This window comes from Kitasatospora sp. NPDC093806, assembly GCF_040683335.1.
GTDB lineage: Bacteria > Actinomycetota > Actinomycetes > Streptomycetales > Streptomycetaceae > Kitasatospora.
Genome location: NZ_JBFBDO010000051.1, coordinates 1 through 54,319 on the forward strand (window position 1 = coordinate 1; position 54,319 = coordinate 54,319).

The 54,319-nt window shown below is 73.8% G+C and carries 54 protein-coding genes; 26 read left to right on the forward strand and 28 right to left on the reverse strand.

What is annotated here, in order from left to right; all coding sequences use genetic code 11:
• The first annotated feature begins 96 nt into the window (after positions 1-96).
• Complete coding sequence (locus AB0N76_RS23070; RefSeq protein WP_363559762.1) at positions 97-2,184, forward strand: primosomal protein N'; 2,088 nt, start codon at positions 97-99, stop codon at positions 2,182-2,184.
• 80 nt (positions 2,185-2,264) lie between these two features.
• Here AB0N76_RS23070 and AB0N76_RS23075 read toward each other — a convergent pair whose 3' ends face one another.
• Entirely contained in the window at positions 2,265-2,948 is a 684-nt protein-coding gene (locus tag AB0N76_RS23075; RefSeq protein ID WP_363559764.1) for a hypothetical protein, read from the reverse strand.
• 244 nt (positions 2,949-3,192) lie between these two features.
• Between AB0N76_RS23075 and def the strand changes: the two genes are divergently transcribed.
• The 4 genes from def (at position 3,193) to AB0N76_RS23095 (ending at position 6,760) form a co-directional block, all read left to right on the forward strand.
• A complete protein-coding gene (def, locus tag AB0N76_RS23080; protein ID WP_363559766.1) occupies positions 3,193-3,738 on the forward strand; it encodes a peptide deformylase in 546 nt (181 codons plus the stop codon).
• Between the two features lie 48 nt (positions 3,739-3,786).
• Positions 3,787-4,737, forward strand: coding sequence for a methionyl-tRNA formyltransferase (gene fmt / locus AB0N76_RS23085; protein WP_363559768.1), 951 nt, complete (start codon positions 3,787-3,789; stop codon positions 4,735-4,737).
• Positions 4,738-4,829: 92 nt separating this feature from the next.
• Positions 4,830-5,204 carry a hypothetical protein gene (locus AB0N76_RS23090; protein ID WP_363559770.1) on the forward strand — a complete coding sequence of 125 codons (375 nt, stop codon included), beginning with the start codon at positions 4,830-4,832 and terminating at the stop codon, positions 5,202-5,204.
• Between the two features lie 101 nt (positions 5,205-5,305).
• Positions 5,306-6,760: a transcription antitermination factor NusB gene (locus AB0N76_RS23095; RefSeq protein WP_363559772.1), complete on the forward strand. Its 1,455-nt coding sequence runs from the start codon at positions 5,306-5,308 to the stop codon at positions 6,758-6,760.
• A gap of 38 nt (positions 6,761-6,798) precedes the next feature.
• On the opposite strand, the gene AB0N76_RS23100 is transcribed toward AB0N76_RS23095, so the two are convergent.
• Complete coding sequence (locus AB0N76_RS23100; protein ID WP_363559774.1) at positions 6,799-7,812, reverse strand: LysR family transcriptional regulator; 1,014 nt, start codon at positions 7,810-7,812, stop codon at positions 6,799-6,801.
• 197 nt (positions 7,813-8,009) lie between these two features.
• On the opposite strand from AB0N76_RS23100, the gene AB0N76_RS23105 reads away from it, so the two are divergent.
• A complete protein-coding gene (locus AB0N76_RS23105; protein WP_363559776.1) occupies positions 8,010-9,020 on the forward strand; it encodes a YncE family protein in 1,011 nt (336 codons plus the stop codon).
• Between the two features lie 10 nt (positions 9,021-9,030).
• Here the strand turns inward: AB0N76_RS23105 and AB0N76_RS23110 are convergent, their stop codons facing one another.
• The 9 genes from AB0N76_RS23110 to AB0N76_RS23150 form a co-directional block, all read right to left on the reverse strand.
• A complete protein-coding gene (locus AB0N76_RS23110; RefSeq protein ID WP_363559778.1) occupies positions 9,031-9,309 on the reverse strand; it encodes a hypothetical protein in 279 nt (92 codons plus the stop codon).
• 29 nt (positions 9,310-9,338) lie between these two features.
• Complete coding sequence (locus AB0N76_RS23115; protein ID WP_363559780.1) at positions 9,339-9,551, reverse strand: hypothetical protein; 213 nt, start codon at positions 9,549-9,551, stop codon at positions 9,339-9,341.
• A gap of 3 nt (positions 9,552-9,554) precedes the next feature.
• A complete protein-coding gene (locus tag AB0N76_RS23120) occupies positions 9,555-9,908 on the reverse strand; it encodes a DUF6204 family protein (RefSeq protein ID WP_363559782.1) in 354 nt (117 codons plus the stop codon).
• A 110-nt stretch (positions 9,909-10,018) separates the two neighbouring features.
• On the reverse strand, positions 10,019-11,230 hold the full coding sequence (locus tag AB0N76_RS23125) for an MFS transporter (protein WP_363559870.1): 1,212 nt from the start codon (positions 11,228-11,230) through the stop codon (positions 10,019-10,021).
• A gap of 56 nt (positions 11,231-11,286) precedes the next feature.
• Positions 11,287-11,829: a GNAT family N-acetyltransferase gene (locus AB0N76_RS23130; protein ID WP_363559784.1), complete on the reverse strand. Its 543-nt coding sequence runs from the start codon at positions 11,827-11,829 to the stop codon at positions 11,287-11,289.
• Positions 11,830-13,023, reverse strand: coding sequence for a type III PLP-dependent enzyme (locus AB0N76_RS23135; protein ID WP_363559786.1), 1,194 nt, complete (start codon positions 13,021-13,023; stop codon positions 11,830-11,832).
• Complete coding sequence (locus tag AB0N76_RS23140) at positions 13,016-14,413, reverse strand: DUF6271 family protein (RefSeq protein WP_363559788.1); 1,398 nt, start codon at positions 14,411-14,413, stop codon at positions 13,016-13,018. The genes AB0N76_RS23135 and AB0N76_RS23140 overlap by 8 nt, the downstream gene beginning before the upstream one ends.
• Positions 14,410-15,516: a phytanoyl-CoA dioxygenase family protein gene (locus tag AB0N76_RS23145; protein WP_363559790.1), complete on the reverse strand. Its 1,107-nt coding sequence runs from the start codon at positions 15,514-15,516 to the stop codon at positions 14,410-14,412. The genes AB0N76_RS23140 and AB0N76_RS23145 overlap by 4 nt, the downstream gene beginning before the upstream one ends.
• Positions 15,517-16,094: 578 nt before the next feature.
• Positions 16,095-17,072 carry an NADP-dependent oxidoreductase gene (locus AB0N76_RS23150; protein WP_363559792.1) on the reverse strand — a complete coding sequence of 326 codons (978 nt, stop codon included), beginning with the start codon at positions 17,070-17,072 and terminating at the stop codon, positions 16,095-16,097.
• 148 nt (positions 17,073-17,220) lie between these two features.
• Here AB0N76_RS23150 and AB0N76_RS23155 point away from each other — a divergent pair, with 148 nt between their 5' ends.
• Positions 17,221-17,811: a helix-turn-helix domain-containing protein gene (locus AB0N76_RS23155; protein ID WP_363559794.1), complete on the forward strand. Its 591-nt coding sequence runs from the start codon at positions 17,221-17,223 to the stop codon at positions 17,809-17,811.
• An 87-nt stretch (positions 17,812-17,898) separates the two neighbouring features.
• On the opposite strand, the gene AB0N76_RS23160 is transcribed toward AB0N76_RS23155, so the two are convergent.
• On the reverse strand, positions 17,899-18,984 hold the full coding sequence (locus tag AB0N76_RS23160; RefSeq protein WP_363559796.1) for a hypothetical protein: 1,086 nt from the start codon (positions 18,982-18,984) through the stop codon (positions 17,899-17,901).
• A 289-nt stretch (positions 18,985-19,273) separates the two neighbouring features.
• Here AB0N76_RS23160 and AB0N76_RS23165 point away from each other — a divergent pair, with 289 nt between their 5' ends.
• On the forward strand, positions 19,274-20,638 hold the full coding sequence (locus AB0N76_RS23165) for an FAD-dependent oxidoreductase (protein ID WP_363559798.1): 1,365 nt from the start codon (positions 19,274-19,276) through the stop codon (positions 20,636-20,638).
• Positions 20,639-20,798: 160 nt separating this feature from the next.
• Here AB0N76_RS23165 and AB0N76_RS23170 read toward each other — a convergent pair whose 3' ends face one another.
• Together AB0N76_RS23170 and AB0N76_RS23175 are read right to left on the reverse strand one after the other, a co-directional pair.
• Complete coding sequence (locus tag AB0N76_RS23170; RefSeq protein WP_363559800.1) at positions 20,799-22,082, reverse strand: histidine kinase; 1,284 nt, start codon at positions 22,080-22,082, stop codon at positions 20,799-20,801.
• A gap of 43 nt (positions 22,083-22,125) precedes the next feature.
• Entirely contained in the window at positions 22,126-22,749 is a 624-nt protein-coding gene (locus AB0N76_RS23175) for a hypothetical protein (RefSeq protein ID WP_363559802.1), read from the reverse strand.
• Positions 22,750-22,991: 242 nt separating this feature from the next.
• On the opposite strand from AB0N76_RS23175, the gene AB0N76_RS23180 reads away from it, so the two are divergent.
• On the forward strand, positions 22,992-26,660 hold the full coding sequence (locus AB0N76_RS23180; protein ID WP_363559804.1) for an NACHT domain-containing protein: 3,669 nt from the start codon (positions 22,992-22,994) through the stop codon (positions 26,658-26,660).
• A gap of 186 nt (positions 26,661-26,846) precedes the next feature.
• On the opposite strand, the gene AB0N76_RS23185 is transcribed toward AB0N76_RS23180, so the two are convergent.
• A complete protein-coding gene (locus tag AB0N76_RS23185; RefSeq protein WP_363559806.1) occupies positions 26,847-28,046 on the reverse strand; it encodes an MFS transporter in 1,200 nt (399 codons plus the stop codon).
• Between the two features lie 55 nt (positions 28,047-28,101).
• Between AB0N76_RS23185 and AB0N76_RS23190 the strand changes: the two genes are divergently transcribed.
• Positions 28,102-29,142 (forward strand): ArsR family transcriptional regulator, encoded by a 1,041-nt coding sequence (locus tag AB0N76_RS23190; RefSeq protein ID WP_363559808.1) that lies wholly within the window; start codon positions 28,102-28,104, stop codon positions 29,140-29,142.
• On the opposite strand, the gene AB0N76_RS23195 is transcribed toward AB0N76_RS23190, so the two are convergent.
• Positions 29,121-30,104: a threonine/serine dehydratase gene (locus AB0N76_RS23195; protein ID WP_363559810.1), complete on the reverse strand. Its 984-nt coding sequence runs from the start codon at positions 30,102-30,104 to the stop codon at positions 29,121-29,123. The genes AB0N76_RS23190 and AB0N76_RS23195 overlap by 22 nt on opposite strands.
• 72 nt (positions 30,105-30,176) lie before the next feature.
• On the opposite strand from AB0N76_RS23195, the gene AB0N76_RS23200 reads away from it, so the two are divergent.
• Both AB0N76_RS23200 and AB0N76_RS23205 read left to right on the forward strand, forming a co-directional pair.
• Positions 30,177-30,830, forward strand: a complete 654-nt coding sequence (locus AB0N76_RS23200) for a TetR/AcrR family transcriptional regulator C-terminal domain-containing protein (protein ID WP_363559812.1) — start codon at positions 30,177-30,179, stop codon at positions 30,828-30,830.
• A 406-nt stretch (positions 30,831-31,236) separates the two neighbouring features.
• The gene (locus AB0N76_RS23205) at positions 31,237-31,437 is read left to right on the forward strand and encodes a hypothetical protein (protein ID WP_363559814.1); all 201 of its coding nucleotides are present in this window, start codon (positions 31,237-31,239) and stop codon (positions 31,435-31,437) included.
• Positions 31,438-31,471: 34 nt separating this feature from the next.
• Here AB0N76_RS23205 and AB0N76_RS23210 read toward each other — a convergent pair whose 3' ends face one another.
• The 9 genes from AB0N76_RS23210 to AB0N76_RS23250 all read right to left on the reverse strand — a co-directional run bounded on the left by AB0N76_RS23210 (position 31,472) and on the right by AB0N76_RS23250 (position 38,467).
• Positions 31,472-31,822 carry a hypothetical protein gene (locus tag AB0N76_RS23210; RefSeq protein WP_363559816.1) on the reverse strand — a complete coding sequence of 117 codons (351 nt, stop codon included), beginning with the start codon at positions 31,820-31,822 and terminating at the stop codon, positions 31,472-31,474.
• Between the two features lie 74 nt (positions 31,823-31,896).
• Entirely contained in the window at positions 31,897-32,256 is a 360-nt protein-coding gene (locus tag AB0N76_RS23215; RefSeq protein ID WP_363559818.1) for a hypothetical protein, read from the reverse strand.
• Positions 32,257-32,385: 129 nt separating this feature from the next.
• Complete coding sequence (locus AB0N76_RS23220; RefSeq protein WP_363559820.1) at positions 32,386-32,823, reverse strand: SSI family serine proteinase inhibitor; 438 nt, start codon at positions 32,821-32,823, stop codon at positions 32,386-32,388.
• Between the two features lie 95 nt (positions 32,824-32,918).
• Positions 32,919-34,292, reverse strand: coding sequence for a DUF4419 domain-containing protein (locus tag AB0N76_RS23225; RefSeq protein ID WP_363559822.1), 1,374 nt, complete (start codon positions 34,290-34,292; stop codon positions 32,919-32,921).
• A gap of 17 nt (positions 34,293-34,309) precedes the next feature.
• Positions 34,310-35,224, reverse strand: coding sequence for a GNAT family N-acetyltransferase (locus AB0N76_RS23230; protein WP_363559824.1), 915 nt, complete (start codon positions 35,222-35,224; stop codon positions 34,310-34,312).
• Positions 35,225-35,376: 152 nt separating this feature from the next.
• Positions 35,377-36,027 carry a response regulator transcription factor gene (locus AB0N76_RS23235; RefSeq protein ID WP_363559826.1) on the reverse strand — a complete coding sequence of 217 codons (651 nt, stop codon included), beginning with the start codon at positions 36,025-36,027 and terminating at the stop codon, positions 35,377-35,379.
• The gene (locus tag AB0N76_RS23240; protein ID WP_363559828.1) at positions 36,015-37,262 is read right to left on the reverse strand and encodes a sensor domain-containing protein; all 1,248 of its coding nucleotides are present in this window, start codon (positions 37,260-37,262) and stop codon (positions 36,015-36,017) included. The genes AB0N76_RS23235 and AB0N76_RS23240 overlap by 13 nt, the downstream gene beginning before the upstream one ends.
• A 114-nt stretch (positions 37,263-37,376) precedes the next feature.
• A complete protein-coding gene (locus AB0N76_RS23245) occupies positions 37,377-37,610 on the reverse strand; it encodes a DUF397 domain-containing protein (RefSeq protein ID WP_363559830.1) in 234 nt (77 codons plus the stop codon).
• A complete protein-coding gene (locus tag AB0N76_RS23250; protein WP_363559832.1) occupies positions 37,607-38,467 on the reverse strand; it encodes a helix-turn-helix transcriptional regulator in 861 nt (286 codons plus the stop codon). Before AB0N76_RS23250 ends, AB0N76_RS23245 begins: the two co-directional genes overlap by 4 nt.
• A 169-nt stretch (positions 38,468-38,636) precedes the next feature.
• On the opposite strand from AB0N76_RS23250, the gene AB0N76_RS23255 reads away from it, so the two are divergent.
• The 6 genes from AB0N76_RS23255 to AB0N76_RS23280 all read left to right on the forward strand — a co-directional run bounded on the left by AB0N76_RS23255 (position 38,637) and on the right by AB0N76_RS23280 (position 42,630).
• Complete coding sequence (locus tag AB0N76_RS23255; protein ID WP_363559834.1) at positions 38,637-39,092, forward strand: ATP-binding protein; 456 nt, start codon at positions 38,637-38,639, stop codon at positions 39,090-39,092.
• Positions 39,093-39,183: 91 nt separating this feature from the next.
• Positions 39,184-39,906, forward strand: a complete 723-nt coding sequence (locus tag AB0N76_RS23260; RefSeq protein WP_363559836.1) for a hypothetical protein — start codon at positions 39,184-39,186, stop codon at positions 39,904-39,906.
• Between the two features lie 108 nt (positions 39,907-40,014).
• Positions 40,015-40,824 (forward strand): alpha/beta hydrolase, encoded by an 810-nt coding sequence (locus AB0N76_RS23265; protein WP_363559838.1) that lies wholly within the window; start codon positions 40,015-40,017, stop codon positions 40,822-40,824.
• Between the two features lie 62 nt (positions 40,825-40,886).
• Positions 40,887-41,486, forward strand: a complete 600-nt coding sequence (locus AB0N76_RS23270; RefSeq protein ID WP_363559840.1) for a hypothetical protein — start codon at positions 40,887-40,889, stop codon at positions 41,484-41,486.
• 9 nt (positions 41,487-41,495) lie between these two features.
• Positions 41,496-41,957, forward strand: coding sequence for a hypothetical protein (locus AB0N76_RS23275; RefSeq protein WP_363559842.1), 462 nt, complete (start codon positions 41,496-41,498; stop codon positions 41,955-41,957).
• Positions 41,958-42,138: 181 nt separating this feature from the next.
• Entirely contained in the window at positions 42,139-42,630 is a 492-nt protein-coding gene (locus tag AB0N76_RS23280; RefSeq protein WP_363559844.1) for a hypothetical protein, read from the forward strand.
• 20 nt (positions 42,631-42,650) lie between these two features.
• On the opposite strand, the gene AB0N76_RS23285 is transcribed toward AB0N76_RS23280, so the two are convergent.
• Positions 42,651-43,808, reverse strand: coding sequence for a serine hydrolase domain-containing protein (locus AB0N76_RS23285; protein ID WP_363559846.1), 1,158 nt, complete (start codon positions 43,806-43,808; stop codon positions 42,651-42,653).
• A gap of 132 nt (positions 43,809-43,940) precedes the next feature.
• On the opposite strand from AB0N76_RS23285, the gene AB0N76_RS23290 reads away from it, so the two are divergent.
• Positions 43,941-45,458 carry a serine/threonine-protein kinase gene (locus AB0N76_RS23290; protein ID WP_363559848.1) on the forward strand — a complete coding sequence of 506 codons (1,518 nt, stop codon included), beginning with the start codon at positions 43,941-43,943 and terminating at the stop codon, positions 45,456-45,458.
• A gap of 12 nt (positions 45,459-45,470) precedes the next feature.
• Here the strand turns inward: AB0N76_RS23290 and AB0N76_RS23295 are convergent, their stop codons facing one another.
• Positions 45,471-46,286: a hypothetical protein gene (locus tag AB0N76_RS23295; RefSeq protein ID WP_363559850.1), complete on the reverse strand. Its 816-nt coding sequence runs from the start codon at positions 46,284-46,286 to the stop codon at positions 45,471-45,473.
• A 119-nt stretch (positions 46,287-46,405) separates the two neighbouring features.
• Between AB0N76_RS23295 and AB0N76_RS23300 the strand changes: the two genes are divergently transcribed.
• A complete protein-coding gene (locus AB0N76_RS23300; protein ID WP_363559852.1) occupies positions 46,406-47,491 on the forward strand; it encodes a hypothetical protein in 1,086 nt (361 codons plus the stop codon).
• Positions 47,492-47,649: 158 nt separating this feature from the next.
• Here the strand turns inward: AB0N76_RS23300 and AB0N76_RS23305 are convergent, their stop codons facing one another.
• Positions 47,650-48,363, reverse strand: coding sequence for a TetR/AcrR family transcriptional regulator C-terminal domain-containing protein (locus tag AB0N76_RS23305; RefSeq protein ID WP_363559872.1), 714 nt, complete (start codon positions 48,361-48,363; stop codon positions 47,650-47,652).
• Positions 48,364-48,572: 209 nt separating this feature from the next.
• On the opposite strand from AB0N76_RS23305, the gene AB0N76_RS23310 reads away from it, so the two are divergent.
• The 6 genes from AB0N76_RS23310 (at position 48,573) to AB0N76_RS23335 (ending at position 54,309) form a co-directional block, all read left to right on the forward strand.
• On the forward strand, positions 48,573-49,538 hold the full coding sequence (locus AB0N76_RS23310) for an ATP-binding cassette domain-containing protein (RefSeq protein ID WP_363559874.1): 966 nt from the start codon (positions 48,573-48,575) through the stop codon (positions 49,536-49,538).
• Positions 49,538-50,410, forward strand: a complete 873-nt coding sequence (locus AB0N76_RS23315; RefSeq protein WP_363559854.1) for an ABC transporter permease — start codon at positions 49,538-49,540, stop codon at positions 50,408-50,410. Before AB0N76_RS23310 ends, AB0N76_RS23315 begins: the two co-directional genes overlap by 1 nt.
• A 119-nt stretch (positions 50,411-50,529) precedes the next feature.
• Positions 50,530-51,516 (forward strand): aldo/keto reductase, encoded by a 987-nt coding sequence (locus AB0N76_RS23320; RefSeq protein WP_363559856.1) that lies wholly within the window; start codon positions 50,530-50,532, stop codon positions 51,514-51,516.
• Positions 51,517-51,632: 116 nt separating this feature from the next.
• Positions 51,633-52,919, forward strand: coding sequence for an MFS transporter (locus tag AB0N76_RS23325; protein WP_363559858.1), 1,287 nt, complete (start codon positions 51,633-51,635; stop codon positions 52,917-52,919).
• A 99-nt stretch (positions 52,920-53,018) separates the two neighbouring features.
• Entirely contained in the window at positions 53,019-53,618 is a 600-nt protein-coding gene (locus AB0N76_RS23330; RefSeq protein ID WP_363559860.1) for a TetR/AcrR family transcriptional regulator, read from the forward strand.
• A gap of 148 nt (positions 53,619-53,766) precedes the next feature.
• Positions 53,767-54,309, forward strand: a complete 543-nt coding sequence (locus AB0N76_RS23335; protein ID WP_363559862.1) for a DUF4188 domain-containing protein — start codon at positions 53,767-53,769, stop codon at positions 54,307-54,309.
• Positions 54,310-54,319: the final 10 nt, after the last annotated feature.

Consider the following 54,319-nt stretch of genomic DNA (forward strand, 5'->3'; position numbering starts at 1 on the left):
CACCCCCTCACATGCCTGACCGGCGGGGGGGGCCGCCGTTGGCGGGGCGGCCGCCACCTGCTGCTTTGTCGGTGGGACCTGGTACTACTTGGGGCGATGAGCAACACGCAGGGGAGTGACGAGGGCGGGGCGCCGGAGCAGCTGGCGTTCATCCGGGAGACGGTCCGCCGGGCCAAACCGCGCACCTGGCACGGCGCCAAGCGGGCGGCGGAGAATCCGGTCGCCCGGGTGGTCGTCGACAAGGGCGTGCTCACCATCGACAAGCTCTTCGACTACGAGGTGCCGGCCGCGATGGCCGAGGAGGCCCAGCCCGGCGTCCGGGTCCGGGTGCGCTTCGGGGCGCGGGTGGTGAAGGGGCAGCGCGAGGGCGGCGAACTGCACGACGGGTTCATCGTCGCCCGGCTGCCGAAGAGCGACTTCCCCGGGCCGCTCGCCCCGCTCGCCCAGGTCCTCTCGCCCGAGCCGGTGCTCAGCCCGCCGCTGCTGCGGCTCTGCCGCACCGTCGCCGACCGGTACGCGGGGACGCTGGCCGATGTGTTGCAGCTCGCGGTGCCGCCCCGGCACGCCAAGGCCGAGGCGGAGCCCTCGCCGCCGCCCCGGCCCCGGCCGGCCCCGCCCGCGCCCGGCGGCTGGTCCCGCTACCCCGCCGGTCCGGAGTTCCTCGCCGCGCTGGCCGGCGGCGGCTCGCCCCGGGCGGTCTGGACGGCGCTGCCCGGCCCCGGCTGGCCGTACGAGATCGCCCGCGCCGTCGCCGCCACCCTGGCGGGCGGGCGCGGCGCGCTGGTCGTCCTGCCGGACGGCCGCTCGGTCGCCCGGGTCGACCGGGCGCTCACCGAACTGCTCGGCGAGGGCAGCCACGCCACCTTGGCTGCCGACCTCGGCCCGCGCGAGCGCTACCGGCGCTGGCTCACCGTGAGCCGGGGCTCGGTGCACGCCGCCGTCGGCACCCGGGCCGCGATGTTCGCCCCCGTCCACGACCTCGGCCTGGTGGTGGTCTGGTCGGACGGCGACTCCAGCCACAGCGACCCGCGCGCCCCGCACCCGCACGTCCGGGAGGTCGCGCTGCTGCGCGCCGCCGAGGAAGGCGCCGCCGTGCTGCTCGGCGGGCACGCCGTCACCGTCGAGGGCGCGCAGCTGGTGCGCACCGGGTGGGCCCGGTCGCTGGCCGCCGACCGGGAGACCGTCCGGCAGGTGGCGCCGCGGGTGCGCACCGTCACCGACCAGGACCAGCACCGGGACGCCGCCGCGCAGGCCGCCCGGCTGCCCTCGGTCGGCTGGGAGGCGGCCCGCGAGGGCCTGGCGGCCGGCGGGCCGGTGCTGATCCAGGTGCCCCGGCGCGGCTACGTGCCCCGGCTGGCCTGCGCCCGCTGCCGCACGCCCGCCCGCTGCCGGCGCTGCGAGGGTCCGCTGGAGGCGGCCGGCGCCGACGCGCCGCTGCACTGCGGGTGGTGCGGGGAGGCCGAGACCGACTGGCACTGCCCGGAGTGCGGTTCGTTCCGGCTGCGCGCCCAGGTGATCGGCGCCCGGCGGACGGCGGAGGAGCTGGGCAAGGCCTTCCCGCGCGTCCCGGTGCGCACCTCCGGGCGGGACGCCGTGCTGGCCACCGTCCCGGACGAGCCCGCGCTGGTGATCTCCACGCCCGGCGCCGAGCCGGTGGTCGAGGGCGGCGGCGGGTACGCGGCCGCGCTGCTGCTGGACGGCTGGGCGCTGCTCGGCCGCCCCGACCTGCGGGCCGGGGAGGAGGCGCTGCGGCTCTGGCTGGCCGCCGCCGCGCTGGTCCGGCCGTCGACCGAGGGCGGGACGGTGGTCGTGGTCGCCGAGCCGACCGCGCGGCCGGTGCAGGCGCTGGTGCGCTGGGACCCGTTCGGGCACGCCGGGCTGGAGCTGGACGAGCGGGCCCAGCTGCACTTCCCGCCGGTCGCCCGGATGGCCTCGGTGACCGGCAGTCCGGCGGCGGTGGCCGATCTGCTCGGGCTGATCCGGCTGCCGGAGGGCGCGGACGTGCTCGGGCCGGTGCCGGTGGCGGCGCTGCGCGGGGAGGAGCAGGAGCGCGCGCTGCTGCGGGTCGCGCCCGGGCAGGGCGCGGCGCTGGCGACGGCGCTGAAGGCGGCGCAGATCGCGCGGATCGCGTTGCGGACGCCGGAGACGGTCAAGGTGCGGATCGATCCGACGGACATCGGGTGAGGAACGGCCGGGGGTAGCCCGTTCCCCACCCGGGGGCTGCTTGCTTGTTCGGCCGCCTGCCTGTTCGGCTGCCGGGCTGGTCAGCCGCGCAGCGGGACGCCGGGGCGGTCCGCCGGGGCGCGGTCGAGCGCGGCCCGGTCGAGCGCGGCCCGGTCCAGGCCGTTGCGCTCCAGGCTGGTGCGGTCCAGACCGCCCTGGCGGGCGGCGGGGACGGTGGTGGCCAGGCCGGTGGGCGAGGGCACGCGGTCCGGCGCGTGCGCCGGAGTGTGGGTCGGGGTGTGCGCCCCCGGGTGGGCGGGCACGCGGTCCGGATTGTGGGCCGGAGCGTGCGCCGGGGGGTGGCCGGGCAGCTCCTCGGAGCGGTCCGGGCGGGTCGGGTTCGGGACGGCGCCGCCCGCCGCCAGCAGCTCGCTGGTCGGCCGGCGCATCCCGTACCGGCGGTGCACCGCCTGCTTGGTGACCCCGAGGGCCGAGCCCACCGAGTCCCAGGAGAAGCCCAGCGCGCGGTCGAACTCCACCGCCGCCGCCACCAGCGTCTCCACGCTCTCCCGCAGCTCCTGCGCCAGCCGCACCGTCGGCGCCGGGGCCCGCCCGTACACCACGAAACCCGCCGAGGTGCTCGGCCGGCGCGGCCGGTAGACGTTGCCCAACTGGGCGGTGAGCGTCCGCAGCGCGTCGACCTGCCGCCTCACCCGCTCGATGTCCCGCACCAGCAGGTGCAGGCTCGCCCGCGCCCGGGCGTCGTGGTTGATCTGCTCGGCCATGGCCTACGTGCCACCTTCCGTACGGTTCGGCTCGGCCGGAGCGCCCTTCCCGCGAGCTCCGGCCACGGTCAATCCCACTTGACCAACGCCGGACCGCCCGCCGGGGTCACGCAGGCAAGACGAGACGGGATATGCCAGAACCCGCGGCGGGCGGATTGCATAGACTTGCCGACGGCCGCGCGCACGCCGTGCGGCCCGCCTCCAGACCAGTAGCCCGCACCCCGACGGACAGGAGCCCGCACCCGTGGCGATCCAGCCGATCCGCATCTTCGGAGACCCCGTCCTGCGCGCCACCGCCCAGCCCGTCACCACCTTCGACAAGGAACTGCGCACCCTCGTCAAGGACCTCACCGACACCATGCTCGACGCCCCCGGCGCCGGCCTGGCCGCACCCCAACTCGGGATCTCGCTGCGGGTGTTCACCTACCACGTGGACGGTGTCACGGGCCACCTGATCAACCCGGACCTGTCGCTCAGCGAGGAGGAGCAGGAGGGCCCGGAGGGCTGCCTCTCGCTGCCCGGCCTGCGCTACGACACCCGGCGCGCGTACGGCGTCGTCGCCAAGGGCTTCAACATGTACGGCGACCCGGTCACCATCGAGGGCACCCAACTCCTCGCCCGCTGCATCCAGCACGAGACCGACCACCTCGACGGCATCATCTTCATCGACCGCCTCGACACCGCGCAGCGGAAGTCCGCGCTGAAGGCGATCCGCGAGACGGACTGGGGCACCGGCCCCGCGCCGGTGGTCAAGGTCTCCCCGCACAGCACCTTCGGCGCCGCGCGCTGACGACCCCTTGTTGTTCAACCGGAACTCCCCACTGCAGAAAGGCACTTGATGCGCCTCGTGTTCGCCGGCACCCCCGAGGTCGCCGTTCCCGCCCTGGACGCCCTGCTCGCCTCCGACCGGCACGAGGTCGTCGCGGTGGTCACCCGCCCCGACGCCCCCTCCGGCCGCGGGCGCAAGCTCGTCGCCAGCCCGGTCGCCCAGCGCGCCGAGGAGGCCGGGATCGAGGTCCTCAAGCCGGCGAAGCCGAGCGACCCCGACTTCGTCGCCCGCCTCACCGAACTCGCCCCCGACTGCTGCCCGGTCGTCGCCTACGGCGCCCTGCTGCGCCCCGGGACCCTGGAGATCCCCGCGCACGGCTGGGTCAACCTGCACTTCTCGCTGCTCCCCGCCTGGCGCGGCGCCGCGCCCGTCCAGCACGCGGTGCTGGCCGGCGACGAGGTCACCGGCGCGTCCACCTTCCTGATCGAGCAGGGCCTCGACTCCGGCCCGGTCTACGGCGTCCTGACCGAGGAGGTCCGCCCCGCCGACACCAGCGGCGAGCTGCTCCACCGGCTGTCCGTCGCCGGCGCGCGGCTGCTGCTGGCCACCATGGACGGCATCGAGGACGGCGCCCTGCGGGCCGTCCCGCAGCCGGCCGAGGGCGTCACGCTCGCCCCGAAGATCACCGTCGAGGACGCCCGGATCGACTGGACCGCGCCCGCGCTGCGGGTCGACCGGGTGGTGCGCGGCTGCGCGCCCGCGCCCGGCGCCTGGACCGAGTTCCGCGGCGAGCGGCTCAAGGTCACCGGCCCGGTCACGCTGCTCGCGTACTCCGCGGAGCTGGCCCCCGGTGAGCTCGCCGTCGGCAAGAACAGCGTCCGGGTCGGCACCGGCAGCCACGACGTCGAACTCGGCGAGGTGCGGCCGCAGGGCAAGAAGGCGATGCGGGCGGCGGACTGGGCGCGCGGCGCCCGGATCGAGTCCGGCGAGCGGTTCGGCGAGCAGCCGGCCGAGGGCTGACCCGAGGCAGGTCGGCCCTCGCCGAGCGGTCCGTCGAGGGTCGACCTACCTTGGTCCGAGTGGGGGATTCCTCACCAGGAAGGCTGATCCCGATGGCCCGACTCACCTGGACGAGCCCGCGTACTTGGACGAGCCCGCGCACCTGGACCGCCCTGGCCGGCGCGCTGCTGGTCGCCGCGACCTACGGTCTGGCGACCGCTCCGCCGGCCGCCGCCGCGACCACCACGGTGGTGCGCGGTGCCCCGGCCGCCTCGGGCACGGTCTCCACCGCCACCTGCCCGGCGGACACCTTCCTGATCGCCGGAGGCTTCGACCTTGGGAGGATCGCGGTCGATCCCACCAACGGTGCCGCGCCGGCGGTGCTGGTGACGCTGAACGCCCCGTCGACCGACCGGAGCAACACCTGGGAGGCCGCCGCGGTCGGCGTGGACGGAGCGATGGCACTCGCCCTCTGCGCGACGGGCTGACCCGTCCCGGCCGGACCGGTGGAGGACGCTTCGGGCGGTACGTCCCGCCCGGGATATCGTGGACCGTTGATAACCACCGCAGCACTTTGAGGCACATCGTTATGAGCACGCCCAGCAACACCCCCGCCGGCCCCGGCGCCAAGCGCGCCCCGCGTCCGCACCGCCGACCGAAGAAGGACCCGGCCCGGATCGTCGCCTTCCGCGCCCTGCGGGCCGTCGACGAGCGCGACGCCTACGCCAACCTGATCCTGCCCTCGCTGCTCCGCGAGGCCGAGCAGAAGGGCATGGACCGGCGCGACGCCGCGCTCGCCACCGAACTGGTCTACGGCACGCTCCGGCTCCAGGGCACCTACGACGCGATCATCGCCGCCTGCATCGACCGCCCGCTCGGCAAGGTCGACCCGCCAGTCCTCGACGTCCTCTCGCTCGGCGCCCACCAGCTGCTGACCACCCGCATCCCCACCCACGCCGCCGTCTCGGCCACCGTCGAGCTGGCCCGGGTGGTGCTCGGCGACGGCAAGGCCAAGTTCGTCAACGCCGTGCTGCGCCGGATCAGCGCCCACGACCTCGACACCTGGATCGGGCAGGTCGCCCCGCCGTACGAGAAGGACGCCGAGGACCACCTCGCCGTCGTCCACTCCCACCCGCGCTGGGTGGTCGCCGCGCTCTGGGACTCGCTCGGCCGCTGGCAGCCGGACGCCTCCGGGCGCACGGCGATGGAGGAGCTGCTGCGCGCCGACAACGAGCGCCCCGAGGTCACCCTGATCGCCCGCCCCGGCCGGGCCACCGTCGGCGAGCTGGCCGACGCGCTGCCCGAGGCCGAGCCGGGCCGCTGGTCCCCGTTCGCACTGCGGCTCGCCGAGGGCGGCGACCCGGGCGCGCTCGCCGCGGTCCAGGAGAACCGGGCCGGCGTCCAGGACGAGGGCAGCCAGCTCGTCGCCCTCGCCCTCGCCGCCGCGCCGCTGGACGGCCCGGACCGGCTCTGGCTGGACGGCTGCGCCGGCCCCGGCGGCAAGGCCGCGCTGCTCGCCGCCCTCGCCGCCGAGCGCGGCGCCGCCCTGGTCGCCAGCGAGAAGCAGCCGCACCGGGCCCGGCTGGTCGCCCGGGCCCTGGCCGGCAACCCCGGCCCGTACACCGTGATCGCCGCCGACGGCACCCGGCCGGCCTGGAAGTCCGGCGGCTTCGACCGGGTGCTCGTCGACGTGCCGTGCTCCGGGCTGGGCGCGCTGCGCCGCCGCCCCGAGGCCCGCTGGCGCCGCCGCCCGCAGGACGTCGCCGCCTTCGGGCCGCTCCAGCGCGACCTGCTGCGCTCGGCGATCGAGGCCACCCGGGTCGGCGGGGTGGTCGGGTACGCGACCTGCTCGCCGCACCTCGCCGAGACCCGGGCGGTCGTCGACGACGTGCTGCGGGCCGAGGGCGGCCGGGTCGAGTGGATCGACGCGCGGCCGCTGCTGCCGGGCGTTCCGGCGCTCGGCGACGGGCCGGACGTCCAGCTCTGGCCGCACCTGCACGGGACGGACGCGATGTACCTGGCGCTGCTGCGGCGGACCGCGTAGGTCCTGCGGCGGTCCGTGGTCTCCGTCGGTGACGGCGCTCAACGTCCGGTCAGGGCCGGGGGGTTGGGCGCCGTCGCCGTTGTGGCAGCCGTCGGTGGGAGCGGGAAGAGGGTGGCGACGGACGGGATGCCGTCCAGCCGCGCGTCCGGGCCGGTGTGCGCGGTGACCACGCCGCGGACCAGCTCGCGCAGCCAGCGGTGGCCCGCGTCCTGGTCGTTGCGGGGGTGCCAGGCCATGCTCAGCACCACCTCGGGCAGCTCCACCGGCAGCGGGAAGGTGCGCAGCCCGAACGCCGCGGCCGCCGGGCTGCGCAGCCGGGCCGGGGCCAGCGCGACCAGGTCGGTGTCCCGGAGCAGGAAGAGCGCCGTGGTGAAGCTCGGCACGGTGGCCACCACCCGGCGGGCGAGCCCGAGTTCGGCCAGCCGCTGATCGACCGGCCCCGGGCCGCGGCCGTGCCGGGAGACCGCGAGGTGGTCGGCGGCGGCGAACTCCTGCACCGTCGGTGGCGCGCCGACGGTCAGCGGGTGCCCGGCGCGGGCGATGCCGACCAGGCCGGTGCCGGCCAGCGGTTCGGTCCGGGTCTCCGGGTCCAGGTGGTCGGTCACCCCGACCTCCAGGTCGATCACGCCGTCGCGCATCGCGCTGGAGCCCTCCAGGTGCTCGCCGAGGAAGCGCAGCGTCACGGCCGGGGCCTGCGCGCGGACGGCCTCCACCAGGTCCGCGCCGATCGCGGTCAGCAGGACGTCCCCGGTCTGCAGGGTGAAGCGGCGGTTCAGCTCGGACGGTTCGGCGGCGGCCTGCGGCACCAGTAACGCCTGCCCCCGGCTGACCAGCGCGCGCACCTCGGCCCGCAGTTCCACCGCGCGCGGTGTCGGGACCAGTCCGCGACCGGCCCGGACCAGCAGCGGATCACCGAGCACGCGGCGCAGCCGGCCCAGGGTGCGGCTCATCGCCGGGGGTGAGGTGTGCAGCCGCTCGGCCGCCGCGGTCACGCTGCTCTCCTCCAGCAGGGCGTCCAGGGCGACGAGCAGATTGAGGTCGAGGTCCGGCATGGGCTTCTCCGCGGGGGATCGGTAGGTCGGGTGGGGGTGGTGGATGACCAGGGGTGGAATGTGTGCTGACCGGGGTTTCACTGGTGCGCATGGCGGCCCGGAATCTACCGTCGATCGTGTCAACGGCCCTTCGGACCAAAGGATTTGACGTGACGATCGACAATGACATGTTGGCGGTGGCCTGCCAAGGAGGCCGTATGCTGACCTTTCTCTCGGCCGACGGCGCACGCCTGCTCGGCGAGCTGCCGCTGCCGCCGGAACCGCACGAGCTGGTCTTCGACGCAGGTCGGCGGCTGCTCTACGGGACCGTCACCTACCGCTCCGGTTTCTACGGGCAGCACGGCGGCCGGGGCACGGAGGTGGTGGTGGTCGATCCGGATCACCGCCGGGTGGTAGAGACCATTGACCTCGCGCCGGAGCACGCCCCGCACGGGCTGGCGCTCGACGCGGCGCGCGGGCTGCTCTACGTGAGCGTGGAGGCGGGCCCGGCCGGGGACGGCGCGGTGGTGGTGCTGGACCTGCGGACCCGGAAGGTGGTCGACCGGATCGCCGTGGGCGCGCCGGGGCCGCACTGGTTCGAGCTCACGCCGGACGGGGGCAAGGGCTACACCACCAACAAGGAGGCCGGGCATCTGACCGTGCTGGCCCTGGGTTCCGAGGCCGCCGCCGGGCGGGGCGGCATGCTCGGGACGGTGCCGGTGCCCGGCAGCGAGGGCATCGCCGTCACCGGGGACGGGCGGTACGCGGTGGTCGCCACCCCGCGGGCGGCGCCGACCGGCGCGCCGGCCGCGCCGCCCGCCCTGGCGGTGGTGGACGTCCGCACCGACCGGGTGGTGCGCACCGTCCCGCTGGCCGCGCCCGCCGTGCCGGTGCACGTGACGGCGGGCGGGCTGGTGCTGGTCGGGGAGGTCCACGGCGGTGCGGCGGGGCCGGGGCCGGCGGCCGGGCGGTTGCGGATCTTCGGCCCCGTCCCCGGGGCGACGGACGGTGCACTGACCGAGCTGGGCGAGGTGCCGGTCGGGCAGTTCCCGCTGACCGTCCGGTCCTCGCCGGACGGGGCACTCGGGTACGTCTCGAACATCTCCTCGGACACCCTGACCGTGGTGGACCTGGCGGACTACCGGGTCCTCCGCGAGGTCGCCTTCGCCCCCGGCACCGGCCCGCACGGCCTGGCCTACGTCCCCGCGCTCGGCGCCCTCGACGGCTGAGCCCTCCGCCTCAGCCGGCCGCGCGCCAACGCTCCCGGAGCGGACGGTAGTCGGTCACCACGACCCCGTGCTCGTCCAGCAACTCCCGGGCGCGCGGCGACACCAGGAACGCGTGGTCCGAGCGGCGCACCCGCCACCCGCCGTCCCCCGCCCGGGAGGCGGGCGTGCCGAGGCTCGGATGGACGGCCCACTCGGTGAGGCCCGGCGGCAGCGCGGCGAGCAGTCGGGCGTAGTGGGCGGGCTTGTCGTCGAGCGGGACGGCGAAGCTGTCCAGGAAGCCGTGGTCCACCACCGGCAACCCCCGGGCGCGGAGCCGCGCTACGGCCGGCGCCAGCCAGACCCGGACGGCCAGCCCGTACTCCGCGCCGAGATCGCCGCGACGACGGCGTGGTTGACGTCCTCGTTCAGCCCGAAGTCGTCGCAGTTGAGCAGCAGCAGCCGGGTGCCCGGCGGGTGCCCGAGCAGCTCGGTGGCGAGCGGTGGCGGCGGGTCCGCCGTCCGGCCCGGCGGGTGCGGCTGCGGTCGGTGCATCGGTCAGCCGTTGCGGGCTTCGCGGCGTTGGCGCTTGCCGAGGGGGGCCTGGGAGAGGTCTTCGGACTGGGAGCGGAGGTTCTTGTAGCCGTAGCCGCGGGCGTCGAGCCAGGCGCGGGCGGAGGTCTCGGCGCGTTCGGTGGCGTCGAGGATGTCCTCCTCGGCCTCGCCGGAGTCCTGGTAGCGGAAGGTGAAGACGGCGCGGGCGTCGAGGTCGTAGCTGAGGTGGCCCTCGGGGGTGAACGCGGCGAAGAGGACGTTGTGGTCGGCGGCCCGGGACTGGAGTTCGGCGCGCTGCTCGGGCGTGAGGGCGTCGAAGACGCCGCGGACGGTGATCCGGAAGGTGCGGGTGCTCATCCGGCGAGCGTAACCAGCCGGGTTCGGCGGGGGCGACGGGTTTTCGGGGAGGTGGTCCGGCCCCCGACGGGGGCGGGGGCCGGACGTTCAGGGGCCGGGCGTTGGAGGTCCTAGGCCTCGGCGGGGGCGGGGCTCGCCGGGGTGGGGGTGCGGTCGAGGGCGGGCCACTGGATCCGGGTGGCGCACACGGCGACCAGGACGGCGGAGGCCGCGACCACGCCCATGCCCCAGACCAGGCTGCTCGCGTTGGCGATGAAGCCGATCACGGCCGGTCCGGCGAGTAGGCCGGTGGTGCCGGTGGCGGCGACCAGGGCGAGCGCGTCGGAGCCCTGGCGGGCGGCGGCCACGTAGACGCACGGGGTGACGGCGGCGACGCCCAGGCCGACGCAGGCGAAGCCGAGCAGGGTCGGCACCACGCCGCCCGTCAGCAGGGCGAGCGCCAGGCCGAGCCCGGCCACCGCGCTGCCGACGCGGACGATCCGGCCGTCGCCGAAGCGGGTGCGCCAGCCGTCGGCGAAGAGCCGGGCGAGCACCATCATGACCGAGACGGCGGCGATGCCCAGCGGCGCCAGCTGGGGCGAGGCGTGGACGACGTCCTTGAGGTAGAGCGCCGACCAGTCGTTCATCGCGCCCTCGGTGATGGTGCCGAAGACCATCGCCAGGCCCATCCAGATGGTGATCTTGGAGGGGAGCGGGATGCCGCGGCGCTTCCCGGCGGCGGCGTCGGGCTCCGGGGTGGACTCGGCGGGCTGCGGCTGGTCGGCGAGCATGCCGGTCTGGGCGAGGACGAGGAGCAGCGCGAGGACGCCGGCGGCGAGCGCGAAGTGCACGGAGAGCGTGGTGGTCACGGCGTTGACGCCGGAGGCGAGCAGGGCGGCGAGCAGCGAGCCGGCGCTGAAGGTGGCGTGCAGCCTGGACATCGCGGTGCGCTGGAAGGCGACCTCCAGGGCGGCGCCTTGGGCGTTCATCGCGACGTTGAGGAAGCCGACCGCCACGCCGTCGAGGCAGGCCACCACGAGCAGGACCGGGAAGTTCGGCGCCAGGGTGAGGCCGGCCAGGACGAGGCCCAAGGCGATCGCGGAGACGGTGGCCAGGGTGCGCGAGCCGTACCGCTTCATGAGGGTGGCGACGAGCGGGAAGGAGGCGGCGGCGCCGATGCCGCAGACCATCAGCAGCAGGCCGATTTGGGCCTCGCTCAGATCGAGCCGGGTCTTCAGCGCGGGGAGGCGGGAGACCCAGGTCGCGTACTGGAAGCCGAGGAGGCAGAACAGCGCTGCGATGGCCAGCTGGGCCCGGAGGAAGTCATCGCGCACGCGGAGCATGTGCATCAGCCCGATTCGTTGGTGGGGGAGGTGGGGGGAAGGGGACGGGGCGGGGGCTAGCTGAGGGGCATCGACATGTAGACGGCGCGGTCGCCGTAGCTCGCCGGGAGCTCGACCTCGGGGTGGGGGTGGTAGCCGAGCGGGCTCCAGAGAACGTCGCTGCCGCGGACGGCGACCAGGGAGATGGTGGCGTGGCCGCGGGCCCGGGCGGTGTCGGCGAGGAAGGTGAGCAGGCGGGGGGCCAGGCCCTGGCCGCGCAGCCGTTCGACGATGACCAGGTCGTGGGCGTGCAGGTTGGCGGAGGCGGAGGCGGGGGTGGCGGTCGCGGCGGCGGTCCCGGGTTCGGCGTGGCTGAGGTCGGGGCAGCGGCCGAGCGGGTACGGCAGGGCGAGCAGGTAGCCGCCGAACTCGCCCTTGTGCTCCAGCACGAAGCAGTAGTCGGGGGCGGCCCGGTGCCGGGAGCGCAGGGCCTCGTCGCCCTCGGAGAGCCCGCTCGCGGCGTAGGCGCGGGCCTCCAGCGGGACCACCTCGGCCCAGTCGGCGTCGGTGAGGGGGCGGACGAGCAGGTCCTCGTCCAGGGGGGTGTGGTGCGCGGGCATCTAAACGCTCTCTTTCGGCTTGCCCTCGGTGGTGCGGATACAGTTGTGGGGGAGCGGCGGGAAGCCGTTGAAGCCCCGGGTGGTGTAGGCGGTGGCGTAGGCGCCGCAGGAGAGGATCCAGACCGGGTCGCCGGAGGCGGCGTCCAAGGGGACCGGCACCCCGGCGCCCTCGTCGGCGTAGGCGTCGTCGCTGTCGCAGGTCGGGCCGGCGATCACGGCGGGGACGGTGGCCGCGCCGGGGTGGCTCGGGAACTCCAGCCGGTACCGCAGTTCGTCCATCTCGTACAGGCCGTTGAACTTCCCGCAGCTCAGGTAGAGCCAGTACGCCCGCTCGCCGTCGAGCTGCTGACGGTCGGTCAGTCGAGTGACGTGGGCGCGGATGGCGCCATGGTCGGCGACCAGATGGCGGCCCGGTTCGAGCAGGAACTCCAGCGGGACGACGGACACTTCGCGCAGTCGCTGGATGCCCTCGCGGATCACCGTGAACATCTTGTCGAGCGGCGGGTGCAGCGGCCGGCCGCGCCGATCCAGGACGCCCAGGGCGGGCAGGCCGCCGCCGAGGTTGACGTGGTCGAGCAGGATGCCGCGCCGGTTGGCCTCCTCGACCACGGAGACCAGCGTCTCCACCGCGTGCTGCCAGGCCTCGGAGGTGAGCTGCTGCGAACCGACGTGCACCGAGAGGCCGGCCGGGACCAGGCCGGCGGCGCGCGCGGCCTCCAGCACTCGGATCGCGTCCTCGGACGAGCAGCCGAACTTGCGGCTCAGGCCCCAGAGCGCTCCCTCGCCGCTGGTCGCGAGGCGGCAGAACACCCGTGCGCCGGGCGCGTGTTCGGCGATCGCGGCGACGTCGGCCAGGCTGTCGGTGGCGAAGTCGCGGACGCCGAGCCGGTACGCCTCGGCGATCTGCCGGTCGGACTTGATGGTGTTGCCGTAGTGGATCCGGTCGGCCGGGACTCCGGTGCGCAGCGCCTGGACGATCTCCTGCGGTCCGGCCGCGTCGAAGCCGGAGCCCCGGGCGGCCAGGCAGTCGAGCACCTCGTCCACCGGGCAGGCTTTCATGGCGAACCGGACGGCGACGTCCGGGAGTTCGCGCAGCAGGGCGTCGTACTGGGCCTCGATGCCGTCGAGGTCGTAGATGATCCGGTCGTCCTCGGCGGCGGCCAGGGCGGCGCGCAGGCGTCCGTGGTCAGGCATCGCGGCGGCTCCGGACGGCGGTGGGCGCTTCGGGTGCTTCGGACATGCCCGGTCTGAGAGGCGGGTCGGGGAGCGGGGTGGTGCGGGCGGCGGCGACCAGTGGCGTCCAGGCGTCGACGAGCAGCGCGAAGGACTCGATGTCGGCCTGCGCCTCGTCCAGCAGCCGCTCCCGCAGTGGCACCAGGTGGTCGGCGAACTCGGCGTAGCGACCGCCGAGTTCGCGGTAGACCCGGTCGACGACGGCCAGCCGGCGGTGGTTCTCCGCCCGGTCCGTGCCGGCCGCGCGGCGGGCGAACCCGGCGACCGGGCCGGGCCGGACGTGGTGGTGCTCGTCCAGCAGCGCCCCGCCCGCCGCCTCCAGCGCGTCGTACACCGGGTGCAGGTAGAGCATCGACAGGAGGAACTTGGTGAACCGCAGCTGGTACGCGGTGAACCCGGCGTCGGTCCGCCGGTCCGGCGTGTAGAAGTTGACGATGTTGCGGTTGTGGGTGACCCCGGGCAGCGTGGCGTTCAGCACCAGGTGGTGCAGGAAGTAGTCGCTGCCGATGGTGGCGGTGGCCGGCGGCAGCGGCACCCGCTCGTACACCTCGCGGTCGAGGGCGATGTTGCACATGTCGATCCGCCAGATGTCGGGCAGGTCGAGCACCGCGCGGTCATGGGTGAACGGGTCGGTGCCGTTGCCGACGAAGGAGTCGGCGACCAGCTCGCGGCGCTGCTCGGCGGTGTGGTCGGTGGGCGCCCACAGGCCGACGACCTCCTCGTAGGCTGCCGGGTCCAGCGCGCGGATCTCGCCGAGGTCGACGGAGAGCTCGCCGACGAAGGAGCTGCCGACCAGGGCGACCGGCTTCTCCGCGTGCACCGGGTCCAGGGTGTGGTGGGTGACGCCGGGTGCGGCGTCGGCGGCCCGCCGGCCGATCGAGCGCAGCTCGTGGTGGATCGGGAACACCGGCTCGCCGTCCAGCCGCTGGTAGGCGCTGTCGGAGTCGCGGCGGTGGACGGAGGCGCAGCCGAGCGCGGCGGCCAGCAGGAACGCCCGGTTGGTGCAGGCGCCGTAGGAGACGGCGTCCGGCAGCATGAGGTCGAGCAGGACGGCGGGGTCGGCGGCGGGCAGACCCGTACCGGCCCGGGCGATGGCCGCGCGCAGGAAGGCGCGCTGCTGCTCCTCGTCGAGGTGGTGGACGAGCACGCCGGGGGTGGCGGGCAGGGCGTCGACCGCCTTCGCGTGTTCGGCGCGGGTGGCGGCGTCCGCCGAGTCGAGGATCAGCAGGTGCACCTGCACGCCGAACTCGCGGGCGGCCCAGGCGGCTTCCTCGCCGACGGCGTCGATGGCCGGTGTGCAGGCCCGGTTGGTGGGCAGGGCCAGGCAGATGCTGCGCGGGGCGGTGCTCATGCCTCGGCGTCCTCGGCGTCCTGGGTGTCCTGGGTGTCCTGGATGTTCTCGGTGGGTTCGGCGGCGTGGTCGACGGCGTCCGGGGTGTCGGCGTGCCAGGACTCCAGGCCGAGCAACTTGGCCCCGAGGTCGGTCAGTTCGGCCGTCCCGTAGCGCAGCGACTCGTGCTCGCGGTGGTCGCCGACCAGGGTGCGGTTCCAGGTCGGGGTGGAGAGGTGGCGCCAGGAGTGGACGCGGGATGCGCGCAGCTCCTCGTGCTCCTCCAGGGCGGGCATCATCGACAGGTACTGGACGGCGCGCACGCCGGCGGCGGAGGTGTTGCGGGCGACCCCGTGGGCCAGCATGCCGTTCCAGATCAGCAGGTCGCCGGCCTTCAACTCGGGCCGCACGACCGGGAACTCGGCGTGGTCGACGGCCGGGCGGATCGGGTCGCGGTCGGCCGGCTGGGCGGCCTGCCAGGTGTTGAAGCGGCGGAACAGCTCCGGGTCGCACTGGAAGCCGCCGTGGTCCGGCTCGGTGTCGTTGAGCGCGATGATGCCCTGGACGCGCTGCGGGAGCATGCCGAGGGTGGTGTCGACGTCCCAGTGCAGCTCGATGTCGAAGCCCTTGTCGGTGGGTTCGATCAGCGCGCGGTCGCGGTTGCGGATGTTCGGCGGGTTGAGGTTGAGCCGGTCGAGGGTGACCCAGAGCTCCTCGCAGTCCCAGACGTCGACGAAGGCGTCGTAGACCCGCCGGGCCTGCCGGCTGTCCCAGAGCAGCTGGTGCTGGTACGCCTCGACGAAGCCGTAGATGTGCAGGTGCCGGTCCAGCTCGTCGCGGAACTCGCGCTCCTGGTACCAGGTGTCGGGGCGCTCGGGGTCGAGCCCTTGGAAGTCCCAGGCGAAGTCGAGCAGCGCGCGGGCCGCCTCGGCGGGGATGGCCTGCGGCACGACGACGTAGCCGTAGGTCTGCCAGAAGGCGAACTGCTCCTCGGAGAGCACGCGCAGCGGCCGCCGCTTGTCGATGTCCTTCAGCGGGGTGGCGGCCAGGTAGGACTCGCCGTCGTTGCTGAAGTAGGGGCGGTCCGAAGCGGCTCGGTACAGGTATCCGTCGGGCTTCGGCATCACGTGACTCCAGGGTTCGGGTCGGTACGTCCGGTTCGGTCGGTGGCCGCGGGGCGGCACCCGCGCCCGTGCCCGGGGTGGTCGGGACGACCTCCGGGCATGGCGGGGGCAGGGCCGGCGGGCGGCCCCGGCGGGGGGAGTGGGGAAGCAGGGCGGGAGGGGTTCCTGCTCGTCCGACAGGGAGTGCCGGTCACCTGTTCCGGCCTCGTCAAGCACTTCTGTCCCTACGGTGGACTAGACCAACTTCGGTGTCAACCCTCCTCCTGGGAACCACGGGTGGCGGCCCGTGGGCAACCGGCCGACCGGGCATGACCTGCGCCGGAACCTCCGGGCCCCGGCTGGCGCGGGCCGGGCGGAGCGACGGTCGGGCGAACGGGCGACGCGTGTTGCCCGTTCGGGCAGGTGGCTGTCCGAACGGGCAACGGTGACGGGGTGTAACGAATCTGACGGGTGCTTCGGTTCGGGAGGGGGTCAACCCTGGCGCGCGGGGTGGGGGTTGCCGCCCGCTCCGGCCGGGGTGCTGCCTCCGGGCGCGGCGCCGGCCTGGGTACGGGTCCGGGCACCGGCCCGGGTGCCGCCTACGGCCGGACGGTCAGGACGATCTTGCCGCGGACGTGCCCCTGCTCGGCCCGCCGGTGCGCGGCCGCCGCCTCGGCGAGCGGGTGGATGCTGTCGAGGTGGACCTGCAGCCGCCCCTCGTCGAGGAGGACGGCCAGCTCGGCGAGGTCGGCCCCGCTCGACCGCACCTGCCAGCCCTCCTCGACGGTGACGCCGAGCCGGGCGGCCTCCTCGCGCCGGTAGTCGCCGAAGTAGACCGGCACGATCCGGCCGCCGGGCCGGACCACCGGGAGCAGCCGGTGCGCCTCCGGCCCGCCGACCGCGTCGATCAGCACGTCCGCCTCGGCGTGGACGGCCTCGGCGACCGGCGTCCGGGTGTAGTCGATGAAGCGGTCCACACCCAGACCGCGCAGGAACTCCTCGTGCCGCCCGGAGGCGACGGCGAGCACCCGGTCCGCCCCGGCCGACCGGGCGAGCTGGACGGTGAAGTGGCCCACCCCGCCCGCCGCGCCGTTCACCAGGACGGTGCCGCCCCGCCGCGGGCCGAGCCGGCGCAGGAACTGGTGGGCGGTAAGGGCGGCCAGCGGCACGGCGGCCGCCTCGTCGTGGCTCAGGGCGGCCGGCTTCGCGGCCAGGTGCTCGGCCGGTGCGACTGTGTACTCGGCGTAGCCGGCGCCCTTCCCGGGGAAGCGGATCAGGCCGAAGACCTCGTCCCCGGGCCGCCAGGCGGTCACCCCCTCGCCGACCTCGGCGACCACCCCGGAGACGTCGGTCCCCGGGGTCAGCGGCGGCGTCCAGACGGGCCGCAGCTCGGCCGGGATGGCGCTGAAGCCGTCGCGGACGTGCAGGTCCAACGGGTTGAAGCCGGCCGCGTGGACCCGGATCAGCACCTCACCGGGTCCGGGCGCCGGGCGGGGCACCTCCTCGTGCACCAGCACCTCGGGCCCCCCGAAGGCGTGCAGACGGACGGCGTGCATGGTCGCGGTGGACTGTCCCATGGTCTCCCTCTCCCTCGTGCCGCCCCGGTAGAATCCGGAGCGGTGCTCCGGAAAGGAAAACGGAGCAGTGCTCCACTTGTCAACGGTGAGGATCAGTATGTCCGTCGAGCCCGATTCGTCCCTTGCCGGGGGCCCCGCCGGAAGCCCTGTGGATCGCCCCGCCGGACGCCCCGCCCGGGCCGACGCCCAGCGCAACCGGGAGCGCCTGCTGGAGGTGGCCGCCGAGGTGGTCGCCGAGCAGGGCACCCAGGCCTCGCTGCGTGACGTCGCCCGCCGCGCCGGCGTCGGCCTCGGCACGCTCTACCGCCACTTCCCGAACCGGGACGCCCTGCTGGAGGCGCTGCTGCACCGCCGCTTCGAGCAACTGGCCGAGCGCGCCGACGCGTTGGCCGCCACCGAGCCGTCCGGGCGCGCGCTGGGCACCTGGCTGCACGAGTTCACCCTCGGCGCCGGTGCCTACCACGGGCTCTCCGGCGCCCTGCTGGCCACCCTGAACGAGCCCGGCTCGTCCCTGCACGCGGCCTGCCTGGTCAACCGCCAGGCCTGCGGCCGGCTGCTCGCCGCCGCCCAGCGGGACGGTCTGGTCCGGGCGGACGTGGACGCCGTCGACTTGTTCGCGCTCGCCAACGGCCTCGCCTGGATCGCCGACCAGGCGCCGAGCCTCGCCGACCGCCGGGACCGGCTGTTCGGTCTGGTGCTGGACGGCCTGGCGCCCCGGTCCTCGGGGGAGTCGCCCTGACCTGGGCCCGGGGCCGGGGTCGGTAATGGAACTCCCCTCCGGCCGCGTCAGACGGGCCGGAGGGGAGCACGGGGGAAGACCGAGGGATCAGAACGCGACCCCCTTCAGGTACGAGCCCTCCCCGCGGATCCCGGCCACGTAGAGGGTGTGCCCGCCCGGGGCGATCGCCGTCGCCGAGACGCCGTCCAGGCCGAACCCGGTGAGCGTCTCGCCCGGCAGGCCGGCGCCGGTCACGGCGTCGTACGAGAGCACCGAGGCCTGCGGCGTCCAGCCGTCCTTGAGGACGTGGAGCCGGCCGCCGTCCGGGTTCACCGCCACGTAGTGCAGGTCGAGCGGCCCGTTGGCGAAGGTGAAGACCGGCCGGGCGGTGTCGCTGCCGGTGTCGATCACGTACCCGGTGCCGGTGTCGGCCAGGGCGCCGAGCGCGAACACCCGCAGGCCGTCCGGGGAGGCGGCCAGCTCCTTGGTGGCGCCGAGCCGTCCCACGGTGCGGACGACCGTCGGGACGGCGGTCGTGGTGTCCAGGTGCTCCACGCCGAGGTCGGTGGAGACGTACCCGGCCGCGCCGCCCGCCTGGAGGGCGAGCGCGTCGACGGTGTGACCGCGCAGCGCCACCGATCCGACGAAGGCACCCGACCGGGTGTCGAACACCAGCACCCGGCCCGGCCGGACCCCCTGGCCGTCGAGCGCCGGCCCGTCCTGGCCGACCAGGACCCGCGAACCGTCCGGGCTCACCGCCAGACCGGTCAGCCGGCCGCCGGACCAGCCGGCCGGGCGCTCCTGCTCCGGCGCCGGGGTGCGGGAGACGACGGCGTTGGCGGCCGTGTCCACGGTGACCAGCTGCTCCGCCACCAGCAGGTGGAGCCGCCGGCCGTCCCGGCTCACCACGGGCGTCCCGGCGGTGCCGTCCTCGGCCAGGGGCAGCTCGGCGACCACCGCGCCGGTGCGGGTGTCCACCGTCCGCAGCACGACGGGTGTCCGGCGGCCCGAGCGGTCGGCCGCCACCACGTACGCCTTCGCCCCCTCCGGGCTCACCGCCAGCCCGAGCGCCCGCCAGCCGATGGCGGTACCGGTGCTGCTGCCGGTACCCTCGGCGGTTGCCGCCCCGGCACCGGTGCCGGTCAGCAGGAGCGTGGCGGCGAGCAGAGCTCCGGTCCAACGGGCCTTCGACACGCGCGAATTCATGATTCCCCACTCAATGGTCTAGACATCATGTCGTGGTGCGTGGGCCACGCTAGGGCACCGGGGTGTTCGGCGGGGGCGGTTTCCGGACCATGTGGGACCGTCCGGAACGGGACGCGTCGGGGCCGGAAGTTCCCCAGAATCCATAGGTCCGCTCTATGACGTCATAGATCCACACCGCCTACAGCTCGGCGCGCCGACCGGGTTGGGTGGGGGGTGGGGCGCCCTCACCCCTTGTGCCAACCCTGTCGTTCGTCCCCGCTCGGAGGATCGCCCCGTCATGACCCGCCCGATCCGCGTCGCGATCGTCGGCGCCGGCCCCGCCGGCATCTACGCCGCCGACGCCCTGCTGAAGTCCGACGCCGCGCAGCAGCCCGGGGTCTCCATCGACCTGTTCGAGCGGATGCCCGCCCCGTTCGGCCTGATCCGCTACGGCGTCGCGCCCGACCACCCGCGGATCAAGGGCATCGTCACCGCGCTCCACCGGGTGCTCGACAAGCCGCAGGTCCGGCTCTTCGGCAACGTCGACTACCCCGGCGACATCACCCTCGACGACCTGCACCGCTTCTACGACGCGGTGGTCTTCAGCACCGGCGCGATGGCCGACCGGGCCCTCGACGTCCCCGGCATCGGGCTCGACGGCTCCTACGGGGCGGCCGACTTCGTCTCCTGGTACGACGGCCACCCGGACGTGCCGCGCACCTGGCCGCTGGAGGCCGAGAAGGTCGCCGTGCTCGGCGCCGGCAACGTCGCCCTGGACGTGGCCCGGATCCTCGCCAAGACCGCCGACGAGCTGCTGCCGACCGAGATACCGCCGAACGTCCACGAGGGCCTGCGCCGCAACCGTGCCCTGGAGGTGCACGTCTTCGCCCGGCGCGGCCCCGCCCAGGCCAAGTTCAGCCCGATGGAGCTGCGCGAGCTCGACCACTCGCCGAACATCGAGGTGATCGTCGCCCCCGAGGACATCGACTACGACGACGGCTCGATCGCCGAGCGGCGCGCCGCCAAGCACGTCGACATGGTCGCCTCGACCATCGAGAACTGGGCGATCCGCGACGTCGGCGACCGCCCGCACCGCCTCTACCTGCACTTCTTCGAGTCCCCGGTGGAGCTGCTGGGCGAGGACGGGAAGGTCGGCGGGCTGCGCACCGAGCGCACCGAGCTCGACGGCACCGGCAACGTCCGGGGCACCGGCCGGTTCACCGACTGGGACGTCCAGGCCGTCTACCGGGCGATCGGCTACTACTCCGACGAGCTGCCCAAGCTGCCCTTCGACCCGGTCTCCGGCACCGTCCCGAACGAGGCCGGCCGGGTGCTGGTCGCCGACGGCACGCACCAGAGCGCCACCTACGTGACCGGCTGGATCAAGCGCGGCCCGGTCGGCCTCATCGGGCACACCAAGGGCGACGCCAACGAGACGGTCGCCTGCCTGCTCGCCGACCACGCCGAGGGCCGGCTCCCCGGCGCCGTCGACCCCGACCCGGACGCCGTCCCGGCCTTCCTGCGGGAGCGCGGCGTGCGGCACACCAGCTGGCAGGGCTGGTACGAACTCGACGCCCACGAGCGCGCGTTGGGCGCGGCCGAGGGGCGCGAGCGGGTCAAGGTGGTGGAGCGGGAGGAGATGCTGCGCCGCAGCGGGGTCTGACGGCGGACTGCCGAGGAGCCGGCCGCCGGCTCCTCGGCAGTCCGGGCGGCAGTCCGGTTGTCGGTGGACAGCGCCGGAGCTGGTCGTCCTCGGTCGGCTCCAGGGGGGCGGTCCCGGCCGGGCCGGGTCGGGCCGCTGCCGGGGCCGCGCGGTCGCCCGGTCAGGAGACGGTGGTGGCGGTCGGGGGCGTGGCGGCCGTGGTCGCCGCGGCGCCGCCCGGGGTGAGGGTGACGGCCGGGGCCGCCGGGAGGACCGCCGCGACCCGGAAGCCGGAGCGGAACGGGCCCGCGGTGAGCCGGCCTCCGAATAGGGCGACCCGTTCGCTCAGGCCCAGCAGGCCGTGGCCGGTGGAGAGTTCACGGTGCTCGCTCGGCGGCCGGCCGGCCCCGTCGTCCACCACCTCGACGTGCAGGGTGGTCGACCAGGTGATCCGGACCACCGCGTGGGTGCCCGGTCCGGCGTGCTTGGTGATGTTGGTGCAGGCCTCCTGCACCAGCCGGTAGGCGGTCTGCGCGACGCTGTCGTCGATCCGCAGCGGGATGCCGCGGGTCTCCAGCCGGATCCGCACGCCCGTCCGGCGGACGTCCGCCAGCAGCCCCGCCAGGTCGGCCAGACCGTGCCGGACCACCGGCCGGGTGCCGCCGTCCGCCGTGCGCAACAGCCGCAGCATGTAACGGAGTTCGTTCGTCGTCGAGCGGCCGATCTGCTCGATGTGGGCGAGCGCGTCGACCCGCGCGGCGTCGGTGCGCGACGCCACCCGGGCCGTCTCGGCGCGCAGCACGATCACGGCCACCGCGTTGGCGACGATGTCGTGCAACTCGCGGGCGAGCTGGCGTCGTTCGCGGGCCACCTGGTCGCGCGCCTCGGCCAGTTCGCGCCGGTTCCGTTCGGCCGCCGCGCGTGCTGCCCGGCCCCAGCGGGCCAGCCCCCAGGTCGCCAGGGTGACCGGCAGGTAGAAGGAGACGTTGGCCCCGAGGACGGGCCTCAGGTAGTCGGCCGGGGTCCCGTCGATCACCAGGTAGGAGGAGAGCCCGGCCGGCACCGCGCAGAGCAGCAGGGCGGTCAGCGCCGGTGGCGGGCGGCGCCGCTCGGCGACCGTGTAGAGCGCGACCAGCAGGCCGAAGTACGGCGTGAAGTTGAGGATGTGATGGAGCGTCAGGAGGTCGGCGCCGGTGGAGATCAGCCAGACCACGGCGAACACCGCGACCGGCGCCCGCCGCCGCAGGGCCAGCGCGACCGCCTCGGGGAGCGCGAGCGCGAGGATGCCGAGCCGCTGGCCCCAGTCGACGCCGGGCAGCAGCGGGGTGCCGAAGTAGAACACCTCCGGGATGATGACGGCGAGGGCCAGCGCGGCATCCTGGCGCCGTCGGGTGGACGACGCTTCGTCGGCGGCGGGTGCGGTGGCGGGTGCGGTGGCGGGGCCTCGTTCCTCGGTCGTGGTCATGGTGGTCACCTCCCGGTGCGGTGCCGTCGCGGGTGGTCCCGCCTCAGCCGCGCGGGTCGCGGGACCGGGCGGCCGCGAGGAGCTTCGTGCACGGCGGCGGACAGTTGGGGCTGGGGCAGCAGACGTACGCCGCGAAGCCCGCGACGCTGCCGAGGACGTGGCCGTCCGCCGCCGCCTCGTCGAGCCACCACGGCCGCGGCGGCGTGAGCCCGTCCGGCCGCCCGACCGGGAAGCCGAGGTGGGCGAAGGCCGCCCACTGGTCGCCGCGGTGGCGGACCAGGCTGTCGGTGATGAGGTCCACGGTCAGCGTCGGCACGTCGGCCCCGGCCAGCGCGGGCCGCACCAGCGTGAGCACGGCGGCCGCGGTGCGGATCCCGCCCCCGTCGACCGCCGCCAGCGTCAGGCCGCCCACGCTCAGCACCTGCGTCCCGCCGTTCGGCGCGGCCGCCGCCGACGAGGCCGCCTCGTCGTCCGGCGCGACGTGCGGCACCCGCGCGAAGTAGCGCGCCCACGGATCGGCCACCGCCCGCGGCGGATCGGGGACCAGGACGGTCCGCGAACTGGTCAGGAACCCGTGGGCCAGCGGCTCGCCGAGTTCGCCGTCCGCCCGCAACAGGTGGACGGTGACGCCGACCCCGGGAGCCTCGGTGCTCGGCCGTTCGTTCATGGCGGTGCCCTCGCAGCGGATGGGATGGGGTGGGGGTGCCATTCCACTCTGCGCGCCGGGTCCGCATCTCGCACCCAGGAACCGGACGGTCGCCGAGCGTGACCAGGTGCGGGCCCGGACGAACCGTGGGGCTGGCAGCGCCTCCGCGGCCGGGCCTAGACTGAACGGGTAGTGCACAGACAGGAGTCATCCCCTCCTGACCAGCCCCTCTTCCTGGGCCGGACGGCCGGGGGAGGTCACTCATGAGCCGCACACGAAGGCTGATGCGCATCCGCCCCACCTGGCGGAACCCGGACCCGCCCGCCGGCGGACCGTTACGCAGGGTGTGGGCCACCGTCCACTGGCCGCTCCTCTCCTTCGGCCGGGAGTTCCGCGTCGCCTGGCTGATGAGCCGGGGTGTCGCCCCGGCGCGACGGTGGCGGCCACCGGCGAGGCGGATCCTGACGGTCTCGGTCGTCGTGGCCCTGGCGCTGTTCCTGGTCTTCTGGATCGTCCGGGCCGTGGTGGCGGTGCTCAGCGACGGACGGATCTATCCGACCTGGCCGTGGCGGGTCGACCCGGACAGCGGCTGCCATGACACGCCCTTCTCCTGCGGTGTGGTCAACAGCAGCGTGGTGCCGGTGCTCACCCTGGCGCTGAGCACCGTCCTGTTCCTGATCTGGCGTCTGCGGTCGATCCGCCGCTACTACGTGCGCGAGGCGCGGAGGTCACCGCGCGCCCTGGTGGAGACCGCCGGCAGCATCATGGGCGAGGTGGTCGGACGCGACCAGCTGTGCATCGCCCTCATGGACAACCTGAAGGACGGCACCGCGCGGCGGCCGCACGTCGTGGTCGGCGCGATCGGCACCGGCAAGACCGCCCTGGTGGTCAGGCTCACCGAGATGCTCGCCCGGAAGGGCGCCTTCCCCGTCCCGGTCCGGCTCCGCGACGCCCAGCGGGACCTGGACTTCGCCGACCTCGCCTACAAGCGCTTCCGCCGCGTCCTGGACCCGAGGATCAGATCCGAGGCCGAGGCCGAGAAGGTGTGGCGGGTGCTGCGCCAGGAGGACCGGATCGTCGTGCTCGCCGACGGCCTGGAGGAGGCGCTCTCCGACCGCAGGTCCCGCGACAACCGGGACAACGTGATCCGGCAGGCGATCCGGGCCGCCGGGGAGACCGGGCTCCCGCTGGTCATCACCTCCCGCCCGCACGACCCGTTACGCGCGATGGAGGCCGCGATCACCGAACTGGAGCCGCTCAGCGAGGAGGCCGCGCTGGAGTACATCTCGACCGACGGGGACCGGCGCGCCGACCGGCGCAGGCTCGACCGCATCATCGACATCGCCAACGTCGCCGAGTCGCCGCTGTACCTCCAGATCGCCAAGGACCTCTACGGAAAAGGCCTGTTGGGAAAGGTCTGGGTCAGCGACGAGGACTCCATCGGGGACGGCGGCGACCACACCATGTGGGGACTGAAGTACGACCTGCTCGACACCTGGGTCGCGTCCCTGATCGACGGCAGTCTGCACGCCGAGCTCCCGATCGACACCAAGGAACGGAAGGTGACCCTCGAATACCTGTCGGCGCTGGCCTGCATCGGCCTGAAACTCGACAGCGCCCAGGTGGAGCTCGCGGAGCTGGAGCGGTACCCGGAGATCCGCGACGAGGTGCGCCGCAAGCGCAAGGGCGTCGCGATCGACCTCCGGCTCGCCGCCACCTGGGGCACCCGGATGGGCATCGTCGAAGAGGCCGGGGTGCACATCCGCTTCCAGCACAGCCTGCTGCAGGCCTTCCTCGGCTCGCGCTACCTCGGCGTGGTCCTGCGCGACCTCCCGGAGCCGGGCGCGGCTCCGGCCCGTCCGTCGGCCTACTTCCCGTCGGCACTGCACGACCCCTCCCGGGAGATCCTCATCGCGCTGGTCTTCCGCGCGCACTCGCTGACGGAGGACAGCAAGTGCTCCTGCGCCCGGCGGAACGCGCCGCGCGGCGGCTGCCCCAACAAGGCGCTCCGGGACCTGCTCGTGTGTGAGGCCCGCCGTGCCCTGCCCACACCCGAGCCGGACCCGGGGGCGGTGGCGACGACCCCGCCCGATGTCGCCCGTTCACCCGCGCGGGACAAGGGGGACCGGGCCAGGGCCGCCAAGGTGCTGGACATGTACGGTGCCGCGCTGGACATCGACAGCGTCGAGAGCCGCCCGGACCCCGGCGCCGTCGTCGCGCCGCTCGTCGCCAACTGGGGCAGTCTCCAGGAACGGGATCCGCAACGGCTCCGGGCCGCCAAGCTCGCGCTGGTCCGCCGGCTGGGCGCGGCCTCGCGCCGGGCGGTGCTCAACGGTGGCATGCCCGCCTACCGGGAGCTGTTCGACCTGGCGGTCGAGGAGCCGGCCTACCGGGTGCGGATCGCGATCGCCCAGGAGATCGGCGGCGGCGGCGCCCCCGCCTACCTGGCGCTGCGCGACACGCTGCGCGAGGCGGTCCCCACCGTGATCGCCGAACCGGAGCCGTCGGATCCCGCCACGACCTCGGGTCCGGCTTCGAGCCCGGCCTCGGGCCCGGTCTCGGCCCCGGCCTCGGAACAGCCGCCGACCGCGGGCCGCTCGATCGCGGACCTGTCCGCCGAACTGCGCCGCGCGGGCACCGCCGGCCTGGACCTCGAACGCGACCGCCGCAAGCAGGGCAACCGCCTGCGGGAGAAGCTGGACCGGCAGGGCCGGCTGCTGGAGGAGGCGGAGGCCAAGGAGGAGAAGAAGAGCGCGAACCGGAACACGATGAGCGCCCGCCTGCTGCCCCTGCTCGTCGACTCCGTCGCGATGGCGCACCACGCCGGCACGCCGTACGAGGACCTCGACGCCTGGCTGTCCTGGTTCGCGGCGGCCCCCGGCAACGGGCACGCCCACGGCCATGGGCACGCCCACGTGCACGGCCACGTCCGCCACGACCGTCCCGCGAACGGCCACGCCGAGGGCCCGGACCCGTTCGGCACCCGGGTCCTGGAGGTCGCGATGGCGCACGGCTTCAAGCACGCCGCCAACCGCCGCGCCAACTCCCAGATCCGCAAGGAGGCCAGGGAGTTCCTCGCCGAACAGGCCTGGGAGATGCTGAAGGCCAACCGCTTCTGGTTCACCCGGCTGACCCTGCTGCACGCCCTCACCCTCTGGGCCCTCCCGGAGGACACCACCCAGGAACGCCCGGAACACGGCCACGGCGCTGCCCCGGCCGACCAGGTCCGCCGCTGGCTCCAACTCCCGGACGGCGAGCAGGACCACCCCTTCGTCCTGGCCGCCGAACGGCTCGCGGTCCGGGCCCTGGAGACCCGCCACCCCGAACGCTTCCTCTGGATCGACGAGGCGACCGTCGCCGCCCACGTCGGCTCCGAGGCCGGCCCGCACCGGGCACTGCGCCAGGACACCTACTGGATCGCGCCGTCCGCCGGCTGGAGCACCCTGGACCCGGCCGCCCAACAACTGCTCGCCGACGTCATCCTGCTGATCTCCCTCACCGAACGCGCCGACCGCCCGCGAGAGTTGTTCCGCCGGATGGAATGGGACCGGGACATCCCGGCCGCCCTACCGCCCTGCCTCACCCACGACCGGACGACCATCGACCCGACCCGCACCGGCGCCCCCGCCGTCTCCACCCCACCCGGCTCGCTGTGCGCCGACGCCTGCGACTTCAAGCTCTGCCCCTACCCGCTGAAGATCCCCGACCTGCGGGTCGAACTCAGCGAGGTCTTCTGCATGCACCAGCACAGCCTGCTGCGCACCTGGCAGTGGCGCGCCTGGCTCCAACTCCGCGTCCGCCGCCGCGCCCGCTGGCAACGCCACACCCCCATCGCCGGCCTCCGCCAGTTCTGGCACGCCATGGGCGCCCGCGCCCGCGACACCACCGGCCCCCCACCCACCCCCCGCTCCTTCACCCACCCCCGCCACTGACCCCACCCGGCTGCCCGCACGCCGTCGCGATTCCCGGCGCTTCGGGCCGGTCGATGGATCCGTGACACCACCGGCACCCGACCCGCCCCCCGCTTCTTCACCCATCCCCGCCACTGACCTCGTCCGGCTGCCCGCACGCCGTTGCGACGCCCGACCCCGTGGGCCGGTCGATGGAGCCGCGGGGATTCACCTCCTCGAGGAGGAAGAGGCGAGCGGCCGCCGGGCCGTCAGGAGGTGGACGGCCAGGGGGAAGGCGGTCAGGGCGGCGAGGAGGGTGCAGAGGCCGGGCCAGGTGGTGTGGGTGTAGGTCTGGAGGCCGAGCCAGGAGCCGGTGCTGCCGCCGAGGTAGCCGATGGTCATGTAGGCGGTGTTGAGGCGGCCGCGGGCGTCGGGGTGGAGGTCGTAGACGCGGGTCTTGTTGGCGACCATGCCGGACTGCATGGCGACGTCGAGGAGGAGGGTGCCGGCGACCAGGGCGGTCAGGCCGGTGGCGCTGCCCAGGCCGCCGATGGCGAGGACGGCGGCGGAGGCGAGGGCGCCGAGGAGGCAGACGAGGTTGACGCGGTCCGGGCCGTGGCGGTCGACCAGGCGGCCGGCGTACGGGGTGCAGAGCATGGTGGCCGCGCCGACCAGGGCGATCAGGCCGACGGCGCGCGCGTCCAGCCGGTACGCCGGGCCGGTGAGGAGGAGGGGCAGGCAGGTCCAGACGGCGGAGAAGCCGGCGAAGACCGTCGCCTGGTAGAGGCAGGAGCGGCGCAGTTCGGGTTCGGTGCGCAGGAGGTGGAGCGGGGCGGCGAGGAGTTCACGGTAGGAGGGGCGGACGGGGGACGGGGCGGGGGCGGGGAGCGCACGGAGCGCGCGGGCCAGGACGGCGGCGAGGGCGAGGGTGAGCGCGCCGGCCGCGAGGTACGGGGCGCGCCAGCCGAGCCACTCGCCGAGCGTGCCGCCGAAGGTGCGGGCCAGCAGCATGCCGCCGATGGACCCGCTGAGCAGGGTGCCCATGACGGCCCCGCGCCGGTCGGCGGCGACCAGGCCGGCCGCCATCGGGGAGACGATCTGCGCGGCGACGGTGGTGACGCCGACGGCGGCGCTCGCGGCGACCAGGGCGGGCAGGTTCGGGGCGCAGCCCGCCGCGAGCAGGCCGAGGCCGGTGAGGGCGAGCAGGGTGACGAGGAGCGGCCGGTTGGGGAGCCGGTCGCCGAGCGGGACCAGCAGGAAGATCCCGGCGGTGTAACCGATCTGGGTGGCGGTCACGACGACGGCGGCCGAGTCGTCCGTGACGCCCAGGCCGGTGGCGATCAGCGGGGTGATCGCCTGCGGGAAGTAGAGGGTGCCGACGCCGACGGCGCAGGTGAGGGAGAGGAGCAGGAGGAGACGGCGGGTCATGGGGGGAGTTCACCCCGCCCGGGCCGCGCCGCCAATCGATGTAGCGTGGGGCTTCATGGTCGTCACCTTCGGGTTGGGCGTGGAGGACCTCGCGGACACCCGCTTCGCCCTCTCGCCCCTGCATGAGACGGTGCTCAGCCTGCGCGTGCTGCGCGAGCCGGGCCTGTCGGCGCTGCACCTGCCGTGGCGTCGGGCGGTCCTCGGCGGACTCGCTGGACTGGACACGGGTCCGGACACCGGGTTGCTGCCGGCGCTGGTCGCGGCGCGGCGGACGGTACCGGACTTCCTGACGCCGCGTCCGACGGTGTTCGCGCCGGACTTCGAGGACGAGTTGGCCGTCGTCGGCCGGACTGCCGCCGAGGTGGTCCGCCGGGACCTGCTGGACACCCACGCCCCGGACCCGCCGCCCGCGCCGCTGCGCGAGGCCCTGGCCGGCGACGACGCGGCCGTCCAGCGGCTGCGCGACGCGCTGTGCGAACTCCTGCGCCGCTACTGGGAGATCGCCCTCCGCCCGGACTGGCCTCGGATGCGCCTGCTGCTGGAGGCCGACATGACGTATCGCGCGCGCCGGCTCGCGCTCGGCGGCGCGCGCCTGCTGTTCGCCGACATGCACCCGAACCTGCGCTGGCACGACGGCGTCCTGCGGATCGCCGACATGCTCAGCCACCACCACGTCCCGGCCGCCGGACGCGGTCTGCTGCTGCTCCCGTCCGTCTTCGCGCACAAGCCCGCCCCGCCGCTCAGCCCGGACGGCGCGCCCGCCCTCGCGTACCCGTGCCGCGGCGTGGCGACGCTGTGGTCCGCGCCGCCGACCGCGGACGCGTCGGTGCTCGCCGAGCTGGTCGGGGCCGCCAAGGCCCGGCTGCTGCTGCTCCTCGACGAGCCGATGGCGGGCGTCGAACTGGCCCGCCGCCTGCGCGTCACGCCCAGCGCCGTCTCCCAGCACCTGCGCGTCCTGCACGCCACCGGCCTGCTGGCCCGCGCCCGCGACGGCCGGCAGGTGCTGTACCGGCGGACGGTGCTGGGCGATCAGTTGGTGGGAGGTCAGGCGACAGGAGATCAGGTGGTGGGGGATCAGCCGGCGGGCGTGTCCTGAGCCTCGGGCGCCGTGAGCAGGGTGGCCGGGTCGGTGTTGGCGCCGCAGAGGACGACGCAGACCTTCTCGCCGTCGGCGGGGCGGTAGCCGTGATCGGTGTCCTCGGTGGGGAGCAGGGCGGCCAGGGCGGTGGCGGCGCCGTGTTCGACGGCGATCCGGCGGTCGTCCCAGAGCAGCCGACGGGCCTGGACGATTGCCTCGTCCGGGACGAGGACCGAGCGGATGCCGTCGCCGTGACCCGGGTCCACGGCCAGGGCGGTGGCGCGGCGGGCGCCGAGCGAGTCGGCGGCGACCGAGTCGACGGTGACGTCCACCGGCCGCCCGGCGGCGAGGGCGGCGTGCAGGGCGCGGGAGTGCTCCGGTTCGACGGCGACCGTGCGGATCCCGTGCTGCCGGGCGGCGGCGGCCACCCCGGCGAACAGTCCGCCGCCGCCGACCGCGACCAGCACGGTGTCCAGGTCCGGGATCCGCTCGTGGATCTCCTCCAGCAGGGTGCCCGCGCCCGCCGCGATCAGCGGATGATCGTACGCATGGCTGGCCAGTGCGCCGGACGCGGCCGCGAACTCCTCGCACGCCGCCAGCGCCTCCGCGTACTCCGCGCCGACCAGCCGGACGTCCGCCCCGTACGAGCGGAGCCGTTCGACCTTCACGCGGGGCGCGGTGGCCGGCAGGAACACCGTGGCCCGCACGCCCTGCTGCCGGGCCGCCCAGGCGCAGGCCAGCCCGGCGTTGCCGCCGGAGGCGATGGTGACGCCGCTGTCGGGGAGGGTGCCGGCCTCGCGGTGGGCCTGGAGGAAGTTCTGCGCGCCGCGCGCCTTGAACGAGCCGGTGTGCTGGAGGTACTCCAGCGCCAGCCACAGCCCGTCGCGGTCACCGGGGGCCAGGGCCACCGGCCGGACCCGCCCGGCGATCCGCGCCGCGGCCGCCTTGACGTCGTCGTAGCCGAGCTGTCGCTGCTGCATGGAGCCTCCACGGGACCAGGTGAACCGGGTAATTCCCACACGTTCGGTACGCCGTACCGTACGCTGTCCCGCATGCCCAGGCAATCGGTATCCCTCGACCTCGCGACGCCCGACCGGATCGCCGCCTCGGCCCTGGCGATCGTCGACGGCCAGGGCCCGGCCGCGCTCAGCTTCCGCACCCTGGCCGCCCGCCTCGACATCTCCGTCGCCTCGCTGCAACGCCGCTGCACCGACCTGGCCGGCCTGCTCGACCTGGTCACCGACCACCTCGCCGAACAGCTCCCCGTGATCGAGCCCGGCACCGCCTGGGCCGTCGCGACGGAGACCCGGTTCACCGCGCTCTACCGCCTGCTGACGGCCCACCCCGGCCTGGTCGCCCTGCGCGGCAGCCGCCCCTGGCTCGGCCCCAACCTGCTCGCCCGGCTGGTCGAACCGCAGCTCGCCGACAGCCTCGCGGCGGGCCTCACGCCGGAGCAGGCGATCACCGCGTACCGGCGGATGTACCTGTTCACCCTCGGCAGCGCCAGCTTCGTCGACCACCGCGACCCGGCCGGCGCCCGCGCCGTCACCCGGACCGCGCTCGCCGCCCTCGACCCGGCCGACTTCCCGGTGCTGACCGGCCACCTCGCCGCGATCCTGCCCGCCGTCACCGACCACGAGGTGTACTACGGCGCCCTCCGCCAGCTCATCCGGGCCGCCGCGCCGACCTGCGGGGACGACGTATGACCGTCACGCGCTACCTCTACCCGGCCCGCCACGGTGAGGCCCGGCCGGACGGCGCCGGCCTGACGGCACCGGTCTGACGGACGCCGGCCGGCGCCAGGCGACGGAGCTCGCCGACGACTACGTCCCCCACGTCTCCGAGCGCGCCGAACTCCCGCCGGAGTCCGCCGACTTCCTCCTCGACTTCCTCGCCCAGGCCCCGCCGGAGGACCGCCGCCGCGGCCCGGACCTCGCCCGCCGCGCCGTCGAACGCTTCACCGGCCCGGTGCCGGTGCCCGGTTTCCCGCCCGCCCTGCACGTGTGAACCGTCCGCACGGGCACGATACGACGCCCCGCACACCGGAAACCGCCCCGGTCTGAGAGGATCGGCGCGCAATCGTACGAACACCAAGCACAGAGGTGGGACCACATGATCGGCGCGGTACTGATCGGCATCCTGGCGCTCACCATCGGCGGCTGCGTCTGCGTCGTGTGGGCGGACCGCGGCGGCCCCCGCTGGACCCGGGTCGTCGCGGCCGCCACCGTCGGCAGCGGCAAGCTCGTGCGCAGCTACCAGAAGGCGCAGCGCAACAGCTCCTCCGGCCGGAACGAGCTCGGCGGCGACAGCTGACGGCGCCGTCCGCTCCGGCGCGCGGCCGGCCGGGTCACAGCCACCGCTGAGCCGCCTCGACGGTGTCCCCGATGTCGGTGTTGAACGCGACGGCGGCCCGCGGCGCGTGGCGGCGGACCAGGTTCACGATCTGCTCGAAGAGCGGGAGCAGCGCCTCGGTCTTGCGGATGCCGCCCCCGACGACGACCACGTCCCAGGGGCGCCGGGCCAGCGCGGCGACGAGCGTGGGCTCGGCCGACTCCCCGGCCACGACCAACGCCGCGGCCGCGTCGATGCCGAGCGCGCCGAACCGCACCAGCTCCTGGTCCAAGGCGGCGCCGAGGGCATCCGCGTCGACGCCGGGTATCGCGTGCGGGTCGTAACCGACCACGAGTACGGAAGTCATGCGGCGAACCTAGGCCGAGGCGGCGTCAAGCCGCTGTCACCTCGCTGTCGGGCGGCGACCGGCGCCGGCGGGCCCTACGCGCGCTCCTCGACGCGTTGGAGGCGGATGGAGACCGTCCACCCGAGCCAGGCCACCGAGAACGGGAACGTCGCCAGCCCGACGCCGACCGCGCCGCGCATCCGGTTGCCGACGACGGGGGAGCAGGTGTCGCCCTGGTAGGTGTTGGCGGTGGCGTCGAAGAACACCGGCGAACCGCAGTCGACCGAGTTGCCGTTGCGGAACTCGTGCGAGACGGGGAGGAAGGCCAGCCCGACCGCCCACAGCCACCCGCCGAGCGCCAGCAGCCCGAGCGCCTGCACCACCCGGTAGCGCGAGTTCCGGGCCCGCTGCCACTCCCGTTCGTCCTTCGCGCGCAGGTACTCCGCGATGTCCATTCCGTACTCCCCCCGGTTCCCCGGTGTGTGTGCGCACCGGCCGAGGGCGAGCATTCCAGCTCGCTCCCCGGTTCGCCAATGGCCGTCGGAAGTCCGTCGGAGGTCTGTCGGAAGTCCGTCGAAAGTCCGTCAGAAATCGAAGACGGCGCCGGTGGTGCGGAGCAGCGTGCAGCGGTTGCCGAAGGCACGCTCCTGGTGGACCGACCGGCCCTCGTAGGTGCCCGAGGCGGTGACGGTGAACGGGGCGTACTCGCTGGTGCAGGGCCCGGGGTCGACGTCCAGCTCGTCGAGGTCGCCGTCGACCGGGTCGAGGGTGAGACAGGCGGTGACCGGGTCGGGGTGGCTGGTGGTGCTGTCGGGAGGGCAGTTGAGGGTGACGACGCGCGGCCTGCCGGTGAGGTGGTCCTCGCCGGGGGTGATGGTCAGCCGCAGGCTGGTGACGGGGGCTGGAGCGGGGGCGACCGTCTCGGGGGTGGTGGCGCTGGCCGTCGGGGCGCTCGCGGCGGGCGCGAGCGCCAGGGCGAGTAGGACGGACGCGGCGACGGCGGTGATGCGGGGGGTGTGCATGCCCCGACCAACGAGCGCGTCCGCCACCCGGTAACCCCGTCGCCCGGTAACCCGCCGCCGGGAGGTGCGGACTTCCTGTCAGGCCCGTACGGCGGTCAGAGCGAGCGCAGCGCGTGTCCGAGGTCGGGCCCGTAGTTGCCCCAGCAGATGATGTCGCCGGCGTCGGACACGAGGTCCCCGAGGTACCAGTCCCCGTCGTCGGCGGACCGGACGACGCAGAGGCCTCCGACATCGATCGCGCAGTCCACCGGGAGCGGTTCGCCGTCCAGGGTGACGGTGCCGATGGGCGTGAGCAGTTCGGGGGCGCGCCGGGTGCCGGCGACGCGCTGGACGTCGGCGAGGGTCCACGGTTCGGGCAGCCGGGCGTCGCGCGGCTCGGCGACGGGCAGCGGTTCCACGACGGCGTGGCCGAGCCGCGGCCGGACCCACCCGCCGTCGCGCCCGCCGTCGCGCCCGCCGTCTCGCTCGATGCCGAGCACGCCGCCCAGGAACGCCATCTCGACGGTCCCGGCGGGCGTCTCCCACCGGAACGGCACGCGCGAGACGTGCGAGGGGAAGTCCTCCTCGTCGACGGTGCCCGGGCCGAACGCCTGCTTGGGCTCGGGGCCCTCGTCGGTGTAGCGGTGGGCGAAGAAGGCGTTGATCCAGCCGGTGACGTGCTCGCCGCCCGAGGCCGACTCCCACTTGTACAGCGACCGCCAGAACTCCTCGTCGACGCCCCACCCGGAGGCCGTCCCGGCGATCTTCTCCAGGACCGGCTGCAGGGCGGCGAACCACGGCCGCAGGCCCTCGAACCACCCGGCCAGCTCCCGGACCCGGTGGGCCAGCTCGCGCCAGTCGCGGTCCGTGCCCTCCAGCCGGATCCGGGGGATGCCGCAGAGCGAGACCCACCGGAAGCGGTAGTACGGGCTGACGACGTCCATCAGCGCCACCAGGGCCGCCGTGGCGTCGGCGGGGGTGGTGGTCGAGAACGCGGGCTGGAACAGGTCGGCCACCTCGTCGCCGATCCGGTCCCGCAGGGGCTGCCGGACCAGCTCGATCGAGCGCGCCCAGTCGGGCGCGGGACCGGCGACCGCGTCGTCCCGGACGGTGATGGTCTGCCGGTGCCCGGGGGTGGTGGTGAAGATCCCGGCGTACTCGTCGGGGTTCAGCCGGACGTGGACGGCCACCTCGTGGACGACGGCGTACCAGAGCAGATCGGGGGAGAGGCTCAGCGGCAGGTGGGCGGTGAAGCACAGGTGCAGGGCGCGCAGCAGCAGGCTGGAGGCGGGCTCGGTGACCTCGGTGTTTTCGGTAGGCAGGCCGAGGAGGTGGTCGGTGCTCCGGTGGTGGAAGCGGGCCGGCTCGCGGAGGACGGCGCGCAGGAACCGCTCGTTGCCGAGTTCGGTGAGCTCGGCCGCGAGCTGCGCCGCCTCGGCGTCGGCCGCGTCGGCCGCCTCGTCGAGCGGGAGGTCGATCTCGAAAGCCATGTGCTGTGCGGTCCCTGCTACCAGGTCTTGCTGTAGACGGTGGAGCTGCGGCGCACCGTCATGCCGATGCGTTCGTAGAGCGAGAGCGCGCCGGTGTCGGAGTGGGTCCACAGGGTGCAGGCCTGCTGGCCCTGCCGGTGGAAGGCGCGGAAGGAGGACTGGAGGAGCAGCCGGGCGATGCCGCGGTTGCGCTGATCGCTTCGGACGGCGACGCGTTCGACGTACCCCTCGTTCAGCTCGGGCACGTCGAGGGCGAGGACGGCGCCGACCAGTTCGCCGTCGTCGGCGAAGGCGAGTTGGGAGACGGACGGGGCGAAGGTGTCGCGCTCGATGGTGTGCCGGGCCCACTCGTCGTAGGGCTTGCGGCGCACCTGCCACTCGTCGAACGCGTCCTCGGTGAGCTGGTACGCCGCCTGCTCGTCGCCGGACCGGAAGGACCGGACGGTGATGCCCGACGGGGGCTCGGGGACGGCCGCGTCGATGGGCAACGCGATCTCCAGCTGCCACTGGGTGACCAGCGGGCCGTAGCCGCGGTCCCGGAGCAGGGCGGCGGCCTGGCGGTCGTGGTCGGCGACGGTCTGGGTGAGCCACTCGCTGCCCAGTTCGCGCGCCCGTGCCTCGACCCAGTCGAGCAGCGCGGCGCCGAGGCCCTGCTCGCGGTGGGCGGGGTGGACGTCGACCTCGCTGCGCCGGCCGCGGTTCACCCAGGCGCGGGCGGCGAGTTCGCCGGCGGCGTCGTGGACGAGGAGGGTGTCGAGGCGCGGGTCGAGGGTGGGGAGGGAGAGGTCCGCGAGGACTCCGTCGACACCGGTGTCGACCCGGCCGAACAGCTCCTGCTCGCAGACGGCGACGAGCGCGTGTATCGCGTCGGCGTCGGCGGTGGTGGCGGTGGCCGGGCGCGAGCGGTACTGGGGTGGCAGCTGGGGCAGCATGAGTCCGACCCTGCGTCATTCGGCTCGTGTTGTCGAGCGGGTTAGCGAGTTACGGAGGTTCCGGAGTAGGAAGTCGGACAGGTCGACTTCCTACTCCGGTGCGCCCGGGCCGTACCCCGGCCGGCCGCAGAGCGTGATCACGGAGGGGAAGGTCAGGCCCGGGACGCTCCGAGGAACCGCAGCACGGCCAGGACGCGGCGGTGGTCCGCGTCGACCACGGGCAGGTCGAGCTTGGCGAGGATGTTGTTGATGTGCTTCGCCACGGCGCTCTCGCCGACCACCAGCGCCTGCGCGATGCCGGCGTTGGAGCGCCCCTCGGCCATCAGGCCGAGCACCTCCCGTTCGCGGGGGGTCAGCCCCGCGAGCGGGTCGCTGTCGCGCCGCAGCAGCAACTGGGCGACGACCTGCGGGTCCAGGGCCGTGCCCCCGTCCGCCACCCGCCGGACCGCCGCCACGAAGTCGGCGACATCGGCGACCCGCTGTTTGAGCAGGTAGCCCACACCGCTGGTGTTCGCGGACAGCAGGTCGGCCGCGTACCGCTCCTCGACGTACTGCGACAGCAGCACCACCGCCGTCCCCGGCCAGCGGCGACGGATCTCCATCGCCGCCCGCACCCCCTCGTCGGTGAAGCCGGGCGGCATCCGGACGTCGATCAAGGCGAGTCCGGGCCGGTGCTCCGCCACCGCCGCCAACAGCTCCTCCGCGTCGCCGACCTCCGCGGCGACCTGGAACCCGCCCATCTCCAGCACCTTGACCAGGCCGACCCGCAACAACACCGAGTCCTCGGCGATCACCGCGCGCACGGCAGCTCCGCGGTGATGGTGGTGGGCCCGCCGACGGGGCTGCTGACGTGGAAGGCCCCGTCGAGGGAGCCGACCCGTTTCGCCAGCCCGGTCAGCCCGGTGCCGACGGCGGCGTCGGCGCCGCCCAGCCCGTCGTCGGTGACGCGTATTCGCAGCACTTCTCCGACCCGGCGGACCGTCACCTCAGCGCGCATGGCGTCGGCGTGTTTCGTCGCATTGGTCAGTGCCTCCGAGATCACGAAGTACGCGACCGACTCCACGCTGGGCGCCACCCGCTCCTCCAGATCGACCCGCAGCCGTACCGGCAGGGGCGTGCGGGCAGCCAGTCCGGACAACGCCGCGTCCAGGCCTCGGTCTTCGAGCACGGCCGGGTGCAGCCCCCGCACCAGGTCGTCGAGTTCGGCGATCGCCTCCTTCGCCTCCAGGTGCGCTCTCGCGAGCGCCTCGCGGGCATCACTCGGCAGGTCCGGGCGGGTGGCCATGGTCAGACCCAGGTTGACCGCGAGGGACACCAGGCGCTGCTGGGTGCCGTCGTGCAGGTCGCGCTCGATCCTGCGGCGCTCCGCGTCGACGGCCTCGATCAGGTCCGTCCGGCTCACGGCCAGCTGATCGACCCGCTCTTGGAGCCGCTGCGCCTGGCTGCGCCCGAGCAGGCCCGACGCCAGCCGGGCCTCGGCCCGGGCCACTGCCCGCGCGGTCCAGGGCAGGGCGCACAGGAGGAGGAGTCCGGCCGCGGTGTAGGCCGGCAGCTGGATCAGGTAGCCGAACCAGTTCCGGCGGATTGCGGTCGGCAGCGCCAATGCCCAGGCGAAGGCGAGGACGCCCGCCAGGCCTGTCGCCGCCACCGCGAGCACCAGCAGTTCCAGCAGCGCGAGCAGCGGGCCCAGCAGGAGGTGGTAGCCGATCCTGCGCCAAGGCCGCGTCGTGGCGAGCCGCTGGGCGGTCGAGGCCCACGTCCGTTGTTCCGGCATGGTGGAGGTGAGTCGGGGGACGTCCACGCCGATGAGCCGGCGGTAGCGGGCACGCTGAACGGCCGTCAGCAGCGGGGCGCCGAGCAGGACCAGGGTGGCCGAAAGGGAGACGGTGAGGAGCCAGTCCCCCGTCCTGGCGGTGGTCGTCGCCGCCCAGGCCCACACGGGAACAAGCGCCAGGTGGGGCGGGACACCGGCGGCCAGAAAGCCGGTGTCCCGCCATGCCCGGAGGACCGTGCGTCTCAGGCCGGCTGGAATCGTCATGGCACGAAGCTAGGGCACCGCGGCCGGACGGCGCCATGAAGCCCGTACCCGACTTTATGGTGAACCTAGTACCACGGTGGATCTTGATCCTGGCCTTGCCGGCTGCAGGGAGTGCTAGGCGGTGAAGTTGGGGGAGCGGTTCTCGATGGCCTTGACGAAGGCGGCCCACTCGGCGTGGTCGAAGGCGAGGTGGGGCCGGGTGAGGTCCTTGTCGTCGCCGAGCCACACGTCGCCGTTGGGGAAGCGGGCGATGATCACGCAGTCGCCGTTGCCCTCGGCAGAGTAGGGGGACTTCACCCAGTCCACCTCGGCCGGGCTGTGGTCGTACGGGTCGTGCTTCTGGCTCACGTCAGCTCTTCCAGCTTGCGTTCAAGGGCGGCGATGGTGTCTTCAGGCGACAACGCGAACTGCTCGACGCGCACGAAGGTCCTCTCGGCGCGCTTGACGTCGCGTCCCGTTCTCCTGGGGAGCATACCGCCGATGGCTTCGACGAAGACGAAGCCATCGGAATGGTCGTCAGGGAACCGCATGAGGGTGATTCCGGAGGCCAGAATGCCAGGCCGCCCCGCACTCAACGGCACCATGCGCAGCGTGACGTTCGGATAGTTGGCCATCTTGATCGCATGCCGGATCTGGCCGGCCAGGACCGCTTGGTCGCCGGCGACCAGCAGCGCGACCTCCCCGAAGTAGGCCTTGAAGTCGAGCGTCGGATCGTCGGTCAGCCTACGTTGACGGAGGATCCGTACCTCGGCTCCGGCTTCGACGAGCTCGTCGTTGGGGGCGTCGACACCAGCGGAGATCATCTCGCGGGCGTAGTCCTCGGTTTGGACGAGCCCGGGGAACGCGGACGGGAAGTAGTTCAGTATGTGCGACGCATCGGCTTCCAGCGCCAGGTATTCGGCGAAGGCCGGCGTGATCGTCTCGGCGTAGTCCAGGTCGCGCCACCACTGCTTCGGCGGGCCGTCACCGAGGAGGTTCTCCAGGTCCTCGCGATCCTGGCCGGTGACACCGGCATGGTCGAGGAGCTTGGCGAGATCGGCCGGGCTGATCTGCTGCTGGGCCCGCTCGATTCTGCTCAGTCGGCCGGGGCTCCACCCCTTCAGCCCGGCCGTCATGTCGACGAGGGTCTTGTTGTTCTCCAGTCGCCAGGCGCGCAGTTCGTCGCCGAGGCGGATCTGCCTGATCGCCGACAGAGTCTTGCTCAAGTGACGCCCCTCCCATCGGATGTGGGTCTCCAGTCTCACCAGATCGAAGCGTCGGCTCAAGTCGATTCCAAGATCAATTAATTTCTTCGAGCATTGCTGTTGCGGTTTCGATTTTGGATACCCCACACTCAACGTGACCGAACGGACACGCTCCTGAAGGGGCCTCGCCATGTCCACCTTGCCCAGACCTGTCCTCCGCACCTGGGAGGCCTCCCTCACCGAGCACTGCACTTCCGTGCGCACCGCTCGCCGCCAGATCCGCGACCAACTCACCTCCTGGGGCTGGTCCGGCGAACGGGTCGACGACCTCGTCCTGATCGCCTCCGAACTGGTCACCAACGCCGTCGTCCACGCCTGCCAGGGGCACGGCGAAGTCCGGCTCTACCTCCAGGAGTTCGGCGGCGACTGCCGCTTCGAGGTCTGGGACCCGCGGCACGACCTCGCCCTCCAGGAGCGCCGGCCGCGCCGCTTCAACGAAGGCGGCCGCGGCATCGACCTCGTCCGCGAACTCGCCTTCGACTTCGGCGTCGTCGTCCGCCGCGGGGCCGGGAAGCGGGTCTGGGTCCGGGTGTTGCTCGATCCGGACGGCGATCCGCCGCCACTCCTCCCCACTCCCTCCGGTTGAACTCAACGGGCGGCCGACCCGACGAACTGCTCAACCACCACACCCACCACCACCGCCATCCCCACCATCCCCACTACAAGGACTGAGGACCATGCACCCGGCCGCCATCGCCTTCCAGGACCCCGCCCGCCTGCACGCGCGTTGCGAGATCGCGGGCGTCCGCCGCCTCACCCTCCGCCCGGGGTACGAGACCACCGTGGTCGTCCCGGACGACGACTGGCAGCCGCTCCCCACCGGCTACCCGGAGCGGTTCGCGCCGAGCATCTTCACCCGGGACAGCGGGCTCGTCGAACTCTTCCGCGTCCCGGAGACCGTCTTCGACATCCACACCCTCACTGCCCTCGTCGAGATGCTCGGCGACCCGTTCCCCATCACCCTCGGTGAGGTCACCGACGAGCCGGGGCTCCCGGTCACCCACCGCAACTCCGCCTCCGACCTCCACCTCGGGCTGCACGTCGACAACCACCAGAACCTCCGCTACCCGGACCGCGAGCGCGCCCGCCGACGCCTCTGCGTCAACCTCGGTCCGGGGAGCCGCTACCTCCTCCTCACCGACACCGACATCAAGTCCGTCTGCCGCACCGTCCAGGACCGCTACGAGACCCACACCCCGGCCACCGCCGACCTGCGGCTCTACGTCACCCTCCGCCGACCCGTGCACGTCCTCCGCCTCCGCATCGACCCGGGGGAGGGCTGGTTCGCGCCGACCGCCGTTCTCCCGTATGACGAGTCGACCAGCGGCCAGCAGCTGCCCTCCGTGACCGCCTCGTGGCTGGGGCACTGGGACCGGGGGGTCTTCGGTCCGTTGATCTGACCGGCTCGTCCGACCACCTCGGCGGGGGTGTGTCAGTCTGGAAGACGGGGAGACCGGGGTGGGCCGCCGGTGCACGCCGGCAGCACGACCGAGGCCGGGAGGCTCGCGATGGCCGAGATCAGGGTGAACGGGGTGTCGCTCTACTACGAGACCCGCGGCGCCGGACCGGGAGTCGTCCTGGTCCACGGGGCGTGGAGCGACGCCGACAGCTGGGCGCGCGTCCTGCCGGGGCTCTCGGAGGAGACCACCGTCGTCGCCTACGACCGGCGCGGGCACAGCCGCAGCGAGGACCTGCTCACCCAGGGTTCCGTCTACGAGGACGCCGCCGACCTGGCCGGCCTGATCGTCGGCCTCGGCCTCGCGCCCGCCTACGTCTGCGGCGACTCCTACGGCGGGCTCGTCGCTCTCCGCCTCGCCGCCGCCCGACCCGACCTGCTACGCGGCGTGACCGTCCACGAGCCGCCGGCGACCGGCGTGCTGCTCGCCGACCCCGAACTCCGGCCGATCGGCGTGGCCTTCGCCGAACGCATCTCCGCCGTCCGGGAACTTCTCGAACAGGCCGAATCCGCCGCCGCGGCCGAACTGTACGTCGACACCATCGCCTTCGGCCCGGGCGCCTGGGAACAACTGCCGGCGCCCGTCCGCCACACCTACGTCCGCAACGCGCCGACCTACCTCGACGAACTCCGCGACCCGGACGCCCTCGACCTCGACCTCACCGCCCTCAACCGGTTCACCGAACCCGTCCTCCTCACCCAGAGCGACGACAGCCCCCCGATGTACGCCGAAGTCCTCGACCTGATCGACCTCTCCCTCCCCAAGCCCGAACGCCACGTCTACCCCGCCGCCGGTCACGCTCCGCATCTGTCCCACCCCGAACTCTGGGTCCGCACCACCCTCCCCCGCATCCTGGGGTGAACCCCCTTTTGGGGGCGCGAAATCCCCAGCGCGCGCCGGGTGCCCCTGACTAGAGTCCCCTTGTGATCACCAACTCGGGAGCCCACCTGGGGGCCGAAGCCGCCCGCCTCCTGCGCGCCGCCGCCTGCTGCACCATCGAGCCCGGCCTCACGGACGACGAGTTCGACCGTATCGAGGCCCGGTACGGCATCCGCTTCGCCGACGACCACCGCGCCTTCCTCGCCGCCGGCCTGCCCGTCGCCATGCCCCCGCAGGACGGCGCCACCTGGCAGCAGCCCTGGCCGGACTGGCGCAACGGCGACCCCGACGACCTCCGCCACCGCCTCGCCTGGCCGGTCGACGGCGTCCTCTCCTCCGTCGAACACGGCTACTGGCACGACTCCTGGGGCCCCCGCCCCACCGACCCCGCCACCGCCCACGCGACCGCCGCAGAACACCTGGCCGCCGTCCCCCGCCTGCTCCCGCTCTACGCCCACCGCTTCCTCCCCGAAGGCCCCGGCACCCACGGCCACCCGGTCCTGTCGATCTGGGGAACGGACATCATCTACTACGGCGAGAACCTCCCCGAATACATCCGCACCGAATTCGAGGACGACTACCAGCACCCCGCCGGCTGGGACCCGGTCGCCACCGTCGCCTACTGGCGCGACTTCGTGGAGTAGGCGTCAGACATGAACTGGATCCTGAAGCCGCGCCAGAATTCCTTTCCGTGGCTGGCCATCTGCACCGTCAACTACAGCGCCGTCTTCCTGCTCGGCTGGGCCTTGATCTCCCTCACCGCCCCCCGGATCTTCGATCCCGCCAACCCCGCCCCGGACGCCCGCCTCGACCTCTGGCCCTCGTTCCTCTACTACCTGGCCGCCGGTCCGGGAATGCTCCTTCTCATCGGAACCCCGTCCATCGTCCTCCTCGCGCTGATCGCCGGGCGACGAAAGAAGTGGCTGGCCGGCGAGTTCAAGATGCTCGCCGGATCCCTGCTCCTGCTACCCGTCGCCATCCTCATCCCGGTCGGCACCTGGCCCATGCTCCTCATCCAGGTCACCGCCCAGATCCTCTTCACCGCCTACCTCATGCCGCCCTACCCCGCCAACGCCGAGAGTGTCTCGCCTCTTCGGACGGACAGCAGTCGCTGACGAATGCGACCAGGGCATGTGGGCCGCGCAGCCGTTGGTACAGTCCGCGCAGACGATCACCGGGGGGAGACAGATGACTGCGAAGCGGCGTAGGTGGGTTGCGTGGTGGCTCAGGGGGCTGGGGGCGGTGGCGCTTCTTGCGTATCTGCCGGGGTATCAGGCCTCGCGGTCGGGTGGGTTGGTGGTGGTCGAGCGTTGGCTCAACCATCCGGTGCTGTTGGTCGGGGCGGCGGTCGTGTTGGTCGTGGTGTCCGTGGTGGTCGAGTTCGAGTTCCGGACGAAGTGGTCGCAGATCGGGTGTGCGGTGGTGCTGGTGGGCCTCGGGTTCGTCGGGGTGCCGATCGCGTTCGGGGCGGTGGTGTTCGGCGGCGGGGACGGGCCGGTGGTCGCACGGACGGCGGAACCGGGCTACCCGGAGCGGGTGTTGACCGTGACCGACACCGGGTTCTCGATCGATCCGGTCTACCGGGTGGAACTGCTGACCGGCGTCGGACGGTCCGCCCGGCACTGGGACCTGGGCGTGTGGGGGAAGGGTGACGGGCGCGGCTACTTCAAGGGTGCCGAGTGGTCCGAGGAGGGCCGGATCACGGTGACCACGGAGAAGGAGATCGCGGTGTTCACCGTCGACCCGGGCAGCGGCCGGCCGAGCGGGCCGAGGGTGACGCCCCGGTAGTCCGCTCGGCCGGGGTGGGGTCAGCGGGGCAGGGAGGTGGCGAGGGCCGCGATGAGGTTGTTGGCGCGGGGGTCGCCGTGGCCGATCATGCGGTTGGCGGTGTAGGCGAAGGTGACGGCGTGGGTGGGGTCGGCGAAGGTGAACTGGCCGCCGGCGCCGTCGTTGCCGAAGCTGGTGGGGCTGAGCATGGGGCGGAAGGTGGGGGAGGGGAGGAGGAAACCGGAGCCCCAGCGGGCGCCCATGTCGAAGCCCAGGAAGCCGGCGCCGGAGGAGAGTTCGCGAGTGGCGTCGACGATGGTGGCGGGGGTGAGGAGGGGGGAGAGGGAGGGGGAGGTGCCGGCGAGGCCGGTGACGGTGGCGGCGAGGAGGCGGGCGAGGCCGGTGGCGGAGGCGATGGCGCCCGCGCCGGGGAGTTCGATGGCGTGGAGGTCGGGGTCGTTCCAGCCGTGCGGTTCGTCCAGGCCGGGGAAGACCAGGGCGCCGTTCATGGTGACGATGCGGGTCAGCAGGTGTTCGGGGCCGGGCATGGGGCGGCGGCCGTCGGCCTCCGAGAGGCGGGCGAGGCGGGGGAGTTGGGAAGAAGGAAGGCCGAGCCAGGCGTCGAGGGAGAGGGGGTCGGCGAGTTCGGAGCGGAAGAACCGGCCCGGGGTGGAGCCGGTGATGCGGCGGATCACCTCGCCGACGACGAAGCCGAACACGTGGCCGTGGTACTCGTAGGTGGTGTCCGGTTCCCAGAGCGGCTGCTGGGCCTCGATGGCGCGGATGACCGGCGTCCAGGCGGCGATGTCGGCGAAGGACGGGGAGGCGTCGAGGACGGGGATGCCGGCGCGGTGGCCGAGCACCATCCGGGTGGTGATCGCCTGCTTGCCGTGGCGCGCGAACTCGGGCCAGTAGCGGGCGATCGGCGCGTCCAGGTCGAGCCGGCCCTGCTGGGCGAGCAGGTGGGCGGAGAGGGAGACCAGGGCCTTGGCGCAGGAGAAGACGGGGACGAGGGTGTCCGCCGTCCAGGCGCGGCCGGTGCGTTCGTCGGCGACGCCGCCCCAGAGCTCGACCACCTTGCGGCCCTCGGAGAAGACGGTGACGGCCGAGCCGAGTTCGGGGAAGTCGGCGTAGTTGCGGGCGAAGGCGTCGGCGACCGCGCCGAAGCCCTCATCGGCCCAGCCGTGGTGCTGCTGCATGGTGGGTGGTCCTTCGGGGGAGGGGTTCAAGATCGTCGGTCAAGTCACCGTACGAGGTGGATGGCCGGGCGGGGAAACGATTTTGACGACGTGGCGCCAACGGCGTGACGCGGTGCCGCTAGGGTGTGCCGGGTGGCAGCAGTGAACGGGGCACTGATCGGGGGCCGTTACCAGCTCGTGGAGCTGATCGGCCAGGGCGGCATGGGGCGGGTCTGGCGGGGCTGGGACACCACCCTGGGCCGGGACGTCGCGGTGAAGGAGGTGCTGCTGCCGCAGGGCGTCACGGACGACGAGCGCGAGCAGCTCGTCCAGCGGGTGCTGCGCGAGGCGCGGGCCGCCGCGCGGCTCAACCACCCGGGGATCATCACCGTGCACGACGTGGTCGAGCACGAGGGCGCGCCCGTCATCGTGATGGAGTTCGTGACGGGCATGTCGCTCGCCGCGGCCATCGCCCGGGACGGCGCGCTGCCGGTCGCGCGGGTCGCCGAGATCGGCGTCGCGATGGTCAAGGCGTTGCAGCAGGCGCACGCGGCCGGGATCGTGCACCGTGACCTCAAGCCGGACAACGTCCTGTTGATGGACGACCGGGTCATCCTCACGGACTTCGGCATCGCCCACATGGCGGATGCCACCACGGCGCTCACCCGGACCGGGGCGGTCATCGGCACGCCCGCGTACATGGCGCCGGAGCAGTTGGAGGGCCGGCCGGCGGCGCCCGCCAACGATCTGTGGGCGCTGGGCGCGACGCTGTACGCGGCGGTGGAGGGCGAGACGCCGTTCAGCGGGGACACCTTCGGGGCGCTGTGCGTGGCCGTGGTGACCAAGGAGCCGCGGCCGGCGGTGCGGGCGGGGGCGTTGACGCCGTTGCTGGCGGCGCTGTTGGCGAAGGATCCGGCGGGGCGGCCGTCGGCGGAGCAGGTGTTGGCGGCGTTGGGGTCGGTGGCGGGGACAGCAGCGGGCGCGGGGGCCGGCTTCGGTGCGTTCGGGCCGCCGCCGACGGCGGCTGACGTGCCGTTGGGGCCGGTGCGGGTGCCGCCACAGGTGCCGCCGCAGGGTCCTCCCGCAGAGCAGGTGTGGGCGTTCGCGCCGCCGGTGGGGCCCGGGCCGATGGCGCCGGGGCAGACGGGGCAGCCCGTTCACGCTCCGCAGGTGCCGCAGCCGGTCTGGCAGCAGGCGCCGGCCTACCCGACGGCGGCCCTTGGAGCAGCCGCCTCCACGGCAGCCGGGCAGTATGCCGCCCCGCCCCCCGCCCGGTCCGCGCCGCACCCGGCGTCGGCGATGCTGGTGCGGTTCATCGGGTGCATGGCGCTGATCTGGATGGTCGGCTCCCTGCTGCCGTGGAACTACCTCGACCACGTCCAGGAGAGCTTCGTCTCGACCGCCGTCGGCATCACGGCCGTGCTCGCGCTGGTGCACGCGGTGCCCCGGCCGCGCTGGCATCCGATGGCGGTCTGGGCGGTGACCGTCGTCGCGGACTTCGGCCTCTGGTACCTGACCGGCTCTCTGCTGGAGGCCTGGCTCGGCGGCTGGGACACCGGCTTCGGCGAACTGCCGTGGCAGATCGCCGTCAACATGCTGCTGCTCGGCACGGGCGCGTGGCTGCTCTGGCTGCTGGTGCCCGGGAGCCGGCCACGGGACCGTCAGCGCTGAGGAAGCGATCGGTCAGGCGACGGCCGGGAAGTCCTTGCGCTTGATCTTGGCGCGGCGGCCGTCCGGGTGGTGGAACACGATGCCCTCGGCCAGGGTGCCGGGGGTGAATCGGCTGTCCAGGTCGGCGAGGTAGTCACGCAGGCCAGCGTAGTCGCGCGGCACGTCCTGGTAGACGGGCACCTCCAGGTTGAACGGCACGCACCGGTGGTCGTCCAGCCGCAGCGGGTTGCCCTGGATGCGCGGGCCGAGCGCCTCGCAGGAGTGCTCGCCGTCCGGCCAGGCGGTGACGTCGGTGTTGCGGGCGGCGGCCAGGACCCACTTGTCCTCGGTGGCGCCGTCGGCGGTGTCGACGTACCAGCCGTCCTTGATGCCCTGTTGCTTCTGCAGCTTGCTCGGGTTGCGCCGCTTCTCGACCCGGACCAGCTGCCCGGCCCGGACGGTGAGGCGGACGTTGGTCCCGTCGAGCTTCTCGGTGGGGGCTCCTTCGCCGTCGAACACCCACGCGCAGTCGGCGCGCGGCCGGTCGACGACCCGGAAGTCGCCGTCCCGCTCGAAGAGGGTGGGGATCTTCTCCATGACCTGCATGCCCTTTCTGACGTGACCGAGTAGTTCCTCGTGCGTGATGGCGCCGGCCGCCAGGCCGCCCGCCAGCGCACGGACCAGGTCCGCGACCGAGACCTCGGCCTCGACGGCGACCCGCTTCAGGGCCTTCTTCTCCTCGGGCGAGATCCACGCGACCAGGCGGGACCAGCCTTCGGGTGGCGTCCATCGCGCGAGCTGCTCCGGGTTCTTCCGGGGCCGACCGCGTCCTCTGCGCTCCTCGTCCATGGGCAGGACCCTAGGGCGGCATTTAATGGTGTGTCAATTGGCATAACAGAAAATGGCGGGATGGGCCCTGGGCCCAGACCCCTGGTTGAGCGGCGAACGCCCGTGCGAGAATCCCGGGCATGATCGGCTACGTGGTGAGCTTTCTGCTCGGCCTGGGGTTGGGCTCGCTGTACCCGATGGTTCGTCGGCGCCGCTCCGCCGCCGCAGTGCAGCCTGCGGCGGTACAGACCGCAGGGGTGCCGACCACACCGGAACTGTCTGCGGCGGTCCAAGAGTCGGTGACCGCCTTCGGGGAGGAGGTGGTCGCCCTGGACTTCGACGTCGACGGCACCGACGCCACCCCGGCCGTCCTGAAGGAGTACCGGGCGGTGCTGGCGGCGTACGACCGGGCCAGCGCGGCGGGCACGGAATCCGACGCGCTGAGCGCCCTGCACGACGGCCGCGCCGCCATGGTCCGCCTCGACGCCAGGCGCAACGGCCGTTCGGTCCCCATTGACGCGCTCCCGCCGGCCGAGGACCCCGGCCGCCCGCGAGCGCTCGCCGGTACCGGCGAGCGCCACGTGTCGACGGGTGCGGGCGACGGGACGACCGAGGTGCTCATCGACCGTCCCGAGCCCGGCCGTCCTGCCCTGCTGGAAGCCGACGCCCCCGGTGCGGGCTTCTTCTCGATCCATCCCGTGACGCGCACCGAGGACCTGACCGACACCGGCGACCATCTGATCTCGGTCGTCGACGGCTACCACGGCCGCCTCTACCTTCCCGCGGACGCCACGCACCTGCGCGTCACCGCGTCCAACAGCATCGACCACCACCACTGGTCGACCCGCGTCGTCCCGCTGTCGGCCGCCACCGCGCTCGCCCCGGAACACCGAGGTCGCGGTGACGAGGTGCTCCACTACGACGGCGGCCCGGCGTTGCTCACCGTCCAGTTCCAGACGGACGTCAATTGGGAGGTCCGCTACCTGTGCCAGTGCCTGCGGTTCTGGCCCGACTGCGACTGTCGCCCACCCGCCTGGCCTGACAGCACCCCCGGGCATGACGGTGTGGTGTTCGGTGGGGGTAACGGCCGCCGGACGCTGCGTCTGTCCCGCCCCGGCTTCCTGGTCGTCCGGGAGTCCGACGGGGGCGGCTCCTGGTACCTGACCACCCAGCCGGTCGACATCCCGCCGCCGTCCCCGTCCGGGCGCGGCGGGCATCGTCGCTGAGTTGAGCCCGGCCGGCTCCGGCTCCGGCTCCGGCTCCGGCGGCGGGGCGGACGCCGGGCGGCCGGAACCCGTCGAGGGCGGCACCCCACTGCCGTCGGCGCTTGCCGTCGGCGCTGCGAGGCCGTGGGACGCGACGCCGTCGGGTGGGGGAGCGTCGGCTACGGCAGCGGTGGGGCGAGGACGGCCGTGATCACGCGGTCCAGCGCCCGGTCGAACGCGGCGTCCGGGGCCGGCGCCTGGTCGGCTGCCGGCGGTGGTGCGGCGGTGGCGAACGCGGCCGCCAGGTGCGGGTACTCGCCGCTGCCGGCGGCCCGGGCGAGGTAACCGACCAGTTCCGCCTGCCACTTGGCGCCGGCCACCGCCGTGCGCTCGTACTGCGCGTACTGGCAGACGAACCCGTTGAACAGCGCCATCGCCTCCAGCCGGGTGGCGCCGTCCAGGCCGCTGGGCTCGGTGACGGCGAGGAAGTGGTCGGTGTAGCGCAGCGCGTTGGGGCCGATGCCGGGGCGGGCGATCACCAGGGCGGGGACCCAGGGGTGGCGGCGCATCGCGGCCAGCTGGGTGTGCGCGAGCCGGCGGAGGTCGGCGCGGCAGTCGCCGGTCGGGGCGAGCGGGGCGTAGTCGTACTCGCCGGCGACGGCGTCCAGCATCAGGTCGAGCAGGTGCTCCTTCTTCGGGACGTAGTTGTAGAGCGACATCGTGCCCGCGCCCAGCGCGGCCGCCACCCGGCGCATGGAGGCCGCGTCCAGGCCCTCCGCGTCCGCGATGACGATGGCAGCGGCGGCGATCGAGGCGCGGCTGTGGGCCGGGCGGGGGCCGCGGCCGGTGCGCTCGGGGCGGAGCCAGATCAGCTCGGGGACCTCGGCGGACATCGGCGCGGGGTCGTTGGACGGGGACTTGCTGGACGGCACTGGTTGATCACCTCGGTCTCCCATATTAGATACGTACGGCGTACGTAGTACGATGCGTTCACGTTCACTTCTACGTACGCTGTACCTAGTGAGGGGAAGGCAGAGCCATGTCCGATACCGCCTGGACCTATGCCGCACATGCCGAGGACGTCGCGGACGTCGCCGTCGAGATGACGGGGGTGGAGAAGCGTTTCGGCACCACCCGCGCCCTGCGCGGACTCGACCTGACCGTCCCGGCCGGAACCGTCTGCGGCCTGCTCGGCCCCAACGGCGCCGGCAAGACCACCGCCGTCCGCGTGCTCGCCACGCTGGCCGCCCCCGACCGCGGCACCGCCCGCGTCGCCGGGCACGACGTGGTCCGCGCACCCGACGCCGTCCGCCGCAGCATCGGCCTGGCCGGCCAGCACGCCGCCGTCGACGAGGGCATCACCGGCCGCGACAACCTGCACCTCCTCGGCCGGCTCCACCACCTCGGCGCCCGCGCCGCCCGGACCCGCGCCGACGAACTGCTCGACCGTTTCGGCCTCGCCGACGCCGCCGACCGCCTCGTCCGCACCTACTCCGGCGGCATGCGGCGCCGGCTCGACCTGGTCGCCAGCCTGGTCACCGCCCCGCCGGTGCTGTTCCTGGACGAGCCCACCACCGGCCTGGACCCGCGCAGCCGGCAGCAGATCTGGTACTCGGTACGGGAGTTGGCGCAGTCCGGCACCACCGTGCTGCTCACCACCCAGTACCTGGAGGAGGCCGACCGGCTCGCCGACACCGTCGTCGTGATCGACCACGGCACCGCCATCGCCACCGGACCGCCGACGCGGCTCAAGGCGGCGATCGGCACCCGGGTCTCGGTCACCCTCGCCGACGCTGATCAACTCGGTGAGGCGGCCGTGGTGTTGGCCGCGCTGGCCGAGTCGGGCGACGTCCTGGTGGACCAGGACGCGCGGACCGTCTCGGTGGTCTCGCGACCGGGCGTGGAGGTGCTGTTGCCCAGGCTGGTCCGGGAGTTGGACGCGGTGGGGGTGGTGGCCCGGGACGCCGCGCTCAGTCCGCCGTCGCTCGATGACGTGTTCCTCGCGCTCACCGGGGGCGAGCCCCAGGTTTCCGACGCCACCATCGCCACCGCTGGGAGGGCCGCCTGATGTCCGCCGTTCTTGTCGCCGGGGCACGGCCCGCCTCGCCCGGTCGCCTCGCCCGCCTCGTCGCCGACACCTGGTCGTCGACGCTCCGCGTCCTCCTCGCCTACCGCCACTCGCCCGGGCTGCTCGCCGCCTCGCTCGGCGTGCCGGTGGTGATGGTGGTGGTCTTCGGCTACGTCTTCGGCAGCGCCATCACCGTCCCCGGAGACCCTGGCGGTCCCGGCGGTCTCGGCGGCTCCGGCGCCCAGGCCTCCGGCTACCGGGAGTTCCTGATGCCCGGCCTGTTCGCCATGGTGGCCGTCAACGGCATCATGCCCACCATGGTCGGCGCCGCCCGCGACGTCGGGCGCGGCATCACCGACCGGCTGCGCTCGATGCCGGTCTCCCGCACCGGCCTGCTGCTCGGCCAGACGCTCGCGGACCTGCTGGTCAGCGTGGTCGTCCTGGCGCTGCTGGCCGGGGTCGGGCTGGCCGTCGGCTGGCGGATCCGGGGCGGACTCGCCGACGCCGCAGGGGCGTTCGGGCTGCTGCTGCTCTTCCGGTTCGCCATGACCTGGGTGGGTCTGCTGCTCGGCCTGGCCGTCGGCAAGGAGGAAGCGGCCGGGCAACTCGCGGTGGCGGTCTTCCCGTTGGCGATGGTCACCAACGCCTTCGTGCCCACCGGCGGGATGCCGGGCTGGCTGCGGGCGGTCGCCGACTGGAACCCGATGAGCGCCGTCGTCCAGGCCGGCCGCGACCTGTTCGGCAACCCGTCCGCCCCCGGCACCGCGTGGCCGATGCAGCACGCCGTCCCGGTCACCCTGCTCTGGTGCGCCGCGCTGCTGCTGCTCTGCGGCCCGCTCGCCGTGCGGAAGTTCGCCACCCACGGCCGCTGAACCGCCGCCACACCCGTATGACCGCACCGCGCACGTCCGCTGACCGCAGCGCACACGTCCGCGTCACCTGATCCCTAATGTGCTGGACACCACGCCCGGTGCGGCAGAGGGTGGGGCCCATGGAGTTCACCCACCTCGGCCGCACCGGCCTGACCGTCTCCCGACTCTGCCTGGGCACCATGAACTTCGGCCCGCATACCGAGGAGTCCGACGCCCACCTGATCATGGACAGCGCCCACGAGCGGGGCATCAACTTCTTCGACACCGCCAACGGCTACGGCCGCGATGCCGAGGGCAACCACAAGGGCCGCACCGAGGAGATCATCGGCCGCTGGTTCGCCCGGGGCGGCGGCCGCCGCGAACGGACCGTGCTCGCCACCAAGGCCTACGCCCCGATGGGCGACTGGCCGAACGAGGGCAGACTCTCCGCCCTCGCCATCCGCCGCTCCGTCGAGGCCAGCCTGCGCCGCCTGGGCACCGACCACATCGACCTGTTCCAGATGCACCACATCGACCGGGACACGCCGTGGGAGGAGATCTGGCAGGCGATGGAGGTGCTGGTCGCCCAGGGCAAGATCATCTACGTCGGCTCCAGCAACTTCGCCGGCTGGCACCTCGCCCAGGCCCAGGAGGCCGCCCGCGCCCGGCACTTCCTCGGCCTGGTCAGCGAACAGTCCCTCTACAACCTGCTCGACCGCACCATCGAACTGGAAGTCATCCCCGCCATCGAGCACTACGGCCTCGGCCTGCTCCCGTGGTCCCCGCTGCGCAGCGGCGTCCTCAGCGGTGCCCTCCGCAAGGAGCGCGAGGGCACCCTCGTCCGCGGCGCGCTCACCCACGCCGGCGAGATCCTCGACGCCAACCGCCCCCGCATCCAGGCCTACGAGGACCTCGCCGCCGAACTCGGCGAACACCCCGCCGACCTCGCCCTCGCCTGGCTGCTCAGCCGCCCGGCCGTCACCGCCCCCATCATCGGCCCCCGCACCATCCCCCACCTCGACGCCGCCGTCCACGCCCTCGACGTCAAGCTCGACGACGACCTCCTCGCCCGCCTCGACGACCTCTTCCCCGGCCACAAGCCCGCCCCGGAGGACTACGCCTGGTAGCCCACCCCCTGTCGCCGCGCGGGCCCCGGTGCGCACCGGGGCCCGCGGAACCCCTCACAACCGCTGTTGGGAGCCGCTGTTAGCCTGGGCGGCATGATCATGACGGGGGTGGGGGCATGACGGGGGCCGGGGTAGGGGGGACCGCGGGGGCGGAGGTCGGGCCGCAGCGGGCGTTGATCATTGCCAGTTTTGTCAGCAGGGTGGGGAACGGGCTCTTCAACACCGCTGCCATCCTCTACTTCACGCTCGTCGTGCACCTGCCCGCCGCACAGGTGGGGGTGGGGCTGACGATCGCCGGGCTGTGTGGTCTGGCGGCCGGCATACCGGCGGGGAACCTGGCGGACCGGTACGGGGCGCGGACGGTCTGGCTGGTGGCGGTCGCCGTGCAGGCCGTCACGATGGCGGCGTTCGTCTTCATCGACAGCTGGCTCGCGTTCACGATCGTCGCCACGCTGGACCGGCTGGGGGCCACGGCGGCCGGTGCCGCGGGTGGTGCGGTCGTCGCCCGGGCGTCCGGTGAGCGTCCGGCCGCGTTCCGGGCCAGGCTCCGCACCTGGGTCAACCTCGGCGTCGTCGTGGGCACCCTGGGCGCGGCCTTCGCCATCCAGATCGACACCCGCGCCGCGTACACCGCGCTGATCCTCGCCAACGCCGCGAGCTTCGCCGGTGCCGGGATCGTCGGGCTGGTCGGCGTCCCGAACTACCGGCCGCTGCCCCGGCCCGAGGAGCACCGCCGGTGGTCCGTGCTGGCCGACCGGCCGTACGTGTCCTTCGTCGCGCTCTACAGCGCCATGGGCCTGCAGTACCAGACCGTCTCCCTGCTCCTGCCGATCTGGCTCAGCGCCCACACGGACGCCCCGCGCTGGACGGTGGCGGTGGTCTACGCCGTCAACAGCGGTGTCTGCGTCCTGTTGCAGAGCCGGCTCGGCGCCAAGGTGGAGACCCCGCGACAGGGCGGCCGCGCCTTCCGCTTGGCCGGGCTGCTCTTCCTCGTCAGCTGCCCGCTGATGGCGCTGACGGCCGACGTCCCCGCCTGGGTCGCGCCGGTCCTCGCCGTCCTGGCCGTGTGCATCCACAGCGTCGGCGAGGTGTGGGAGTCCTCGGGCGGCTACACGCTCGGCTTCACCCTCGCGCCCGACCACGCCCAGGGCCAGTACCAGGGCTTCTTCGGCATCGGCTTCAACGCGGGCCAAGCCCTCGCCCCCCTGGTCCTGACCGGGGCGGTCCTCGCGCTCGGCCACTCGGGCTGGCTGCTCCTCGGCGTGTTCTTCGCCGCCCTGGGCCTGGCCGGCCCCCCGATCGCCGCCTGGGCCGAGCGCACCCGCCCGGGGACCCCGGACGCGGGCGCGGAGGCGGGCACCGACGCGGGACAGGGGAGCCGCAGCGCGACATCGGCCGGGTGAGCCCCGCGAACGGTAACCCGGTGCTGCCGGTCCTGTGATAGCTCTTCGGGCATGACGGAGCAGGCCGGGGTGGGGCGGGGGAGGTACCACCATGGGGCGTTGGCTGAGGCGTTGGTGGGGGTGGCGTTCGAGTTGGTGGACGAGGAGGGGGTGGAGAAGCTCTCCATGCGGGAGGTGGCGCGGCGGGCCGGGGTTTCGGCGGGGGCGCCGTTCCGGCACTTCGCGGACCGGCGGGCGTTGCTGACGGCGGTGGCGGACCGGGTGCTGGCGGACTTCGAGGCGTGGCAGCGAGCGGAGGTGGACCGGAGCACGGCAGGAGCCGGGGAGGGGGCGGGGCGGGAGCGGGCGGTGTTGCGGGCGATCGGGCTGGGGTTCGTCCGGTACGCGATCCGGTACCCGCACCGGTTCGCGCTGGTGCGGTCGCGGGTGTTCGCGCCGTCGCCGCAGCCGGAGTTGCGGGAGCGGCTGTCCGGGCTCGACCGGGCGTACACCGAGGTGATCGTCGCCGACCAGGAGGCCGGGCTGCTGAAGGCGGGGGATCCGGGACTGGTGGGGCTGGCGGGGCAGGCGCTGGTCTACGGCCTGGTGCAGATGATCGTGGACGGGTACCTGCCGGCCGAGAAGGCGGAGGAGGTGGCCGGGCAGGTGCTGGACGCGTTCGGCCGGGGGATCGCCGGTCCGGCTGCCAACCCCGGCTGAGGTAAGGGGATTTGGTGGTGCGCGGAGGGTTGACCGGGTGGGTGCGCACTGATGTAATCGCCGATTACATCGACCCTCCTACTCGCGGGTAATCGGTTCGGCGGGCGGGTTCGGAGGGCCGGGAGAGCCGAGAACGCTGGGGGTAGACGTGTTCGCGAAACCGACTCCGGGCTTCACCACCGCGGCCGCCACCGGGGACACCGTGGTCCTGCTCATCGGGATGCGGATCAACCGGTTCTGGGCCGTCCACCAGTGGGGGCCGATGATGCTGGCCATGTTCCGGATGCTGTACGAGCTGGCGAAGGAACCGGAGCGCGGGCTGCGCGGGCGGATCCTGCTGACCGCCTCGCCGCGCACCTACTACGTCGTCCAGTACTGGGAGTCCAAGGAGAAGCTCTACCGGTACGCGACCGCGCCGGACGCCTTCCACCACCGCGTCTGGAAGATCGCCAACCGGAAGCTGAAGGACGGCCGCATGCGCGGGCACGTCGGGCTCTGGCACGAGACCTACATCGTGCCGGAGGGGTCGTACGAGAGCGTGTACTTCGACATGCCGCCGTTCGGGCTGGCGGGTGCGACCGGGGTGGTGCCGGTGGAGAGCCGGGGGCGGACCGCGAAGCAGCGACTCGCCTTCCGGTCGGGGGAGGGGGAAGGGGAAGGGGATGGGAAAAAGGGGACGGAGAAGGAGTGAGCGGCCCCGG

What these genes read in the sequence shown, in the direction of transcription:
- AB0N76_RS23230 (WP_363559824.1), bottom strand. Translation starts at nt 35,224, where the DNA reads ATGCTGCCCCAGCTGCCACCCCAGTACCGCTCGCGCCCGGCCACCGCC.
- AB0N76_RS23310 (WP_363559874.1), top strand. Translation starts at nt 48,573, where the DNA reads ATGACGGGGGTGGAGAAGCGTTTCGGCACCACCCGCGCCCTGCGCGGA.
- AB0N76_RS23210 (WP_363559816.1), bottom strand. Translation starts at nt 31,822, where the DNA reads ATGACTTCCGTACTCGTGGTCGGTTACGACCCGCACGCGATACCCGGC.
- AB0N76_RS23135 (WP_363559786.1), bottom strand. Translation starts at nt 13,023, where the DNA reads ATGCCTGACCACGGACGCCTGCGCGCCGCCCTGGCCGCCGCCGAGGAC.
- AB0N76_RS23095 (WP_363559772.1), top strand. Translation starts at nt 5,306, where the DNA reads ATGAGCACGCCCAGCAACACCCCCGCCGGCCCCGGCGCCAAGCGCGCC.
- AB0N76_RS23300 (WP_363559852.1), top strand. Translation starts at nt 46,406, where the DNA reads ATGATCGGCTACGTGGTGAGCTTTCTGCTCGGCCTGGGGTTGGGCTCG.
- AB0N76_RS23240 (WP_363559828.1), bottom strand. Translation starts at nt 37,262, where the DNA reads ATGACGATTCCAGCCGGCCTGAGACGCACGGTCCTCCGGGCATGGCGG.
- AB0N76_RS23190 (WP_363559808.1), top strand. Translation starts at nt 28,102, where the DNA reads ATGGTCGTCACCTTCGGGTTGGGCGTGGAGGACCTCGCGGACACCCGC.
- AB0N76_RS23170 (WP_363559800.1), bottom strand. Translation starts at nt 22,082, where the DNA reads ATGACCACGACCGAGGAACGAGGCCCCGCCACCGCACCCGCCACCGCA.
- AB0N76_RS23180 (WP_363559804.1), top strand. Translation starts at nt 22,992, where the DNA reads ATGAGCCGCACACGAAGGCTGATGCGCATCCGCCCCACCTGGCGGAAC.
- AB0N76_RS23285 (WP_363559846.1), bottom strand. Translation starts at nt 43,808, where the DNA reads ATGCAGCAGCACCACGGCTGGGCCGATGAGGGCTTCGGCGCGGTCGCC.
- AB0N76_RS23105 (WP_363559776.1), top strand. Translation starts at nt 8,010, where the DNA reads ATGCTGACCTTTCTCTCGGCCGACGGCGCACGCCTGCTCGGCGAGCTG.
- AB0N76_RS23140 (WP_363559788.1), bottom strand. Translation starts at nt 14,413, where the DNA reads ATGAGCACCGCCCCGCGCAGCATCTGCCTGGCCCTGCCCACCAACCGG.
- AB0N76_RS23325 (WP_363559858.1), top strand. Translation starts at nt 51,633, where the DNA reads ATGACGGGGGCCGGGGTAGGGGGGACCGCGGGGGCGGAGGTCGGGCCG.
- AB0N76_RS23175 (WP_363559802.1), bottom strand. Translation starts at nt 22,749, where the DNA reads ATGAACGAACGGCCGAGCACCGAGGCTCCCGGGGTCGGCGTCACCGTC.
- fmt (WP_363559768.1), top strand. Translation starts at nt 3,787, where the DNA reads ATGCGCCTCGTGTTCGCCGGCACCCCCGAGGTCGCCGTTCCCGCCCTG.
- AB0N76_RS23265 (WP_363559838.1), top strand. Translation starts at nt 40,015, where the DNA reads ATGGCCGAGATCAGGGTGAACGGGGTGTCGCTCTACTACGAGACCCGC.
- AB0N76_RS23100 (WP_363559774.1), bottom strand. Translation starts at nt 7,812, where the DNA reads ATGCCGGACCTCGACCTCAATCTGCTCGTCGCCCTGGACGCCCTGCTG.
- AB0N76_RS23275 (WP_363559842.1), top strand. Translation starts at nt 41,496, where the DNA reads ATGAACTGGATCCTGAAGCCGCGCCAGAATTCCTTTCCGTGGCTGGCC.
- AB0N76_RS23305 (WP_363559872.1), bottom strand. Translation starts at nt 48,363, where the DNA reads ATGTCCGCCGAGGTCCCCGAGCTGATCTGGCTCCGCCCCGAGCGCACC.
- AB0N76_RS23295 (WP_363559850.1), bottom strand. Translation starts at nt 46,286, where the DNA reads ATGGACGAGGAGCGCAGAGGACGCGGTCGGCCCCGGAAGAACCCGGAG.
- AB0N76_RS23070 (WP_363559762.1), top strand. Translation starts at nt 97, where the DNA reads ATGAGCAACACGCAGGGGAGTGACGAGGGCGGGGCGCCGGAGCAGCTG.
- AB0N76_RS23315 (WP_363559854.1), top strand. Translation starts at nt 49,538, where the DNA reads ATGTCCGCCGTTCTTGTCGCCGGGGCACGGCCCGCCTCGCCCGGTCGC.
- AB0N76_RS23075 (WP_363559764.1), bottom strand. Translation starts at nt 2,948, where the DNA reads ATGGCCGAGCAGATCAACCACGACGCCCGGGCGCGGGCGAGCCTGCAC.
- AB0N76_RS23125 (WP_363559870.1), bottom strand. Translation starts at nt 11,230, where the DNA reads ATGCTCCGCGTGCGCGATGACTTCCTCCGGGCCCAGCTGGCCATCGCA.
- AB0N76_RS23195 (WP_363559810.1), bottom strand. Translation starts at nt 30,104, where the DNA reads ATGCAGCAGCGACAGCTCGGCTACGACGACGTCAAGGCGGCCGCGGCG.
- AB0N76_RS23090 (WP_363559770.1), top strand. Translation starts at nt 4,830, where the DNA reads ATGGCCCGACTCACCTGGACGAGCCCGCGTACTTGGACGAGCCCGCGC.
- AB0N76_RS23225 (WP_363559822.1), bottom strand. Translation starts at nt 34,292, where the DNA reads ATGGCTTTCGAGATCGACCTCCCGCTCGACGAGGCGGCCGACGCGGCC.
- AB0N76_RS23220 (WP_363559820.1), bottom strand. Translation starts at nt 32,823, where the DNA reads ATGCACACCCCCCGCATCACCGCCGTCGCCGCGTCCGTCCTACTCGCC.
- AB0N76_RS23145 (WP_363559790.1), bottom strand. Translation starts at nt 15,516, where the DNA reads ATGCCGAAGCCCGACGGATACCTGTACCGAGCCGCTTCGGACCGCCCC.
- AB0N76_RS23165 (WP_363559798.1), top strand. Translation starts at nt 19,274, where the DNA reads ATGACCCGCCCGATCCGCGTCGCGATCGTCGGCGCCGGCCCCGCCGGC.
- AB0N76_RS23150 (WP_363559792.1), bottom strand. Translation starts at nt 17,072, where the DNA reads ATGGGACAGTCCACCGCGACCATGCACGCCGTCCGTCTGCACGCCTTC.
- AB0N76_RS23255 (WP_363559834.1), top strand. Translation starts at nt 38,637, where the DNA reads ATGTCCACCTTGCCCAGACCTGTCCTCCGCACCTGGGAGGCCTCCCTC.
- AB0N76_RS23185 (WP_363559806.1), bottom strand. Translation starts at nt 28,046, where the DNA reads ATGACCCGCCGTCTCCTCCTGCTCCTCTCCCTCACCTGCGCCGTCGGC.
- AB0N76_RS23215 (WP_363559818.1), bottom strand. Translation starts at nt 32,256, where the DNA reads ATGGACATCGCGGAGTACCTGCGCGCGAAGGACGAACGGGAGTGGCAG.
- AB0N76_RS23130 (WP_363559784.1), bottom strand. Translation starts at nt 11,829, where the DNA reads ATGCCCGCGCACCACACCCCCCTGGACGAGGACCTGCTCGTCCGCCCC.
- AB0N76_RS23115 (WP_363559780.1), bottom strand. Translation starts at nt 9,551, where the DNA reads ATGCACCGACCGCAGCCGCACCCGCCGGGCCGGACGGCGGACCCGCCG.
- AB0N76_RS23120 (WP_363559782.1), bottom strand. Translation starts at nt 9,908, where the DNA reads ATGAGCACCCGCACCTTCCGGATCACCGTCCGCGGCGTCTTCGACGCC.
- AB0N76_RS23260 (WP_363559836.1), top strand. Translation starts at nt 39,184, where the DNA reads ATGCACCCGGCCGCCATCGCCTTCCAGGACCCCGCCCGCCTGCACGCG.
- AB0N76_RS23205 (WP_363559814.1), top strand. Translation starts at nt 31,237, where the DNA reads ATGATCGGCGCGGTACTGATCGGCATCCTGGCGCTCACCATCGGCGGC.
- AB0N76_RS23200 (WP_363559812.1), top strand. Translation starts at nt 30,177, where the DNA reads ATGCCCAGGCAATCGGTATCCCTCGACCTCGCGACGCCCGACCGGATC.
- AB0N76_RS23320 (WP_363559856.1), top strand. Translation starts at nt 50,530, where the DNA reads ATGGAGTTCACCCACCTCGGCCGCACCGGCCTGACCGTCTCCCGACTC.